This window comes from Sphingobium sp. C100 (assembly GCF_000508185.1).
Lineage (GTDB): Bacteria > Pseudomonadota > Alphaproteobacteria > Sphingomonadales > Sphingomonadaceae > Sphingobium.
Genome location: NZ_AYOY01000147.1, coordinates 1 through 47,518, shown reverse-complemented (window position 1 = coordinate 47,518; position 47,518 = coordinate 1). Strand labels below are relative to the sequence as shown.

Genomic DNA, 47,518 nt, shown 5'->3' with positions numbered 1-47,518 from the left:
AGATGCCGGCCGCTTGGGCGAAATCACCGCATTCGAAGCCGAATGTCGGCAGGCGACGACGCTCGATCAGCTCAAATCCTTGCTCTATGCGATTGTGCGCCAGTTCGGATTCCGCTGGTTCGCATTGGTGCACAATGCCGACCTGAAACGCACCACCCGAAAAGCCCTGCTGATAACGACCTATCCGGCGCGCTGGGTCGAGGAGGTGAGAGACGCGCGCCTCCATCTTGACGATCCCGTCCACGTCGCCTGTGCCAAGACCGTGTCCGGGCTCACTTGGGATCAAATCGGCGATTATATCGCGCCCAATGCCCGCCAGCTTTCGATCCTTGAACGGGGTCGCGCGCATGGACTGGCATCTGGGTTTACTATGCCGATCAGGATGCGCGATGAGCCTGACGCGATGTTTACAGTAGCCCGGCAAGGCGACGAGACGATCTCAGGCCCGGACCTTCTCTCTGCCCGATTGATTGGCACGGTTGCGTTCGACCAGGCTCGAGCCCTTCTCGGTCCCGATGAACTGGCAAACGTCCCGATAGCGCTCAGCCCGCGCCAGATCGACTGCATTGATCTGGTGGCACAGGGCAAGAGCGACTGGGAAATCGGACAGATTCTGGGCCTGAGCCGCGACACTGTCCATGAATATGTCGAAGGTGCGCGCCGGCGGTATGGCGTGCGTCGCCGGACCCAGCTCGTGCTTCGCGCGGTCCGCGACGGACATCTGAACATCGACGCGCTCGTCTAGAAGCGTCGCTCCCCACGATAGCGAATAGGCGCTTCAGGTCTCTCCGACTTGAGGCTCAAGAGGTGGCTGGCGATCGACGCCGCCCTGCATTCCTGCCGTCTTGCACGACCTTCTACCTCCCCCCCCCTTGTGGGGGGATTGCCCGAAATTGCCCCACCGGGTTCAAAAGAGAGGTGATTTTCAACGGAGAGTGGTCGGCGCATTTTAATGCAGCGGCGCTGAAAAGCGGAGAAATCAGATGCAGCGCCTGCGCCTTGCCCTTGCCGTGCCGATCGTGGCGATGTCCGCCCAGGGGGCTCCTGCGTCCGCCAACGATCTGGGCTGCCAGGTTTTGCTTTGCCTCTCGAACCCGGGCGGTGCGACCCAGTACCCCGCCTGCGTGCCACCTATGGTGAAGCTCTGGGAGCGTCTGGCATTGGGCGGTTCATTCCCCGGCTGCTCCGGTGGTGGCGTGGCGAAGACCAAGGTCTATGATCGCGATTCCGCTTCGCGGCGCCGGGTGGTGGTGACGTTCACCGACGGGCGGCAGCAATCCTATTCGCTTGCGAATATCGAAAGCTTGCCAGCGTCTCTCAGCGAACGAGGGGCCACACCACAGTGATCCTTGAGCTCGCAACCGTGGTCGGACTGGCGCAGCAATGCGCACCATCGGTTGCGGTCGAAACGCTTGTGTCGGTCGTCCACACCGAAAGTCATTTCAACCCCTACGCCATCGGCGTGAATGCGAAGGGTGTTGCCGCACCCAATCCCAGCGATCGGGTGTCGGCCGCCGCAGCCGCGCGATCGCTCATTGCCCGCGGTTACAACATCGATCTTGGCCTAGGGCAAATCAACAGCGCAAATCTCAGGTGGCTTGGCCTGTCGGTCGATGACGCTTTCGATCCCTGCCGTAATCTCGCCGCAGCTGCACGCGTGCTGGCTTCTAACTATCTGAACGTTGTGCGCTCCAGCCCTTCCACAGAGGTGGCCATCGCGACCGCCATGTCGATGTACAATACGGGCAGTCGTTCGCGCGGGTTCGGAAATGGCTATGTCGGCCGCGTCTATGCGTCGTCGAGTGTCGTCGTGCCGGCGATCAGGCGCCAAGCGATCCCAGAACCCGCCGCTTTGCCCGCGCCAGTGAAGCCGGAACCCACAGTCGCGCAGCCTTCGGCGGGCGTTCGCACGCCGCGCGTCCAAGAGGCATGGGACACCACTGCGGGGGCGCAGACGGCATCATTGATGGTCTTTGGGGGAGCATCCAACAGTTCACCGAAAGGACAAGCCGAATGACTGCCTTAGCGACCAATTCCAAAATATGGTTGACGCCGCGCCGGCGCTCTTTCGTGCAGTATATGGCGCTGTTTATCGCGGTCATTGCGGTGTCGCTCCTGCTCACCGATCCGGCCCATGCTCAAGCGGCCGACGGCGTCACCTCGATGGCCGAGAACATCAAGACCTGGCTGACCGGTACTTTTGCGAAAACGATCGCAGTGATCGCCGTCGTCATCGTGGGTTTCATGTTCTTCACCGGACGGGCGAGCCTGGGCCTCCTGGTCACCGTCATCGTCGGCATCTTCATCGTGTTCAGCGCGCAGTGGATCGTCGATACCATCACTGGCGGCGCGTGAGTGCGCTGGGATGGACGACGAAAAGCTTAGGGAAGAAACGCTCTTCCTGGCCGTGACCCGGCCGACGATGTGGTTGGGCGTTCCGATCGAAGCATCGCTGCCGATCGCGCTGGCGGCGTGCCTGACGCTCATCATCACCGGGAACCCGCTTTACGCCTTCGCCCTAGCTGGGGCCTTTCTGGCCATAGCCAGGCTGATCGTGCGGCACGATGCGAACGCTTTCCGCCTCCTGTGGCTCTGGACAATGACAAAAGCACGCTGCCGCAATCGGGGATGGTGGGGCGGAAGCTCCTACTCGCCCCTGCCGGTCGATGGGGCGAAACGCCGGGGCTTTGCACATGGCTAGCCGGGCCAGTTCGTTGGGCGGCGCTGCCGCCCGGACGCCGTGGCGGATCCTCAGACAAGAGGCCGACCCCGCGCGCTATCTCCCGTATGCGCGTCATATCGACGACAGCGTCATTGCGCTCGACGGGCGCGACCTCATGATGATGTTCAAGCTCGACGGCCTCGCATTCGAGACGGCCGACCCAATCCATCTCAACGACTGGCACGAAAAGCTCAACGGCACGCTGCGCAATATCGCCGACGACCGCCTCGCGATCTGGACCCATATCGTCCGCCGGCCGATCACGGACTATCCCGAAGGCGAGTTTCGCTCAGCCTTTGCGGCCGATCTCGATGCAAAATACCGCGCGCGGGTGACCGCCAAGCGCATGTTCGTCAACGAACTCTACCTGACCCTCATCATGCGGCCGTCGGTCGGATCGGCTGATCGTACCGGCGTACTGCTTCGACGCCTGGCATCGGCGCGCAAAGAGGGGACCGAAGTCGATGAGGACGAGCTTGCCCGCTTTGAGGATAAGGCGCGTGACATTGAGAAGCTCCTCGCACGCTGCCGGCCCCAACGCCTGCACCTGTACGAGCACAATGGCCTGATGTTCTCGCAGCCGCTTGAGGTGCTCGAACTGGTGATGATGGGCCGTGCTGGCAGGGTGCCCTTAGTCCGCGGTCATCTCGGCTCCGCCATCTATGGGGAACGCGTGATCTTCGGCCGCGAGACGGTCGAGGTACGGGCGCATGATACGAGCCGGTTCGTCGGCCTGTTCGGCATCCGCGAATATCCGGCCATGACGCGGCCAGGTCAGATGAACGCGCTCCTCAGCCAAGATCTCGCGTTCGTCGTGACGCAGTCCTTTGCGTTCATGGGCAAGGCTCGGGCCTCCGAGCGCTTGCGCCGTCGCCAGAACCAGATGGCCTCGACGGAGGATGCCGCTGCAAGCCAGGCGCTCGAACTGGCCGACGCGGCCGACGATCTGCAGAGCAATCGGTTCGTCCTGGGCGAGCATCATTTCTCGCTCGCGGTTTTCGGTGAAAATCAAAAACGCCTGGCCGAAAATCTCTCGACCGCACGGGCCGCCCTTGCCGACGCGGGTCTGGTAGCCGCTCGGGAGGGTCCGGCGCTGGAGGCCGCCTTCTGGTCGCAGCTTCCTGGCAACTTCGCATGGCGTGCGCGGCCAGCGGCGATCACGTCACGCAATTTTGCCGCGCTTTCCCCGTTCCACACTTTCCCTGCCGGCAAGCCCGATGGCAATCACTGGGGCGCCGCGATCGCGTTGATGAAGACCGCGGCCCAGTCTCCCTTCTATTTCAACTTCCATGTGAACGATCTTGGCCACACGCTGATCATCGGGCCGTCGGGCGGCGGCAAAACCGTCGTCCAGAATTTCCTGATGGCGCAGCTGGAGAAAACCGGCGCGCAGCAGATCTTCATCGACAAGGACCGAGGGGCCGAGATCTATGTGCGGTCATCCGGCGGCACCTATCTGGCGCTGCGCAATGGGGTGCCGACCGGGTTTGCGCCGCTCCGCGCGCTTGAGCAGACCCCGGGCAACATCGTCTTCCTCGGCAGGCTGATCCGGCATCTGGTGACTCCATCGGGCGTCCAGCTGGGCGTCACGCAGGAGCGGATGATCGATGAGGGCATACTCTCGATCGGACGCCTTCCCCCGGAGGAGCGGTCCATTCTTGCGCTTCGTCAATTGCTCGGACAGCGCGATCCGGAAGGGATAGGCGCTCGGCTTGAGAAATGGTCGCGCGGCGGCGCACTTGGTTGGGTGTTCGACAATGACCGGGATGAGTTGACTCTCGAAGCCCGATTCATCGGTTTCGACATGACGGATTTTCTGGACAATCCCGAGATCCGCACGCCGCTGATGATGTACATGTTCCATCGGATCGATGCGCTGCTCGATGGCCGTCGCCTCGTGATCGATATCGACGAGTTCTGGAAGGCGCTGGGCGATGATGCGTTCCGCGCCTTCGCGCAGGACGGTCTGAAGACCTACCGAAAGCAGAATGCCTTTCTGGTGTTCGGGACGCAAAGCCCGGCTGACGCTCTGCGATCGGACATCTCGCATAGCATCATGGAGCAGGTCGCCACCAAGATCCTCTTGCCCAACCCCCATGGCCGGGAGGTTGATTATATCGATGGACTCGGGCTCACCCGCGCCGAGTTCAAGCTCATCAGAAACGATCTAATCCCCGAAAGCCGGCGGTTTCTGGTCAAGCAGGGTCACGATTCGATCGTGGTGGAACTGGATCTCGGCGGCCTGTCCGACGAGCTGGCCGTGCTCTCGGGCACCACCGAAACCGTCGGAATCCTCGATCAGGTTCGCCGCGAACATGGCGACGATCCCAGCCAATGGCTGCCCGTCTTTCACGAGCGCCGCCGTGCCACCACCAGAAGGAAAGGATAAGGTCATGAGAGCAATTCGAGCGCTGGCGGTTGTCGGCGGATTGGCGATCTCGGTGCCGGCGTTCGCGCAGGGCATCCCGGTCTATGATTCCAGCACGTTCCTGCAGACCCTCTCGACGGTGAAGAACACCCTGTCGATGATCGAACAGGGGAAGCAGCAGATTTCCCAGGCCACCGACATGTTCAACAGCGTCAACAAGCTGACGAACGTCAATCAGATTGCCTCGTCTCTGAACACCGACGCCGTTCGTCACCTCTTGCCAAGCGAAGCACGGGACATTCAGCGCCTTATGTCTTCGGACACGACAGGCCTCGGCAGTCTTGGATCTTCCGCAGATCGGATTCGCAGCAACTATCGGGTCGATCTTCCTGTGCTCCGCCCTGACGCGACCGCTTTCGAGCGTTCAAGCCGCGATTCAATCTCCCGCAATGGCGAAATGGCAGCGCGTGACGCGGCGATTGCCGAGGCAGCATATGGCGTCACCGCCCAGCGAACGACGGGTCTCGAGGAACTGCGCTCGTCGCTGGACACTGCGTCTGACGCGAAGGACGTGATGGATATTCAAGCCCGTGTCGGGGTGGAAAATGCTCATATCCAGAACGACTCGGTGCAACTCCAGGCTCTTACAATGAGGCAGCAGGCGGAGCAGCGCATTCGATCGCAGCAGGAGAGCGAGCAAATCTTAGCAAGTAAGCTTGGGAGCCTTCATCAATGAAGGCAACCATCTTCAGGGCATTTGTGCTTTTGGTCCCGGCGTTTCTGGTGGCGTGCCAACCCCCCGCCCGCGGAAAGGATTACCTCAAAGCTCACCCGCAAGAGCTCGCGGAAGTCCTGAAGGCGTGCGCCGATGGCACGCATCGCGACGCACAGGAATGCTCGAACGCAGAGAGTGTGAAGACGCTCAATCAAAAGCTGCGCTCGCTGTCGCCGGCCCATTGACCGTGATGGAAACATGAGATGGCCGACGGGCTCTTCACCACGCTTTACACGAACATCGACGGCAAGCTCGACATGTTCCTCAACGAGCGACTGAACAATGTCATCGAGGTTGTGCGCGGCCCACTCGCGCTTGGATTGGTCATCTACATCGCGCTGTTCGGCTACATGGTGATGCGCGGCATTATCAGTGAGCCGTGGGGCGAGCTGGTCTACCGAATGGTAAAACTATGTTTGCTTTACGTTGCGGCCACGACGGTCGCCTACACGGAGTGGGTAACAAACCCCCTATTCCACGGCATGCCCGATGCGATCTCGCAGGCGTTGGCGGGGCATACTGTCACGAGCGTTGGCAACGTGTTCGACGACTATTTCAGCCAGTGTGACGTCATCATCGCGAGGATCGAGACCGAGGCGGCAACGTACAGCGATATCAACCCCTATAAGCTTGTCTTGTACGTCCTGAGCCTCGGTTTGAAAGCGCTCGCCGGACTGTCTGCGGCGATCGGGTTCTCGATCACGGTTTTCGCGAAAGTAGCGCTCGCCATCATCATCGCGCTCGGACCGATCTTTATCGCGCTTTCTCTTTTTGAGACTACGCGCAGACTGTTCCACGGCTGGCTCGGGCAGGCATTCAACTTCATCGTTCTGATGGCCGTGATCATCGCCATCACGGCCTTGATTACCGACCTTGGTGCGACCGCGATCACTGCGTCGGAAGGTGTCGGAGACGCGGCGCTGGGTGCGGTACTGTTCGCCGTCTATATCTTTCTGGGAACAATCTTCTTCTTTCAGGCCCCCTCGATCGCAACCGGCATAGCCGGCGGGGCTTCCGCCGGTGTCGGTGCCTTTGCCGGCTCGGCGTGGGGGACCGTGGCGGCGCCGTTCCAGCAACGTCGCGTCGCCCGCAACAGTCGCAATCTCGAAAAGGCCGCTCAGCAGGGCGGTTCGGTGAGCCGCGCATGACGAAGGAGGAATCTTTGACGAGGCCATCCACCATAATCCGCGTGCTCCATAGATCGGCGCTCATCATCGCCCTGCTCCCGTCACTTGCCCACGGGGCATCGGGGCCGAAGAAGTTGCCCGTCTGCAACGGCAAGCATCTGCGCGAGGTGAACATCTACGGGAGCGTTCTGCCGGGTTCGCCGCTCCCGGCAATCGTCGCACCCCCTGCCCCGCCGCCCGTGCCGCAGATCAAACAGCCAGTTGATGCCGGCACTCCGCCCCCGCCTGTTCCCGCCCCGCTTCCCGAGAAGACGTCCGCGCGCGCGACCCCCGGCACCTTTGGGAGTTGCTGATCATGCGGAACCAGACCGAAGGCGTGCCGGCAAAAGACGCTGAACTCTATTTCGGGCATGCCCGATCCTGGGATCAGGACCGTCAGCGCAAATCGTTGCGATCCGAACGCATCGCCTGGGTCGTGGCCGGCTTGGCGCTGCTTGCCGCGACCGCGGAGGGCTTCGCACTTGCGGGCCTTGCCCCGCTGAAGACGGTCATGCCGTACATCATTCGCGTCAATCAGACGACGGGCGCGGTTGATGTGCAGACTACCCTCACCCAGAAGCCGATGCGCTATGATGAGGCGGTCACGAAATTCTTCCTCGCGCAATATGTCCGGACGCGGGAAAGCTGGTTGCCGGCGGCGGCCGAGGAGAATTTCCGGGCGGTCACCATCTTGTCCGAACCAGGCGAGCAGCAGCGCTGGGGCCGATTTTTCAGCTCGAACAATGCCGCGAGCCCACAGGTCGTCTGGGGCAAGGGCGCGGTCGTCCAGGCCCGCGTGCGCAATATCGCCTTCATCAACGATCGTGTTGCTAACGTCCGCTTCACGCGGACGGTGCAGACCGACACCGACACCCAGAGCAGCGACTGGATCGCGACCGTCACCTTCCGGTACACGAATGCGCCGATGGCGGAGGGCGACCGCTATCGCAACCCATTGGGGTTCCAGGTCGAGAATTACCGCGCGGACCCCGAGGTAGTTCGATGAACCGCGTTCTCTCCATAGTGAGCCTGCTCGCCATTATAGCGACGCCCGCCCTGGCGGAGGACACCCCGCGCGGTGGGCCGGCGGATCCGCGCGTGAAGTTCGTCGAATATCAGGAGACCCAGGTCTACCGCATCGTTGGCACTTTTCGCACGGCGACCCAGGTGGTGCTTGGCGCCGATGAGACGATCGAACATGTCGCGCTCGGCGACACCGTGTCATGGGAAGTGGCGGTTGCCGGTCATATCCTGTTTCTGAAACCCCGCGAGCGGGCGGGACCGACCAACCTCATCGTTACGACCAATCGCGGGGGCGAGCTGCGCAACTACGCCTTCGAGCTGACCGCGCGCCGGGGACCAATCGGCAGCGGGAGCCGTGACACATTCTTCCAGGTTCGGTTTCGCTACCCGCGCGATGAGGCCGATCGTGCCGCGCGCATGCGCGCCACCCAGGAGGCGCAGCGCGTTGCCGCGCTGCAGGCGAGTGCCGTTCGGGGAGCCCTTGACCACGGCGTCATCGATGGACCGCGCAATCTGAACTACAAGGTCCAGGGTGCGAGCGACCTACAGCCGTCGGAAATCTCCGACAACGGCCAGTTCACGGTCATGCGCTTCCCCGGCAACCACGAAATCCCGGCGATCTATCTGGTGCGACCGGACGGCTCGGAGTCCTTGGTCCCGTTCGATGTCCGCGACGAGTTCGTGGTCGTCCACGCCGTGGCGGCCCAACTGCGTCTGCGCCGGAACCGCGAGGTGCTGTGCATCTATAACCTCGCGCCGACACCTTATGGCGTCGATCACGGCACCAACACCGCATCGCCGCATGTCGAGCGCACCATACAAGACCCGAAGGAGTGAGTGCGATGGACGAGATTGCGGCCGAGGCTCCTCGTCGCCCGCAGGGCGATCCGACACCCGAACGCGACGAAATCATCCGCGAGCGCGGCATCGACCCGATCGGGGGGATGACGCCGGCAAAGCGGAATACCGCCCTGATTTTCGCCGGGACGGCGATGGTGCTCGGCATTTTGTGGGTGAATTCGGGACCGAGCAAGACCGGCTCGAGTTTGATGGGGAAGCCCGAGGCAATTGCCAAACGACCCGATCTCGCGGCGCGCGAAACGGTCGCTTATGATGCTGTCGCAGCGAAACCCAGGCCGCTCGGCGCCGTGGGTGCCGATCCCAACGCGCCTGTCCTCAATCCTCCGCCGACCGTTGGCCCGGATGGACAGATCGTACCGGCGATACAGCCTGGAGCGCAGCCAGTGGCGGCACCGCGCAACACGCGCCAGAACCTGGCCGATCAGGCGCGTCGTTCAACTTTGATCGCCTATGGCGGCCGCGACGCGCTCCAAGCTCCAGCGGGTTCTAACGGGGCTGGCTCCGACACCGGCAATGCGGGCATAGTTGGCGACGGCTCGACCGATCCGGCCGCCCGGAGCGCGCCCAATGCGCTCGATGCGCTTCGTCAGAGTTCGGCCGTTGGCGAGGCACGCGCCTCGATGCTGCCCAATCGCAACTATCTCGTCACCGCCGGCACGCTGATCCCCTGCATTCTGCAGACCGCCATGAATTCGGCGCAGCCGGGTTACACCTCATGCCTGATCCCGCGCGACGTGTATTCGGAGAATGGCCGCGTCGTGCTGATGGAGAAGGGGACCAAAGTCCTCGGCGAATATCATGGCGGCATCCAGCAAGGGCAGAACCGCCTGTTCGTGCTGTGGACGCGCGCCGTCACGCCGCAGGGCGTGCGCATCGACCTGGCTTCGCCGGGGTCGGATGCCCTTGGCCGCGCAGGCATCGCAGGGTCCGTGGACACCTTCTTCTGGGCGCGCTTCGGTAGCGCACTGCTACTCTCGCTGGTCGACGACGCCGCCTACATCGCAGGGCAATCCGTCTCCGGCGGGAACAACAATTTCAACAACACGACGCGCACGCCGAGCGAGGGGGCGAGCATCGCGCTCCAGAACAGCATCAACATCCGTCCGGTGCTGAAGAAGAACCAGGGCGAGGAGGTCGGGATCTTCGTGGCCAAGGACTTCAACTTCGCCGACGTCTACAATCTCGAGTTGCGGCGCTGAGAATGAGCGATACCGCAGTCCTGCGCCATTATCTCGCACCGATCCTGCCGCTGCTGGAGCCGGTCGAGGTGACGGAGCTTGTCATCAATAAGCCCGGCGAAGTCGGCATTGAGGACCATCTGGGCTGGCATTGGCACAATGTCGCCGAGCTCGATAGCGAATGGCTCGCGACGCTCGCCGTCGCAGCGGCAAGCTTCACCCGGCAGGACGTGAATGCAGAGACGCCGATCTGCTCGACCATCTTGCCCGGGGGCGAGCGCTGTCAGATCGTCATTCCGTCAGTGACACCAACTGGCGCGCCGTCCTTCACCGTCCGCAAGCCTTCGCGCGTAACCCTCGCGATCGACCAGCTCGCAGATTCGGGGCTGTTCACGAGCACGCGCGCCGCTGCGCAAGGCCTTGGCGAAGTCGATGCGCAGCTGATTGCGCAGCGCGATGTCGGCGATTGGCCGGCTTTCTTTCGAACGGCCGTTGCCGCCCGCAAGAATATCCTGGTGAGCGGCGCGACCGGCTCGGGCAAGACCACCTTTGCCAAGGCGCTGATCCAGCTGATCCCGCCCGACGAGCGGCTGCTCACGATCGAGGATACGCGCGAGCTCGTGGTCGAGCATCGCAATGTCGTGCACATGGTCTATTCGAGCGAGCGACAGGGCTTGGCGAAGGTCGGCCCCAAGCAGCTACTCGAAAGTGCGCTGCGCATGCGGCCCGATCGCATCCTCCTGCAGGAGCTGCGCGACGGCACCGCCTTCTTCTACCTGCGCAATGTGAATTCGGGGCACCCGGGTTCGATCACGACGGTCCATGCCGGTTCGGCGATGGGCGCGTTCGAACAGCTGACGTTGCTGGTCAAGGAATCTGAGGGCGGACGCGATCTGGCCCGCGACGATATCCGCGGGCTGTTGCACATGCTCGTCGACGTCGTCGTCCAAACCCGCAAGCGCGCCGGAAAATTCGAAGTCGAGGAGGTGTATTTTGATCCGGCTGTCGGACGCACGACCGCTCACTAGGGTCGCCATCGTCGCGGGGATGCTTGCGGCAATCTTTTTGGCGTGCGCCTTGTGCGCGGTGCTGGTCGCCCTCGTCGGTCTGAACCAGATCGGCCCGCATATGCAGATCTCGGCGATACCCGCCTGGCTCTGGTATTACCGCGGCGATCCGCTGCTTCATCTGTGGCTGGAGCGCGGTGCGTTGGTCAGTGGCGCCATCGCTTTCGTCATCCTGCTCGTCATCCTGAAGCGTGGGCGCACGCTCCATGGCGAGGCACGGTTTGCGCGTGAAAGCGAAATCCGGCGCGAACATCTGCGCAGCAACAGTGGGATCATCGTCGGGCAGAAAGGCGGCCGCTATCTCGTTTTCGGCGGCACCGAGCATGTCCTGCTCGAGGCACCGACGCGCGCCGGCAAGGGCGTCGGCGTGGTGATCCCCAATCTTCTTAGTTGGCCAGACTCGGTGGTGGTGCTCGACGTGAAGCGCGAGAATTGGGACATTACCGCAGGTTTCCGGGCACGGCATGGCCAGGCCGTTTATCTGTTCGACCCGCTCGATCCCGACGGCCGGAGCGCCCGCTACAATCCCTTGAGCTTCATCGACCGGCTCGACGACACCGATGTGATCAACGAACTGCAGAAAATCGGCGGCATGCTGTTTCCGGCCCCGGAAAAGGCTGATCCGTTCTGGGCGGAAGCCGCGCGCGCCGCTTTTGTCGGCGTCGGTGCGCTCGTCGCGGCCAATCCCGCCCTCCCCTTCACGATTGGCGAAATCTATAGGCGACTGACGACGGGCGACCCCAAGGTCGAACTGCCCAAGGTCGTCGAGGAGGCGCAGAAGCGCGGACAGCGGCTGAGCCAGGCCTGTGTCTCGGCGCTGAGCGACTTCACCTCCGCGTCGGACAACACCTTCTCCGGTATCAAACAGACGATCACTTCGAAGCTCAATCTGTGGCTCAATCCCTATGTCGACGCCGCGACGTCGGAGACCGATTTCGATCTGCGTCAGGTCCGGCGCGAGCGGATATCGATCTATCTTGGGGTGTCGCCCGACAATATCGACCGCATTGCTCCGGTCTATAATCTGTTTCTACAGCAGCTGATCGATTTGAATACGCGGGAACTGCCTGAGAATGGCGGCCGCGTGCCGGTGCTCATTCTGCTCGACGAGTTCGCCCGCCTCGGCAAGGCGCCGGTTATCGCGTCAGCGTTTTCCTACGTGGCAGGCTACGGGCTTCGCCTGTTGCCGGTCATCCAGAGCCGGTCCCAGCCCCGCGGCATCTATGGCGTGGATGTCACCGACGAGATCATCGCCAATTGCGGACTGGAGATCGTGTTCACGCCCAAGGAGTTGAAGGTCGCCAACGAACTCTCCGAGAGGCTTGGCTATTTCACGATGAACGTCAAATCGAAGAGCCGGACGATTCATGGCCTGCTCGCCAATCGCAGCATATCAGAATCAGACCAGCGCCGCGCGCTGATGATGCCGCAGGAGCTGATGCAGATGCCCAAGAGCGAGCTTCTACTGATGCGCGGCGGCATTCCACCCGTCAGGGGCCGCAAGATCGAGTATTTCCGCTCGAAGCGCTTCACGAGCCGGATCAGTGACCCGCCCAAGGTCGCGCCCCGTCCGATCGCGATCAACACAGTGTCGGCCACCGCCAAATTGGCAGGCGAGGCGAGCAGCAGTGATCCTTTGGCGCAGGCCCTTAGCGCGAAGAGAGCTGCTCTGTTGAACGACGGCCAAGCAGCCGCGCCGGCAGAGCGGACGGAACCTGTCATGCGCGCGCTCACCGGTGACGAACTCTCGGGCTTTGCCGAAATCACCGATGACATGTTGGTTTTGGGCGACATGGTGGATCTACCACCGCCCGGCGACGAACAGGCGGCTATCGCCTTTGTCACGGCGATGGCGGCCCGGGCCGTTCTCGAGCCCGTTGGCGCCGGCGCCTCATCTTCAGAATTTATGACCGAGAGGCATGACCATGGCAGAGAATGATTCCAAGCAATCCGGTCCGGCTCGGACCATTGCGAACAGCGTTGGCATCGACGACGCCGAACGGCGCAAGACGCCAGCACCTGGGGCGGCTGCGCCGGAAAAGTCCTCGCCCAGGGGACCAAAGGATGGTCCTACCGAAGCACCTGGTCATGCCGGCGCTATCGGTGCGTCACGACGTGCGCCCAAGGTGCATTCCGTCGAGGCGGGCGATGTGCCGGATAGCGTGCGGAAGCGCTATTATGCCGACATGGCAAAATGGTCGGGCGAGCCTGCCTTTTTCACGACGGCGCAAGCAAAGGATCCCGCGTTTCGCGATCAGGGGCGGCGCCTGGTCACAGCAACGGAGAGTCAGGAGGTCGTCAAGGATCTGGTGGCGATCGCACAACACCGCAATTGGGATCGGATTCACGTCACGGGATCGGAAGAATTTCGGCGATCGGTCTGGATCGAGGCCAGTCAAAAAGGCCTCGAGGTACGTGGCTACAAGCCCAACGATCGCGATCTCCAGGAGCTTGATCGGCTGCGCGGGGAGACGAGCCGTAATACCATCGCGCCCATGGTAGCCCGTGACGTCGATGTCGGCCGTGGATCAACCGCGATGAACCGCCAGCACGACGGCAATGGTTCGGAACGGCCGGATGCCCGGCGCGGCGATCGTGGCAACACGCCGAACGATCGTGCGGCCGACAGCCAGATGCGCGTGATGGAAGCAGTGATCCGACGGACGTTATTCGACAATCCCGAGGCGGTTGCGCGGGTGATGACAGTCGCCCGCACACAGCTTGATGCGCATATCGCGGCGGGACGGAACATCCGACCGGCAATGGTCAAGGATGCCTCCCCCAGCGTCAGGCAGGATATAGTCCGCAGCCGTGACCCAGCCACGCCCCCCATCCCTCGTCCAGGTCGCGAGCCCAAGCCCCAGGAACGCAGCCGGTCCCGGTGACCGGGAATCTGTCTTTTGTGCCATAGCCCCTCTGCGACATATGGCTCAGGCGATCGGCTACTGGTTTAAGAACCGCCACTTTTGTTCGGCTGTGCCGAACATTTATCATGATTGATAAACCGCTAGCGGCCCAACCCCAAGCATGTCGGAACGTATACTGTGTGCGCGATTCGTCCTGCTACGAGCGACGATCTTGCCAGATAGTATAATTACCGTTATATCGAACGCGCAGGACATCGCTCACAGAGGCTCAAATTGCGCGAAGGATATAATCTCAAGACGCTTGGACCTCGTGCCGCCCAGCTGATCGTCGAACTGAACGAGCGCCGTCAGCCGATTTTTTCGCTCGCGGACGTCACCGAGATCACAGGTCTGAGCCCATCATCGGCACGCAGCCTCATCGCGAACACCGAAGCGCGCGGGATCGTCACGCGCCTAAAGCCCGGGCTCTACAATCTGGTGCCATTCGAGCGGGGCCGCGACACCGAGCATGTTAGCGATCCATACCTCATCGCAAGAACGCTGGTTGGGGACGCGCCCTATTTCATCTCCCACGGCAGCGCTCTCGAACTGCACCGCATGGTCACCCAACCGCAGTTGGCCATCGTCGTCTCCTGCGCCAAACGCCTGCGCCCGCAGCACATCCGCGGGTATGAGTTCCGCTTCGTCGACGTCAAGCCGCAGGCTTTCTTCGGCCTGACCGAGATCTGGATTACATCCGAAGAGCAGGTCCGGGTCAGCGATCCCGAGCGGTCCATCATCGATGGTCTCGACCATCCGCAATATGTCGGTGGCGTCACAGAGATCGCCAAGGGACTCTGGATGAAGCGCGATACGCTGCGGGTCGAACTGATGATCGACTACGCGCTTCGCCTCGGCGTTGGCGCGGTGATACGCCGCCTGGGCTATCTGCTGGAATTTTACGGGCTGGCTGACGCAGCGGCATTTGAGCCGTTGCGTGCGCGGCTGACCCCGACCTATCAGCGGCTCGATCCGTTGTTTCCCAATGAGGGCCGGATGCTGGCCCGATGGCGCATCCGACTCAACGTCGAGCCCGACGAACTCGATATAATCCGGAGCAGTTGATGATTCCCAAGCGCGATGTCTCCCGTATCGCCCGTTACCCAACATCACGTGTTGGCGGTGAGTGAAAGGTTGAAGGCCGATTTTGTTAATGGGGTACGTTGTTACGCCATGCAGTGTCATGCGATAGCTGAACCTCGACCGGGATCCGCGCCGCCAACGAGCGAGGCCATCCGCTGGGATCGTGAAAACTGTTATCTAGGCTGATGAACTCCGGCTGATCGTGAGTGTCAACGTTTTAGAAGGGCGCTTGGGTGAGCAGCATCAAGGATCATCCCTTGTACATTCGAATGAAGCAACTTCCTCCACAAGAGGTTGCGCAGTGGGTTCTAGGGCCAACGTCTATTGAATCCGCGGCAACGGGATTGCGCAAGGAAGCGTTTCGGCGTGTCGCAAAGCACATCACTGTTGGAAAGGCCGAAAGAACCAAATACGGCTTCAACTCAGACACTAACGGCGAAATTGCGCGCGCCATGGAGTGGGCTTTTCAGGCTGGAATCAAGGCGGCCGAGAAGGGCGGGGCCGCGCAAGTCAAAAGCGCTTCAGTGGACGCTGACTCACCGGATCCCAATGCACGCCATGCTTGATACTATGTTCGGGGGTCAGCAGCATGTGGTTAGGCAGCGGCTCGGCCGTGCCGTGCCGCCCCACACGATATGAAGCTGACGTTTCCTCTATCGCCCATGATTCGTCTGACCTCGTCGTTACCTCGGGCGCGATATACTCGCCATAAACCCACCGAAGCCGGGTATCGACAGGATCGAAATCGAGCATTTCAAGCTTGTTGAAGATATGACGTGCGCCGTCGACATCGCCGCCGCTCCAGCTTTCGACCCCGACATGCACCACGCCCGGACGGTCTTTTGGCAGCTGTTTCGTGGCGCCGGCAACCACCGAGCGGAAGTGGCGCGCCTTCTTCCTGATTGCGGGGATCGAAACATTCCGCCAGCTGACAACGCTCGCTTGGTACAGCGCACTGGCCCAAAATGGCCGTTCAGGCGCGGGACGCCATTGGCCGGCCATCGTGTGCGAGAAGTCATGGTCATAGCCGCCCAAGAGCAGTTCGATCATGCGGCTCGAGCCGAAATAGACATCATCGACAGCGAGAACGCGCCGGGCGAGCGACCAATCGATCTCCTCGATGACGCCCATGCCCGCTTCGTCGGCCCACACAGCGTTACGCGGGTGTTCGAAATATGAGGCGGCCCTTCGAACAAGATAATCATCTGGTAAATCCGCGAGTTCCGCATCGATCACGACTGTCATGGCAATTGAACGGCCATTGGCCAGCGCCAGCGCGTGGACCGCGTTCGCGAGCATCTCGCCGCGCGCCTTTTCTCGCGACTGATAGCTCGACCGGTCCATTCGTTTACACTCGACCGCCCAGCGCCGCCGTCCCTTCGAAACGAAGAGATCGGGGGTTTTCGCGATGCCTGGTCGCTCCGTCACGAATCGCGTGTCCCAGCCGGCACGGCGATAAGCGAGGGCCACAAGCAGCTCAAACAGCCCCCCGTCGGGCTGCGATCGATCTGCATTCATAAGCCGCGCCGCCCGAGCTTCAGCACCCGGTATCTCAAGCAGCTTCGGGAGTTCTTCCCCGATCCGCGTGAAGGTTGGCACCATGCGCACGGCTTCTTCCGGAACCCAGTTCAGCCGGTCGGCCGCATAGGCATTCGCCTGAAAAACATACCACGCAGCGGTGTCCTTGGGGTCATAAAGCGGGACCATCCGGCCTTCGCCCCATTCCGTCTTTGCCAATAGGAAGCGGTCTCGCGTGGCTGCGATCCGGGCCGCCCATGTGCGACCGTTGGCGAGCTCCGCCAGCCAGGCTGTCGCCAGCAGCACAACATCATCACGCCAGTCCATGCCCGTGCGCGGTGCCGTCCAGGACGGGTCTTCTGGGCTTTTCCTCATGCGCGACTACCGGGCTTCTCGCCGAGCCATTACGAGATAGTCGGTCCAGGCGCTCTGCAATTCAGCCAGCGTGAGGGGTGTAACGATCTCCACATTGTTGGCGTGGCGCCGGTGATCGAAACGCTTGAGAATCCATTGCTCCATCCGAAAGGCGTCCCTCGCGGTCGGAAACAACTGGTGAAGTCGGGTCTTGTAGCGAAGCCCGCCGATCGCGGGCATGGCGGCATGATTGAAGCCGCGCTCGCGCTGCGCCCAGTCGAACGCCCAGCCAATCTTGATCGCCGGTTGCTTCGCACCCTGTATTTCCATCGCATAGGTAAATGCGGGCGCCCGGCGCATGTGCATGATGCCGGTTCGCGCAGTGGTCGGCGGGGGCGCGGCCTTACGCCGCGCGACATCGGCGCCTTCGACTCGAGCACGGGCGGCGATCGCGCTGAGCAGGCCGACTTCGGATCTCGGCAGCGCGAGGATCGATGCTTCCTCGCTTGGTTCGAGCGGCACGATCCCTTGTGCCGAGTCCATGTTGAACCGCCGGGATGTCAGGTCCGTCAGGAGCGGCCGAGGGTCGTCGAACCGCCATGCGCGGATCAACTCGAGGCCAAAAGGCCACTTATAGTTGCCGGCCGCATCGAGGTCCTGCGGCCCGCGGATCAAATCATAGTCTAGCGAGCTGACGACGTGTTTGGTGGGTTCCATCAGACCAAGAATGCGGCCTTGCTCGTCTTCGTCGGTCTCGGAGCCCTTTGTTCCGACAATTAACACCATATCACCAGATTTTAGGGCATTCCGCGCGTTGGTTCGCCAGCCATTGGTACTGAATTGCAGCGGCCCGGATGGAGAACTGAATCCCCAGGTTTTGGTCAGATAGAGCGTCATCGCCGTGCCCTTACACTATGAACAAGGGGCTAGGCGTCGTTCGAGACGCCACGATGTGGAGCCTGTCCTTGGCCCGGCTCAGAGCGACGTAGAGGAGGCAACGCGCGTCGGGCTTCTCCGGGAAGCTCTTCACGTCTCCTCCGAGCAGTATCACGCCGCCGCATTCGAGGCCCTTGGCCTTGTGGATCGTACTGATCGCCTTCGCCGGCGGATGGGGCCGGGAGTAAGTGCGACGGTTCGTGATTTCGGCGAGGCCGGCTTCAAGATCATCGAAGCCGCCAAGCCGGATCGCGTCCCAATATTCACTATGGTGGTCAAACGCGATATCGCTGAAACCGGTGTCGGAAGCCCTGAGTTCGGCAAGGCGGCGTAGCATCGCGGCAACGCCGCGATGATCGGGCTGGTCGACAATATATTTGGCTAACTCCTGAATTGTCGCCGTTTTTCCGCGGGAGGATTTGGTGCACAGTTCTCGCGCTTCTTGCTCGAATCGATTGCCAAACGCCGAGGGGCTGAACCCCTTCCCGATCGCGCCGATGAAGGCGACTACGGCGGCGGCGATCTTGCCCGGTTGGGCGTTCGCGTCGCGCACCGCATCGACGAGCACCTCAAGGGCTCGGCGTGTATGTCCTTCCCACATCGGCAGGCGGCGCCCGAACATGCCGCGGCAGGCTCGCACGACATGATTGTGGCGTGCCAGAATGAGGAGAGAGTTCGACTTCTTCTCGGCGCCATAAACCGATTTGGCATCGCTGAGCTGATAGCCTTGGGGATGCTGTGCAACATTTTCGACGAAGGCGACGCTGACGCTTGCTGGCAGATCACGCGTCAGGTCAATGCGCCCGCCAGCCTTGAGCGTCGCGCGCGCCGACAGCGTCCAATTCCCAAGATCACCGCATCCATTGGACCAGCGATGCGGCGTATCGAGATCGGCGTGGGCATCGGCCTGCCCGACCAAGGTGTCCCAGTCGCAGGGCGGTGACGCGCCGACCGAAGCGTCGTCCTTATAGATATGCTGCATGGGATCACCAAAGATCCGCACCTTCGCGCCTTGATGGAGCAGCGCCATCACAATCGCGTGCTGATCGGCGCTAGAATCCTGATGTTCATCGCAAATGATCGTAGGGTAGCGGACGGCGAGAGCGCTCGCGACGATCGGATAGCGTGCCAACAGCTGTGCCAAACGCGCCGCCAGGACTTTGTGACCATCTTTCGTGCGCCGGGTCCAGGTTGCGATGTCAGCCGGTAGGCCAAGGCCCGCATGATAGGCCGCGCCGATCTGTGCAATCACGCTATCAATCGTACGGATTTCAACATGCCGGCCGAGACCCGCCGTGCGCTCGGCAAAGACACCGCATGCCGCATGGGTGTGGGTTATGATGAGCAGCCGGTTGGCCTTCGAGCTGGCGATATCCCGCGCATAGGCAGCGCCCTGATGCGTCTTTCCGCATCCAGCGGGGGCCTCGATCACGACGAGTGACGCCGCCGACCGAAGCGCGGTCGCGACCGACGCGTCGCTCATGCGCTCAGGTCGGACAGGCCATCGAGCCCAACCGCGTCCCGCACCGCATTGCAAAATGGCAGTAGCCGTGGCCTGAATCCTGGCCAGAGTCCCAGCGCAAACATCTTGTCGATGAGTTCTCGGCCTCCAGCGACAGTTTTGAACCAGGCCTGGCTTTGGCTCTTGTAGGACTTTTTGTCGTCTTCCTTGCCCGCGGGGACTTTTCCGAGTGCCGCTTCCAGGATCAGCGGCCGCAGCCCGCCGCCCGCGGCCGCGCGGATCGAAGCCAGATCCTTCGTCTCGATGCCAAGCCGCATCGCAAGGGTATAGAGCCGCGTCCCGGTCTTTTCGCCTGACGGGTCGATGATCAGCTGATCGAGCTGATTGTCCGCCGCTGCAGTGACGATCTCCTCCTCGATGCAGCCTTTCTCCCAGCGGAACAGTAGCGCGCCGAGATGAGATTTTAGCGTTGCCCAGCTGTCAGCATGCTTGCCTTCCTCATCGACGAACCCGCCGAAGCGCAACCCGCTTTTCGCAAGCGCCTGCAACAGCCCGAGGGTCGATTCATGACCGCCACCATCGCAGACATGGACGCCATGCGGCGCCAGCGCGCCGCCGAGCGCCCGCCCGACAAGCGATCGAACCGCACCGCACTCAGTCGCACCTTCCGCCACGATTGCAATCCGGCTCAGAAACAGCTCGGGATCACGTGCACGATGCTGCTCGGTGACCTTCCCCTTGATCGCGCCGATATGTCCCTCATGATCGACGTACCACAGGGTCGCCTTGGTGGCGGCGCTGATCGTCGCGGGGCTATGTGTCGTTACGAAAGCCTGGGTCGCCATCTCCTGGAGCTTGTCCATGAGCACGCGCTGGCGATAAGGCTCCAACCCACGCTCGACTTCATCGACGACGGTGATGGGCGTCTCGCTTTGATTCTGTTCGGCGATCGCCAAGGCGGAGAGGCGCCGCGTGCCGGCGCCCCAGCTTGCCAACGGCAGCGTCATGGCCCCGCGCTGCGCGGTCAGCCCCACCATTGATGCAATCGAAGCGCCTTGCCCGCCGGTGATCTGGAGATCGAGTCCGCTGGGAAGACTGCGTGCCGCGAACGCCTTATCGAGGTCGGCGAGCGACGCTTTGGCGCTATCGGCGAGTTCATCCTTGATGGCGTGGTCGGCCAAAGTGCTCGCCATCCGCGATCGCAGCCCCTTGTCGGAGAGCAGCCGGTCGAGCGCGGAACCCTGCACAAGGCGCAGATCGCGATCGTTGCGATCGTCGCCGCCAAGCCGAACCAGCCCGATCTGCCGGCGCAGAGAAACCGGGAAATGATCGGCAGTCCCATCCGGCTGAATGATCTCATAATAGAGCTCGAGATCTTCCGTCCCCCGAACCCGCACGCGGTAAACCGGCTTGCTGTCGACCGGTGCATCGCCCTCAAGACTGGGGGCAATCGCATCGGTGCCGGTCCAGTCCCAAGGCCAGGAAGGCTTGAGCTGGGTGTGGATACCGATGGTCGCCGGCAACGATAGGACCGCTTCGATCGAAAATCCCGGCTCGATTTCCCTTCCATAAAAGTCGGTATCCGGCAGATTGGCCGGATTGACGGGGCTCAATAGGAGCGCGATCGCGTCGAGAATGGTCGTCTTGCCGACGTCGCCGCCGCCGAGGATCAGATTGAGGCCAGGGCTCGGCGACCAATCGATCGCTTTCAGTCCGCGAAAGCGGTCAATCTTTAAGCGCAGGATCGTCGGAACAGTCATGCCGGGCTCCAGATCAAGCGCCACACCGCGAATTCCGACGGGCGGACCTGGTAGCGCGCGAAATTGCCCTCATGCAGACCGAGCAGTTCCGTCTCTGCGACTTCGATGAATTGCTCCTGATCCGCTGCTGGAATATCGTCACGCGCGGTTGCCGCCAGATGCGCGCGCGCTGTTTTTCGGTCCATCGGACCGCGCACCACATCTCGAACGATGTCGCGCAAGCGCTCGCGATAGCGCAAGCGGAAGGGGTCCGGTTCGCCCAGCGATTGGCGAACAGCCGCGTACCGGGCAGCCGATCGCTCATAAGCCCATAGAAAGACATCACGCAGCAGGGTGACGTCGTTTCGCTCGTAAACCCCCAGCGTCGCGCGCGTGTAGAGATCACCGGGAACGTCGGTGAAGGACAGCGGCGCGAGGTTGGCCCTGATCATCGGCATATTCGCGGCAAGACGGGAGACACGCTTGTTCACGTCATCGAAGGGTTGAAGGTAGGGCAGCTGAACCATGACAAAGAACGCCTGCTCGAACGGGTCATTGATCGCCGCCGCTGTGGCCAGGAGCTGATCGAAGCATTCCTCGATCAGGCCGGGCACCTCCAGCGGATGGAATGCCGAACCGTCGATACCGACAATGATGTGCCGCAGCCGTCCGACCGCAGCCGGATCGGCCAGCAGGTTGTTGGCCAGGAGCGCGTGCAGGTTGAGGATGGTATAGCGATTGAACCCTATGTCGTCGGCGTTGGCGACGAGAAACTCGATCGCGTCCTTGTGATTGAGGATCATCTGCGCTTCGAGCGGCCCGCGGCCCTCGGCAGCCTCACCGAAATCCAGCAGCCGCCGGGTGTCCAGCAGCGAATAGGTGTTACCCTCGAGCCGGCTGGAGTTCCAGGCTAGGTCGATCAGCAGCCTGTTCAGGATTTGCTTCGCGTAGGTCCCTGCGGCTGCGGCCTCGATCTGCGGCTTGCCGACCGTGGCCAGATGGTCGCGATGCTCTTGGGTGAGATAATAGGTTTCGTTCGGCCGGTAGCTGTCGAGAAAGGCGCGGTCATAGCCGACCGGTTGTCGCATTGCGACCGGCTGACGAACGTAGGCGAGAAGCGCCTGGCCCTCTGGCGACAAGGGGACGATGTTTGCCGCTTCCGCTTGGGGGACTGCTTCACCGCCGAGATGGTAGCGCGCAGCGCGGCCGTCGCCGCTGAGCCGCAATCGACCGGCATCGACGAGCGCGCGAAGGCGATATTGAAGGGTGCGGCGCGCACCAGGATTGACGAGCGCCTCGGCAATTTGCGCAGCCGATGCACCACCTTCGTGCTGCCCGACAGCAGCCTCGATCGCCTCAAGATCGGCTTGGGGTATCGGTCGTGCCACGGGGCCTCCTTAGTTGCGCGCAATCTGAACCGCGCAACTAAGTGAGTCAATGCGCAACCATTTCGAGAATCGCGCAATTATATCCATTTCGCGCAATCTTAGTTGCGCGATGGCTGTCAGTCGTCCTTGGCAGCGATATGGCTGCAATATGAGCAAATGCCCTCATCGAAGCCAGCAAGCGCATCCTCGATTGGAATCCGAGAGTGACAAACCATGCAGTTTTCCCATTCGAACGCTTCGCCGCAAAGCGCGCAACCACGCTCAAAGTCGATATAGGTGTCTTCACCACAGGCCGGACATTCGAACACCGGTCCGGATTCGGCGCTGTCCTTCATTCGAATATAGGCTTCGGTCTCAAGCGCGCGACCAACCGCTTCGAGAATCGCGGCCTCCACAGATGGCATCGCACCACAAGCGTTGCACACCAACGCCATCTGCGCTTGATCGGTGTTGCCGGCCTCTGTTTGCGCGACCAGATCCGATCCGCAATCGTCACAGCGCAGATGCGCGTCGGCCACCGTCGCAGAGCGCCAAACAACGGCTTCGAACGTTGTCCGGCAGCGATCTAATTCCAGCTCGTACAGCGCACGCGCTTCGAGCATCGTCGCCCACGCATCGCCCAATTGGACGCGGGGATCTTCGCCCGCCAACCGAAACAGCTGTGCCGTGACCGGGAATGCCTTGGCGACAATCTCTCGCACAACCTGCGACGGCTTGTTGGTAAATCGGTGCTCAACCTGGTTGCGGACGTCGCTCAAGTCGGTCAGCGCCGCGCGGTCGATCTCCAGACCAAAATCCTTGAACCGCTTGCCGATTGTCGCGAAATCGATGGTGGTCTTGCTATCAGGTACATAGTCGACCCCACCGGCTCCATCGGGGACCGGCTTGTATCGCGCGCCAATCACGGCGTCGGGATCCGCCAGCGGCACGCGCCGCACGAGGACTTCCTTGGCGAGCAGCAGGACGCCGGCATAGAAGTTGCGGACCGCGGAGAGCGATCGCTCGGGGCGATCGAGCGCATAGTCCTCGATGCCCATCCGAATGGCCGCGACGGCATTCTGGAACATAGCACTCACGATGTAGGTGCCCCTTCCTCTTGTTGAGGGGCGCCGGAAAAGCGGGGCTTGGGAAACTCGCCATGCTCCATCGCCATCGCGAACATTTGATAGAGTCCGTTAATCAGCCGCGCCGGCGATGAGAGGCGGAGCGCCACCAGGTGCAGCGCGGCATAGTCGAGCAGCACGCAAGGCTGTTCGCAAGCGCCGGCAACCGCCAGCACGGGCACACTGCAAGCCTTATAGTCGTCATCGAACATCTCACGCACGACGACGAGGCCGACGATGGCGCGATCGGCCACATCGACGGTGCGCGGTCCGTCCGGTGTACGCAGAACCAAGGAGTCCCGTTCAAGAATATGGGTGAGGGCTCCCCGCAGCTGCTTTGCGCCCTTGTCGATATGGCTCCGGATCACAGCGCGCTTGCGGTCGATCGAACGGCGGAGCGAGGCCTCCGTATTAGGGCTGTCCTTCGCCTGTACCACCAACACGACCTCGTCGGTCACGACAAGAACATCCGTCAATTCGGTCCCGCTGTCCTCTCGCATCGGATTGAGAAAGATCGCCTCGCCGGGAAACGCCCGTCGCAGGAGCGAGACGATATCGCGTTCTTGAAAGGCGCCAGGCTCGTCGCGTTCGAGGCTCGTCATCATCACGAGACCATCTGAGCCCTGGAAATCATATGCGTCACCTCGGGCGTCGATGACCACCATATCGTCGGCATAGAGGCGCTCACCCAGCTCCACGACGAAGGCCCCGTCATCATCCTCTGCGGTCCTGAGCCCAAACCAGCCGCCCATCGCCTCATAGGTCGCCGCCAGATCATCCACGTCGAGCGTCGGAAAGCGCGTCTCGGCTATTGCCGTTCGAAAGCGTGCAACCTCTCGTACATGGGAGCGGGTTCCCATGAGCTCCCGATCATGCTCATCGAAAAAGAAGAGGTCGAAGCTATCCTGACCGAGCGCGCCGACGAGGTCTCGCAGCATATCGTCACCGGCATAGAGCGGCGTGAATAGCACGAGCGGCTCATCATGATCATCAAAGAAGGCGGTCATGAAGCCCAACGATTGGCCGGGAACGTCAATGTCGGGCACCAGATAGATCTTGAACCCGTTATTGATGCGTGCCGTCAGGATGAACTCCTTACCGGCCTTGATGATCAGGCTGAATCGTCCGTCCGAAAACTGAACCGGCTGAAACCCGTAGATCAGCTGACCAAGGTGCGAGAGAATCTCCGGATGATCGAGCGAGAACATGGGGGCCATATAGAGGCCGAGCGCCCGATTGGCGAAGCCTTCCGAGCGAGCGACGCGCCCGCTATTGAATTCCCCGCCGCTTGATTGAGGCGAGGATCTTGCGGTTTATCGTGACCCGCGTTTCAAGCTGCTTGGCCGTCAGATTTCGCTTTTTCATCGTGCTTTGTTGAAAGCCATACTCCCACGCATTGATGATGCCGCGTTCATGAAAGAGCACAGTTGCATCCGCGCCAACGCTTTTGGTGATGTCAGCTCGTATGCGTTTGATCGAGGCGAAGATCAGATCCGATCGGAAGCCCAGAAAGCGCTTCACACAGACATTGCCCACATCGACATGGATGTTGGTGAGGCGATTGGCGATCGTGCACAGCTCGATAATGGGAAAATGGCTGCACAGGCAGGTTTCGGGGGTCTCAGCCTCGGAGATGCCAACCAGATACCATTCGCTTTTCGCTGTCTCCCAGTCGATTGCCCGGCTCCGCGACAAAATCTCCGCCTTCAACTGCTGGAAGTTGTAACCGTCGCTCATCGCCCAAGCATATCGTAACGCTGCGACAACGACGAGTCCGCCTTGCTCGGCGGACTATTCCGACCCTCCCAAAGCTACGAAATCTTCGACATCTGCATATCTGGCGGGCTGGGGCGTAAGGCGTTCCCAGGCCGCGGCAATGCGCTCTGCCAGCCCATTGGGAAACATCCGCCCGCTGATCGACCATAGGGAAGAGAATGTGTTCCGGCTTTTGAACTGACCGGCAGGGAAACCCAGCGGCGTTTCGATCACCATCGCTCCATCCAGGCCATCCACCCGAGCACTGTGCTTCAGGGCATCATTGATCAGCCAGGCTACTGTTTGATTGCCGAGGCGTTCGGGCGGACTGACGAACACAATGAGCCCGTAAGCATCGGGCATGTCGAGGGCAGCTCGTGTTGCCGCAATCTGACCTCGAGCCGAGGTCACCTCTTTGCGAACACGCGCGCCCACCACCCTCAAGGCCTGTTCGGCGATCGGTTTTGGCAGGTCATGAAGCCTCACATTGACCGTGCCAAACACGATTGGCCCGCCAAAGGCCGCATTGCGCTCCATCACCTCACCAAGCTTGGTCGCGACCTGTGGATCTTGTCTGCGGTCGCTTGTGAACGACTTCACTTCAGCGATCAGGTTTTCCGACAGGAACACGACATCGGCACGCTTGCCGGCGTAGCCGGCCGGAAGCGCATCCTCCGCGTGAATCCCGCTCGCTTCGCACAGGACAGTGGTGATGAGTTCGTGTTGATCCATAGTCGCAAACTAGCCGACGAAGCCCATCCACACGAGCGCTTCGTTCGAGTCCATGGCATACCCTGGAGAGGGCGGATAGCGATGGCGGAGTGATCCATGCTCGCACAAGCTGGCGCGCGTGCAGATTGTTTGAGAAGGGTGGGCATGACCTTTCTGTACTTTGCCTATGGATCGAACATGCTGACTGCGCGCTTGCGCGCCCGATGTCCAAGCGCACGCATCGCCGGGACTGGTAACGCGGTCGGTTCTGACCTCGCGTTTTCGAAAGCGAGCAAGAACGGATCGGGTAAGGCAACTTTGATCACTTCCGCAGACGCCGTGACGCCCGGTGTGATTTTCGAGATCGCCAGTGCCGAGCTGCGGGCACTGGACCGCGCCGAAGGCCTGGGCGTGGGCTATGAACGCCTGGACGATTTCATCATCAGGAATGTCGCCACAGGCGCGAGCGTCTCAGTTACAACCTATCGTGCGACGGTGACTGACGATGCGCTCATGCCGTATGACTGGTATCTGGCCCTTGTCATTGCAGGCGCCCGTCGTGCCGGTCTCGCCGACGGTCACATCGAACGGCTGCTTCAAATCCCCCCATCTCGTCGATCCTGACCCAGGTCGCGCGGCGCGCCGCGACGCCGTCCATGCGCTCCTTTCGGAAGGTTTCGACGACTATCAGGGCTTGCTAAAGTCCAAACTCTAGGGCGCGTCCACGTGCAAGCGAACAGCCTAATCAAGGGCTGAGCCTCAATTTTGCGCCAATCGTCTTGCAGACCCGCGCGATATTTCTCACCAGTGGTACGATGAGAACCCTTCAATTCGAGGTGCCCGACTTCGCTGCGATGTCGGATGACGAAGTCCAGCGCCATGTGCTGGCGCGCACGAAGGATGGGCGATGGAGTTCGCAAACGCGCTGGCTCCTCGAACAATTTGGTACCAACAAGCTCGACCTCAACGAGGCTTGGGCGCAAACTTGGATCGACTGGCAATGTCCGTGTTGCCTGCGTCGCAAGGCCGAGATCGCCAGGCTCACGGAGACCCGAGTCCTGCTCTGCCAGCTCGATTGGCACCACGATCACTTGGCCGATGCCGCCAGCGAAGCCATGCGCGACAGAGCACTTGCTGGCATTGAGGGTGACCTGCTTGTCGTGCGCAAGCGAGCCTGCTCGGCGGCCCTCCCGCTAATCTCGCGTTTCGGCCATGTTCTCATTTGCAACGATTGCAACGCAGCCGATGCAGCGATGAAAGCGCGCCTTGGCCGCGATGTTCCGCGCACCTTCAGCTTCAGTCCGGAAGAGATCGCACGGTTCGTCAAGCCAGCACCGCATGCGAGCCACGCGCTGGATGAGGATGTCGGAAGAGCTCTCTGGCCCGCCGCGCTCGCGCAATACAGTGAGCGCATGGCGTTCGCTGCGTCGATGGGCGAGCGCATTGCCGCGGGTCGGCATGATCATGTAATTCACTCTTATTCGGATCCCGCGCGAGACTATGAGGATACGCGCCTTCTCTATCGCCTGGCGCACGAAGCCGGCGGCATACGCAACCGGCCAGATGGGATCGGCGAGGCCCTTCTTGCGCGCTCGCGTTCGACTGCGGGCCGATCCACTACGGGAAAGAAGCGAACAACAGCAAAAGTCCGCATCCCGAGCGGCGATGAATTCCGAGCGATCGACGAAGCGCAAACGCGTGCGTCTCCGCCTTGGCGAAACGCTGGCCCCACTTGGCAATGCCCCGGCTGCGCACGGTCAAAATTTGAGATCCTTAGATTATCGAACAAAGGCAGCTGGCGGGCAGCTATTATGCTGCTCAATGACTTTCGTCCGGAGACGGACCCGGAGTCCCTCCATCGGCGAGATCGCGGTCAAAACCTGCCGATGGTTCTTACCGTCCATTGGCAGGTCGGGGTCTGCCATGATTGCAGGCAAATCGTTACCGATGGCATGGCAGCGCAACCTGGAGCCGAGCAGGACAGCATCCGCGTCGCCGATCTGCGATCCCTCGTTGGCGACGCGCTTCCCCATACCCGGCATAGCGTCGTAAAGGACGCCATCCTCAACCAGATAGACTCCAATGCAGGCTGGGTCGCCGCCGTGAAGGATTACTGGGCACATCGCGAAGAAGTGCACGCTGTCCACTTTGAGCGGTATCGGATGATGCGCACTACTGGTGTCAGCAGCGACGCTGCACGACGAGCCCTCGTGCCAACGTTGGTCGCTGCCGCAAAATTGCCGGCTGTCGCCCCGGAGGCTTGGTTCGATTGGATGATCGCTGAGAGCGAGCGGCTTTCGCGCGAAACGTAAGGAGCTTCGCGTCTGTCGAGATCCGTGGCGAGATCTGACACCTTCGAGGCAGATCAGTTTACAACCGACACATTGGTTGACAAAAATTACGTTTAGCCCATACTGACGCAATAATTTGCCGAGGGGCCTGGCATGACATCCAAGACGTTTCCGTGGGACTACCATGCTGATCTTACCGAAGAACGGGTGGTGGCGGTTGCCCAGATGATCAGCGACGGGCGGCAGATGGCTGTTGAGCTTTTCGATGAAGAGGCGGGCGACGATGGGTGGACCCTCGGATGTCGCGCTTTCCAGTTCGGACGGGCGCGCATCCTGCGTGCCGGCGACAGGGACGAATATCCTTGGCTCGCAGTGATCGATCGCACGCTGGGGTTGATCTTCACGATCGGGGAGGTGCCAGTCCGCATTTATCGTGGGGAGGCTGACGAGCCAACCGATCGCACCCAGCGCCAGTCTTTCAACGAGCTTCGCCAACTCGGCTTTTCGTTTGGTGAGCGGGACGAAGGCCGGGAACTCGCCTACCGCTACGCGGTCGAAACCGATCTCGACGGCAGTGTCATGGCGATCAAGTTTGTCGGTCTACGCGGTCAGACCGCCGTGCTCAATTGGGAAGTCCCGATCAACCTGACACCGGATACGGGCACCGTGGGACGTGCGGCGACGGAAAGCGTCGATCTCGATGCTCCCTTGGTTGGCGTGCGCGACCGGTCCAGCAAAACAGCTGAATAGCCTTTTGGCGCTGGGAAACGGTATGGCCAATGGCGCATTTCACGGCGAGCGGCTTCGACTGGCTCGCGTCGCTCTAGGACTGACTCTTGATCAACTGGGGATCAAGGTCAGTGCGACGCGTCAGTATCTCAATCAGCTGGAGCAGGGTACAAAATCGCCCACCGAAGATATGTCGGAAGCGCTGGCAGATGCTCTGGGCGTGGCAACCCGGTTTTTCGCCTTGCCCGCGGACCACGGAATTCGGTCCGAACAGTGCCATTTCAGGAAGCAACGCTCAACGCCGGTTTCCGTCGTGAGTCAGGTGCTCGCGCGAGGAACGCTGTTGAACAGCTTCGTCAGCCGTCTTGATCGCGAGCTGGATTTCCCCGCTGTCTCGTTCCCGGACCTTCCGGCGAACACCGCGCCCGAGATTGAGGATGCCGCTGAAGCGGCGCGCCAGCATTGGGGTCTTGGAACCGGGCCGATCTCGAACATGATGCGCGTCGTGGAAAATGCTGGAGCCGTGGTCGGCTTCTTCGACGGCGTCTCCGAGCGGGTAGACGCGCTTTCGATTGATTGCCCGCGGCCAATGATAATCCGCAGCGAAGCCAAGCCTGCAGCTTGTCGCCAGCGGTTCGATTTGGCTCATGAAACCGGCCATCTCATCATGCATCGCGGTGTTCAGACCGGCGACAAGCTTACCGAAGACCAGGCCAATCGCTTTGCCAGCGCGTTTCTCCTTCCCCGAGCCTCGTTCATCCACGAGTTCCCGCACGGTCGGTTTCTGGACTGGACAACGATATTTGGGCTCAAGCTTCGTTGGAAAGTCTCGGCAGCGGCTATTTTACGTCGCGCATATGATCTTAAAATGGTGTCGGCCGATCAATATCGGACGGGCTACATCCATCTGAGCAAAACCGGCCAAAAGCGCTTCGAAAGGCATGACGACGAAATTCCAGCCGAGATGCCCGAGCTCCTTGCATCCGCCGTCCGTGCGCTCGAGGCTGCTTTTCCAGGCGGCGTCGAGCGTATAGCGAATGAATCCGGCCTCAAGCCGGCGATGCTTTCGCACGTTTCGGGCCTGGACCTGCCCTCGTCCGTCACAGACGAGAAGAACGTGATTCCGTTTCACCATTACGTTTAGCGAGCCACAATCCAAAATGACGGGTGAATAGCAAGCATCGGTCGATAGCTGTGCCGCAGAAAGACCTATTACCTGCCAGAATTGTCATTTTAACAGAGACTGGCCAATTTGCTTTTTCACTTTATCATCAAGTCAACTTCTAACGATCGCGGTCCCGACGTTTTCGTTCAATCGGCATTTGCCTTTCAGCAATATGTCTATCGGTGTCGCGCGAGCGACTGCCCGCTGACGCTGCTTTCCGATCGGCCATCATGATCTCCCGCGCCCGCTCCAATCGCCGAGACACCGCCGCCGGCATATCGGCTACGAACCCTGCAATATCCTCGGCCAGCGCGCGATCCTCGTCTTTCCCGGTCGCCGCCAGCGCGGCGGCGGCATCTGCGTAAGCCCCCCGGATTTGCTTCTGTCGGCCCAGCGCCAGCACATCCTCCACCCGACGCTCCGGGTTCTGTGACCGTGCGAAAGCCTGCGCGCGCTCTTCGATCAGCCGGTTGAGATCCAAGTCCCTCCCCTGCCCCGCTGTCCGCGCCTCCAGATGGTGCGCCGGCGAACGCACCCGCTTCTGGACATGGCCGCGCGCGCGGCGCGGCGTCGCTTCGGCGGCGATGCCGCGCTGGCGCAATTCATGGGCGAAGCTCTCCCGCCAGTGATGGAGATCGGCTTTGCGCGGGTTGAACCGCGTCCCGTCCTGGCCCTGAGTCGCGACGGTCAGATGGACATGGGGGTGCGCGGTGTCGGTGTGCAGCGCCACCATATAGCTGAACTGCCCCTCGAACTCCACGCGCGCGAACGCCTGGACGGCATCATGGATGGTCGCGGCATCGGTTGTACCGCCAGGCATCGACAACACCATCGACATCGAGGTCGGCCGGTCCTTGCCATGCGCGTTCATCGCCTGATCGAGCATGTCCCAGTCGGCGGCAATCGCCTTCAACCGCTTTTCATCCGTGATGATCTCGCCCTCGCTGCTGCGGATTTCGAGCTTCCCGTGACGCGAGATGTAACCGAAATGCTCGGCAAGATGCCTGGCGCCACGCTGTTTGCCCGAGATCTTGACCATGACCTCGGGGGCCTTGCGCACGATCCGCTCGAGCTTGGCCCGCGCCTCGGCCGCCGACAGCGTCGGCGTGGCATTGCTCCCGCCGCTCCCCTTCCCGCCCGAGCGGATCCGCAGCGTGCCCCCGCGCAGGCTGCGCTTGCCCCCGGTCGGCGGTCGCCAGGCTTCCATCAGACTGGGGAGCGGCAGGACACCGTCGTCATCCTCATTCATCGGCGGTGTCCCAATAGGCCATGTCACCCTTGAGCGCGCGGCCGAGCACGCGGAGCTGATCGGCAACCTCATCCCGGAAGGAAGCGACCCGCGCGGCCTCGCGCGCCAGGTCGAGACGGGAATCTACCATGGTCGCGGCATGCAGCGCATGGACCGCCTGGTTGAGATTGATGCCGATCCGGTTGAGTTCGCGCCAGGACTGCGCGATCAGCACCCGGTCGCCACGCGGCGGTGGCGACGTCGCATGCAACCGTCGGCGCAACAGCATCACCAGCCATTCGGTCCGTTTGAGGCCACGCGCGTCGGCCGCCGCATCGAGCTGAACGACATCCTCGCGCATGAGCCGAAGCTGCAGCCGGTCGGTCGTGCGAGTCCGAGGCAGTGCCGTCTCGCTCGACGCGTCCCCGGCAGCCTCAAGCGCACCGTCGATCAGCTTGCGCAGGAGCGCTGAGCGACCGCCGGCGGCAGTCGCCTTAGCATCGAAGCGCGCCGCGAGATCATCGGGCAGACGGAGGCCAAAAAACGCCACACCCCATTGCTATTGTTTAACAATGACGGCGCCAAGCCTATCCGGCCCTCACCTAAAACCACTCGTCTTATAGTCTGCTTGAACAGACTCCGCCCCTCTTCAAGCGACGTATCCAACTCGACCTGGCCTCGATGGGAAAAGAGAATATCTCCGAGCGAACCAATTCCCTCCGCCCGTAAAAATGAAGACAGCCGCGCCCCTGAAGAAAGGGGCACGGCTGTCAAAACTGTCTGAAAAGCTCGATCGTTTCGACGCGGAGTGAAGGGTGATTGGGTGCGCCCCGGCCTACCCCGCCGATGGTTTACTCTATGGCGATCTCGGCAACAGGCGCTTCGACCTCCTGGCCGTCGTCGAACGCCACCCGAACGCGCTCGGGCAGGATCAAACGTCCTGTCCGCCCACCCACCGTCACCCGAACCGCATCGAGCGGCCGAGGCTGCGGCGGCACCTCCGTTTCGAACATCGACCGTAAACCGGCACCGGCACGAACCGGCCGGCTCGGCGCAGCCCGCTCGGCACCCTGCCCGTTCGGTAGCGCGGCGACTTCATGCCGACCGGCGACGGGCAGAGCCTCGGATGCCTTGAGCCCCGCGATGAATCGGCCGCCCTCGGCGAGGGTGACGCTCTCATCGCCAAGCCCCGCGACATAGGCGCGCACCGCGTCGCCATGAGTGCGGGCAGCCCGGTGGAGGTCGTAGAGCAAACGGATCGGCATCTGGTCGATCGCCGTTCGCAACCAGGGTGCCATGTCGGCACAGGCGGCGTAGAGCGATACGAACTGCTTCGAGCGGCCGAGCGCGCGGGCGATCTCCGCCTGGGTCACGCCGGCACCCAGCATGCGTTCGATCCCGGTCGCCAGATCATGGGGGGTCAGGCCCGCGCGCTGGTCATTCTCCACGATCTGATCGGCGAGCGTGTCGGCGCGGTTCACCACCGCCATCACGATCGCCGGGATAGTCTCGCGCCCGGCAAGGCGCGATGCCCGAAAGCGCCGCTCGCCGACGCGGATGACGTGAAGGCCGTCGCCATTTTTCGGGGCGACGATGATAGGCTGCAGGACGCCGCGCGCGGCGATCGAGGCAGCAAGATCCTTGAGCTCCGTCTCGTCGAACACGCGCCGCGGATTTTCGGGATCGGCCATGATCCAGTCGAGCGGCAGATCCTCGACGCGTCGCGCGCTATCGTGGAGACCGACAAGCAGCCCGAACTCTTCGGCGCGCTGATCGAACTTGCCCATCACGCCGCACTCAAATGGCGGACGTCCATCCGGCGCACGATCTCCGCCAGGATCGGCCGGATTTCGTCAGCGGCCGCTTTGGCGCCGCTGCCGGTTTCGCTCCACACCGGATGATGCTGTTCGGCCGAATGCTTGTAGGTCGGCCGCGCCTTGATGAAGGCAGGGAACATCAGCTTCTCGCCGACGGCGCGGGCGAGCTTGACCGCATTGTCCATTTCGCGGCGGTCGAACGGATTGACCATCGAGGGCAGCAGCCCGAGAAATTCGACCTTGCGCCCGCCGCGCGCGCCTTCGGCTTTTTTGAGCGCGGTGAGCAGCATCTTGGCGCATTCGATCGAATCCTCGGCGACCTGAACCGGAGCGATCACTGCGTCGGCCACCGCCATCGCGCTCAAGGTCAGCTCATCCCATTTGGGGCCGGTGTCGATGACAATATGGTCAAAATGGGCACCCAACGCGGGAAACCGGCCAAGAAAATCGCGCACGTCACCCGCTGCCTTGACCATCTGCAGCCGCGGATCGGCGGCGAAGACCGTGATGCCGGGCGCATCGGTAAGCTCGAGCCGCGCCTCGGGATCGAACAGGTCAGCCGCGAACCACCCGGTCCGCTCGCTGGCGAGCCGCCGCGTGGAACTGCCCTGCGGATCGAGGTCGAGAAAGGCGATGCGATTGCCGCCTTGCTCGGCCAGATACCAGGCGAGGTGCGTGGCGAGGAAGGTCTTGCCGACCCCGCCCTTGAGCAGGCTGACGACGATCGTCTTTATGGGCACAGCGCCGTCACGATTCATAGTCGTCGGGACCATTGCGCAGATTGCGCTCATAATGGTCGCGCGATGACCAGTCGCCACCGCCGCCGATCCCCGGGCCGACATAGCGAAACAGGTAAACGGTGATCGCGAAGCAGACGAACGCGAATACGAACGCATGGTCGGGATGGCGGGAAAAATAGTCGGCCACGACGAGTCTCCTTGGGATGTTCGAGGGACACCGATCTGTCCCCTCACCGCGCAGCAAGATGCGGACGCTCTCGCCGCGCAGCCTCCCCTCTCGTGCCGGGGAGCAAGGCCCGACGGGACGTCTGGGCGGCACCGCCGACAGTCTGCTCAAGCAGACTTTTCGGCTATCCCCCCGGTCAGGGGGGGTGGCCGGGGTCACTCGCCAGGGATGGGAAATCTGGTCAGGCCGACGCCGGGCGCAACCGGGTACGCAAAGCGATCCGCGCGGGCGGCACCGGCGAATCCTTTCCGTAAAAAAGGTGGCCCCGACAGGGTCGGGGCCATGATAGCTCGATATTCGTGGGTGAGAAGCAGCGTCAGCACGCGGGTGGTGACGTCTGGATCTGTCGGGTCAGCCGATCCGTATGTCAGCGCGCGATCATAATAATCGATCTTCCAGTACAGCGCCTCGCCCGCGAACTCAAAGCGACCGAAATCACGCTCCCCATGCGGATCGACGTCGGGACCAAAGGCGTCATAGTCGCGCACCGTGCGCAGCAGTTCGGCGCGGCGCTGGAACCCGCGAAACAGGCTGGTATCGCCGATCAGGTCGGCGACCCCGGCGGTCATGACCACCTGGTTGACGCCCGGGTTATGCATGGACTGGCGCAAGGCATCATTGAGCCGCGCGATGGTCGCGATGCGCTGGTCTGCGGATAGGACTTTGTCATTCTGGGGGTCGGCCATGACGTTCGACTTTCCAAGCTGTGTCAGACCCCGCCGATCGGGGCCTTCCGACAGGCGACCGGACCGCCGGGGCATAGCGCGCCCGCGCACCCGACAGGGTCGCAACGGATGTGGAGAAGCCCGGCACCGGGCTTGCGCTGGCAAGTGCCGCGGCGAGGACGCCAAGCCAGGAAGGGACCGTTGGTGCGGCGGTCAGAGGTAATAAGGAACGGCATGGCCGACTTTTCAGACGTGCTGCTGGACGCGCGAGCGAGGGCTTCGCTATCCTTGCGATCATGACAGACACCGCCCGGATCATTGCCCTATGGCCACGCTGGACATCGAGCGTCGGCGGAATGCAAAAGCTGCAGATCCAGGTTCGTACCCAGTGCCGTCGCTGCGGCGCCCTGATGCGCGGCGATCTCGACGAGCTGGTCGCCCGCTATGGCGGGAATGCGTCGTTGATCGATCGCCAGGAGCGATGCCGCATGGTCGCGTGCGATGGCGCGACCTTCTACCTCGCGGCCCGGCGCTATGGTGGACCGTGGCGGATCCTGGTCGATGATGCGGCGTTGCGCGACGGGCTGAGCCTGTGCCCGCCCGCGCATCTAGCGCATGGGCGACCAGCCCCTGTCGCGAATGCCGCAGACCTGCCGAGTCCACAGCGCCGTTGACGACCTGCCCACGGCAGGGATCGTGACCCGCATGGGCCGAGACCCCGCACGGGGCTCGGGGCGGTCCGCCTAGAGCCCGGTCCGGCGCAGCCGGAGCCGCCCTGCCCGCTTAAGCCCCCTTCGCGTTAGCCAGATCACCGAACAGACGAAGCAATATCGCGTCCAACGTTGAGACCTGCTCAAACCTGGTTATCCGGACCTTGCGATGGCCCGGCCGCGCATTCTTCTCGCCCTGCGCCGTCCCCTTGCTATGTCTGGCTACGGCGAAAGCACTGATGTCGGGAAGAGGCTCGCCCGGCCCCGCGCCGAACCACAGAAAATGATCGAAGAGGAGATCCGGCGTCACCACGATCCAGACGACGCATCCGCTCGGCTTATCCATCAGCTTGAGGCTGACCTTGACCTCGTCGGTCTTGCCGCCGACGACTTTGGTCTTGAACTGGATATGGCGGGTTACGCGACCTTGGGCCATGACCAGGTCATAGCCGCCCGCGTCGAATTCGGAGCGCAATACCTCGACGTCGGTCACACCCAGTTGCCACAGGCGGCGCAGCGCTTCACCGACAAAGACATGCTCGACAATGCGTTCCCGCAGGGTCGAATGAATGAAGTGCGGATTCGCTTCCTCGGTAAGATCGTCCAATCAGCGCTCGCATAATAAGGGCGGGGGCGGACGCCCCCGCCGGAAGGTTTCAGCTGAACGGATCATATTCGTTGATGACGACCACGTCGCCGTCAATGTCGTCGGCGGTAATGACGGCGAACTGGTTGCCGATCCCGATGACCATCGTTGCGATCATCAGGGTTTTGGAGAGGCTGAGCGCATTCAGGCGGGCGATCTTGATGTCGGTGAACATGTCGAGGCTCCTTGAAAGCCGGCGGGTTCATCCCCGCTCGACTGGCGCCCGAAGTGTTTGGTGGGTGGCCGCGATCACTTTTTGCCGCAGGCCAAAAGCCGTAGCGAAGCGACCGGACCCTTTATGGGTTGATCGCATTAGGCCGCGCGCCGGACCAAGGATTGCGCCTCAAAGAGCGGGGTGAAGCTGCCGGCCGGAAGAAGTCATGGCCCCACCGGACGGATATCACCGTTGCTTGCGCTTGCCTCATGTGAGACATATATCTGCATCAGGTGAGACAGGAGCAGCAGATGGCGAACCAGCCCGTGACGATCGAGACCCTGCTTGGGGTTGCGCCCCGCAAGGGCGACACGCGCCTGGGGCTGAGCTATTCGATTCTCGAAGGCCTGCCGGTCGGCGCACTCGACCATCTCGCCGACACCGTCGCGCCGGGCGACAGCCGCTTCAAGTTCCGCCTGATTTCCAAGGCGACGCTTGATCGCCGCAAGAAATCGGCGTCCAAGCGCCTGACCAGCGAGGAAGGCGACAAGCTCGCGCGGATCGCCAAGGTGTTCAGCTTCGCGCTCGATATCTATAAGGATCCCGCCAAGGTCCGCGACTTTCTCGGCCGCGCGCATCCCATGCTCGACAACAAGCCGCCGCTCGACGTGGCGCTGGCGACGGGTCCGGGAGCCGATGTCGTCATCAACCTGCTGGGACGGGCGGCGTATGGCGGCGGGGCGTGAGCGCCCAGATCACCGACCGCGTGCTGACCTGTTATCGGATCGGCGATCCCGATGGCGCGCATCCGATCTATGACAGCGAGGGCGCCCGGCTCTATCCGGGACGGTGGAACACCGCGGCCAGCCCGATCATCTACACGTCAGAACATTATTCGACGGCGATGCTGGAAAAGCTCGTCCACGCGAACACGGTGATGCCGCCCAACCAGCATTATATCCGCATCACGATCCCCAACGGCGTCAGCTACGAAGTCTTCCCGACCGCGAAATTCCCCGGGTGGGACGGCAAGCGCGAAAACATCTGCAAGACCTTTGGCGAGGCGTGGTTCGCGGCAGGGCGCTCGGCGCTTTTGCTGGTGCCTTCGATCCCGGCACGGGTGGAACGCAACATCCTGATCAATCCAGCACATCCTGACGCGCAAGCAATCAGCTTCGAGCTGATCGCGCCTGACCGGCCTATTGGGATTAGACCTTTTCAATTGCCTTATTCGCCGACAGCCGGTCCGCCGGCATTAAGAAGCTGCGAAACAGCGGTGACGATCTGGCCAATCGCGAAGGGCTTGGCGATCAGCACACTGTTGGGGACACCGTGCGATGTCCATTCATGGCCGCTCGCACCCGACATATAAATGATCGGGATATCCGCGGTGAGCTCGCGAGCGCGTCGTGCGACGTCCCAACCGGTCAGTTTCTTAAGCGCAAGGTTCACATCGGTGACGATCCCCCGGATGACAGGATCGCCTTTTTCCAACTGTGCGATGGCCTCCTCGGCGGTGTGTGCTGCCACGACGGTGTAGCCGGCATCTTCCAGACCCGAGACGACGATCTCTTCGATCAGCGTCTCGTCCTGCACCACCAATATGAATATGTCGTTGGTCAAAACCGGTCCGTGCCTTGGTAAGTGGGATCGCAGTGTCGCTTTCCCGAAACGACGTCAGATGCCCAACGCATTTGGTGGGCAAAATCATCCCCAATCGTCGCGATATCTCGCACGCTACCATGCCCGGCGTTACTCAAGCCATATGCGGGTGGCTCGCCGGATCTCGACACTTGATATATGTTCGCTCTTTGTTCTACTGTGCGGCCATGCTCCGAGTCGATGAAGACAGTCTGGCCCTCCACCTCGAGGTGTCCCTCGCCACGGCCGAACCGGCCCTTGTCACCGATATTGGGTGTGGCGATACCGTTGCACGCCGGCGTGCAACGGCGGAGTTGGCGCGACACCTGGCAGTGCGTTTGCGCTGCTACGATATCCTCGCCGACGAGCCCGCCGCGAGGTCGGATACATTGCCGCTCTTCCCTGAAGCATGACGCACGCCACCTCCCGGATTGAGCGCTGATGCTCGCTATATTTCTGCTTGCTGTGGCGGTTGTGCCCAGCGGCCAATCGTTCATCTGCACGCCCGTCAGGGTCTGGGACGGCGATGGCCCGATCTGGTGTCGCGAGGGACCACGGATCCGGCTCGCTGGAATCGCGGCGCGGGAGATCGATGGCTCGTGCCGCAGGGGGCACCCCTGCCCGCGCGCCAGCGGCATTGCTGCGCGCGACACGCTGGTGCGGCTGCTCGGCGGCACGAGAGGCCGAACCGGAACCGGCCACATCCTGGTTGCAGGACCAAGGCTCCAGTGCCGATCGAACGGAAATGCGAAAGGCAGTCGCACCGGCGCTTGGTGCACAGCGCCTGTCATCGGCGATATCAGTTGCGCCATGATTGCCACCGGCATGGTGCTGCGCTGGAACCGCTATGCGGCAGGCCACTGTCGCTGAGGTGATGCGGAAGGGCGAATAGCGAAATCCCGCCGCTCCTCGGGTGTCCGAAATCTACCGACATATTTCTGACATCCTGATTTGCGCCGCGCCTACCTTCGATGCCGTGATCGAGAGCGTCGCGACCCAACAGAGCCAGCTCAATACGACAGTTCCGTAAGGGCGTGCTTCGGGTCAGCCGACGGCTTGCGTCGCGAGATCCTTGTCCGCATCGCGCCTGAGTATCGCTGCTTTGCGCTCGGAATAGCGATCGACGAGCTGATCGGCATGGCCGCGCGTGAGGATCGTGAAGCGAACGAGCTCCTCCATCACGTCGACGATCCGGTCATAATAGCTGGATGCCCGCATCCGGCCGTCCTCGCCGAATTCCTTGAAGGCCATGGCGACACTCGACTGGTTGGGGATGGTGATCATCCGCATCCAGCGGCCGAGCAGCCGCAATGTGTTGACCGCGTTGAACGACTGCGAGCCGCCGGACACCTGCATCACCGCGAGGGTCCGCCCCTGGGTCGGGCGCTTGCCGCCGAACTCCAGCGGCAGATGGTCGATCTGCGCCTTCATGATGCCGGTGATCTGGCCATGCCGTTCGGGGCTGCACCACACCATCGCTTCCGACCACAGCGCATGCTCGCGCAGCTCATGGACCGCCGGATGATCGTCACCCTCGACCTGATCGGGCAAGGGCAGATCGCTCGGATCGAATATGCGCACCTCGGCGCCGAACAGGATGAGCAGGCGGGCCGCCTCCTCCACCGCAAGCCGGCTGAACGAACGCGCGCGCAGCGAACCATAGAGCAGCAGGATACGCGGAGGTGGATTGAGAGGACCAAGGCCCGCCGCCAGATCATGCCGGACCATCGCGCGATCGAGCGCCGGCATGAGATCGGGATCGGGAAGTGTACGCAGTCGGGACATCAGCAAATCCGTTTGAAAAGAAAGGCGGCGCTCGCAGGGCAAAGCGAGCGAAACTCCGCGCTGTCGGCGATCTCCGCCGGCGCAGAGGCGCGGGGTATCCGGGCATAGCCAAAGCGGCGGAAAAAGGACTCAGCCGTCGTGGTCAGCAGATAGAGGCCGGTCGTGCCTTCATAAGCGGCCGCGCGTTCGAGCGCGGACAGCGTGGCACTACCCAGACCCGCGCCGCGACGCGCCTCCACGACGATGAAGGAGCGCAGCAACCGATCGGCTCCAGCGCCTTCCACGCCGCCATAGCCAATCAGACCGTCCTCATCGTCGAACCTGTAGAAATGACGGCCAGGCGCTGCGATATCGCTCGCCGGCAGTCCTGCGCCAGCCAGAATCTGCCCGAGCGCGGCCAGCTGGTGAAGTTCGACGCGCGTAGCGATCATGTCGTCGCCCGCTGCTCGTACCATGGCCGCGTCGCCTTCACGATATGCACGACCGAGAGCATCACCGGCACCTCGACCAGCACGCCGACGACCGTCGCCAGCGCAGCGCCCGAGTTGAGGCCGAACAGGCTGATCGCGGCGGCAACCGCGAGCTCGAAGAAATTGGACGCGCCGATCAGCGCGGCAGGCGCGGCAACGCACCAGGCCACGCCGAACCGGCGGCTCAGCCAATAGGCGAGGCCGGCATTGAAATAGACCTGGATCAGGATCGGCACGGCGATCAACGCGATGACGAGCGGATGGGCAATGATCGCCTCGCCCTGGAACCCGAACAGCAACACCAGCGTCGTCAGCAAGGCGGCCAGCGATACGGGGCCGAGCATTGCGAGCAGGCGATCCAGCGCGGGCTCGCCGCCGGATGCCAGCAGCACGCGCCGCGCGATCTGGGCGACGATGACCGGTACCACGATATAGAGCAGCACCGAAATCAGCAGCGTGTCCCATGGCACCGCGATCGAGGCGACGCCGAGCAGCAGCCCGACCAGCGGTGCAAAGGCGAAGACCATGATGATGTCGTTGAGCGCCACCTGGCTCAGCGTATAGGTCGGCTCGCCCTCGCAGAGGTTGGACCAGACAAAAACCATGGCTGTGCACGGCGCGGCCGCCAGCAGGATCAGCCCGGCGATGTAAGAGCTGACCTCGCCGGCAGGGAGCAGCGGACGAAACAGCCACCCCAGGAAGACCGTGCCCAGCAACGCCATCGAAAAGGGTTTGACCGCCCAGTTGATGAAGAGCGTGACGCCGACCCCCTTCCAGTGCTGGCGCACCGACCCCAAAGCACCAAGGTCGATCTTGAGCAGCATGGGAATGATCATCAGCCAGATCAGCGCCGCCACGACGAGATTGACACGGGCGATCTCGGCCGCGGCGATAGCGGCGAAGAGGCCCGGCAGCGCATAGCCGAGCGCGATACCCACGATGATGCACAGCGCCACCCACAGGCTCAGATAGCGTTCGAAACCGCTGATCGCCGGTTTGGTCGGCGCGCTAACAGCGCTCATCCCTCGATCCTCTTGCCGGCGGCATCGGTGACCCGCTGGCCATCCTCCTTGGTGAAAGCGCCGCGCTGTTGGCTCGGCAACAGTTCGAGCACTTCCTCGGACGGTCGGCACAATTTGACGCCCAGCGGCGAGACGACGATCGGCCGGTTGATCAGGATCGGGTGGGCGATCATGGCGTCCAGCAATTCGTCATCGCTCAACGCGGGATTAGCGAGGCCGAGCTCATGATAGGGTGTGCCCTTCTCGCGGAGCAGGTCGCGGGGCGTAATCCCCATGCGCCCGATCAGCGACGCGAGCCGCGATCGGTTCGGCGGCGTTTTGAGATATTCGATGACATGCGGCTCGATGCCGGCATTTTCGATCATCGCGAGCGTGTTGCGCGACGTTCCGCAATCGGGATTATGATAGATGATCACGTCGATAGGCATCACGCAGCGTCCCCGCGACGAGTGCTCGCGCCTTCGACTTGGCCGATTTCCCGAACATGGGCGCGTAACGCCAAGGCGTCGAGCCGGTCGAACGGCAGCGCGATGAACAGCTTAATCCGATTTTCCAGATAGCGCAGCGCCGTCACGAACGCCCGTTCGCGCTCGATCGTCGGGCCTTGGACATGGCTCGGATCCTCAATGCCCCAATGCGCCGTCATCGGATGACCCGGCCAGATCGGACAGGTTTCGCCGGCCGCGTCGTCGCAAACGGTGAATACGAAATCCATGGCGGGCGCATCGGGATTGGAAAACTCCTCCCAGCTTTTCGACCGTAGACCGGCGATCGGATACTCGATCCGCTCGAGGAGCGCGATCGCGTCCGGATTGATCGCACCCTTGGGAAAACTGCCTGCGGAAAAGGCGCGAAACCGGCCCTCCCCCAGCTTCGTCAACGCACTCTCGGCGAGGATCGAGCGCGCGGAATTGCCGGTGCACAGAAACAGGACATTATAAATGCGGTCAGACATGGAGAAGCTCCGTCAGCAGCAGGGAATAAGCTCGGCGATCAGCGGTTCGCACAGCTCTGCCCTGCCCCCGCAGCAGTCCTTGACGAGGAACAGGGTGAGCGCTTTGAGCTGGTCGAGATCGGCGCGGTAGATGATATGGCGGCTGTGGCGCTCGGCTCGGACCAGACCGGCGCGAGCAAGTCCGGCGAGATGCGAGGACATCGTATTCTGGGGGATGTCGAGCTGGCGGGCGACGTCCCCGGCGGCGAGGCCGGCGGGCTCATGGCGCACCAGCAACCGGAAGGCGTCGAGCCGCGTACTTTGCGCCAGTGCGCCAAGAGCATCGATAGCAGAATCATTATCCATATATCGATATTATTGGATATATGGATTTCTTGCAACCGCCCTAAAGCCGAAAACAGCAAAAAGGCCCGGTGGCTGATGCCACCGGGCCTTTGCGGCTCTCAGAAGGGAATTTCGTCGTCATCCACCGAGCTGTCGTTGCCGCCCTGGCCGCCGCTCGCGGACTTGGCGCGGGTCAGGAAGGTCACCTCGTCGGCGATGATCTCGACACCGTAGCGTTCGATATTCTCGTTGTCGGTCCAGCGGGTGTAGTGGATGCGACCGCGCACCATCACCTTCATGCCCTTGTCGACATATTGTTCGACGGTCTTGCCGACGCCGTTGAAGCAGGTGATCCGGTGCCATTCGGTATCTTCGATCCGACGGCCATTGTCGTCCTTGATGGTCTTGCCGTTGCTGTCCCGCTTGGGCCGCGAGGTCGCGAGGCTGAAATGGGTGATCTTGGTGCCGCCCTGGGTGGTGCGGGCCTCCGGCGTGGCGCCGACATTGCCGGCGAGGATGACGAGGTTCTGCATGTCGAGGTTCCTTTTTTGGTGCCAAAGGGACCGTCCCTTCGACTGACCCCCGAAAAAGGCGGGCATGGGCGGTGCCTCCACCGGAGCGCGTCAGCAGCGCAGGGGAACCCCGACACAAGGGGTGGTGCGGGCAGCCGTGGCACACGGCAACTCGGCCCGAAGGGGAGCGGGTTGGAGGCACCGAACGACCGACTTAGGGATCAGGTCAAAAAGAAGGGATGGTCGCTTAGGTTCTATGACACCAGGAACCGGTGCAGAAACCCCACCTCACCGCTGCGACAATCTACGCCCCGCAGAGCCCTCATAACCGCTGAACGGCACATTCTCCCATTTCTGACCCGCCCGCAGCGAAGCGGCGATGCCCGGTCCGAGAAAGGAGGTGATGGCTCTGTCGTCCGTGTTACGGCAGGGTCACCCCCGGCCTCAACGGGAGCGAAAAATCCGTCGTCCATCAACGCGCCGGGCTGCCATTGGAGCGCGGTTATGCGATCTGCGCCCGGATTACGGCAAGGAGACGGTCGACGCACAGCGAGGCGTCCGTCACATCGAAAGGTGAAGCCCTGCCCCGGAACATCGCGTCGATTTGATGGCGGCCATAGGCAGGCGAAAGGATAGCCGCGAGCTGCGGCAATTCCGGTGGGAAGCCCGACAGGCCCGTCGCCACGGCAAGCGCCAGGGCCTTTTTAAGGTCATGCCGAATATGGACGCGGTTCCAGTCGTCGGCATAGCCGGCCTTCATCAGATAGGCCTTGAGGCTGAGTTCGATCGCGATGGCCAGCGAATGCGCAGCGCTCGCCGGAGCGATCCCGACGCTTGCCGACGCGCCGCGGGCAAAGCCCGTGGCATTCTCCATGAAAATGTCGATCAGCACCGGATCGACGTTTCCGGCGAAACGCCGCGCAGCGTCATCGAGCGTGGCGGCCGATAGCCCGAGCAGCCAGCGCGGTCCTCCGATATTGCGCAGATGGCGCAAATGCGCCGAACCGGGTTCATCGGCGTCGGTGCCGGCCGACCAGCGCAACAGCAACGCGGTCTTCCAGCAGCGCCCATGGCGCTGTCGGAATGCAAGCAGAGCGCGCAGTTCCTCATCATGCAAATCGCGCATCATCATCTCTCTCTCATTTATGGCAAGGCGACGGCCGGCGCGGCGTGAGCAACGCGGATGGCTGGTGGACACTGAAATGGATCCGCGCTGCGGACACGGCCGACGGATTCCGGCGCTATTCAGCCAAACCAAACACGCCTCGGCACCCTCCCCTCTCGCTGGCGGGAATTCCGATGGGACAACCGTAAGCAGAGCCAAAAAATGGGCCGCCGGCAAACCGGCGGCCCGCGGCTTCAGCCCGCAACGCGACGAGCAGCTGAAGGAGGGCTTCCCAATGGGCCGCGACGATCAACGACCCGGAGTCCCCGAGCCTTGGCTTCGATGACAAGCCGCTCCGTCACGCCATTGCCCTGGAAGGCGATCACGAACCTCGGCTTGAGCGAGAGCATCTGCTCGTTACGACGAAAGCCAGCGCGATCTCCGAGTTTGCGATCGAGACCGAACCGCACCTGCTGGATGCCATTCTGCTCGGCCCAGGACGCTGCAAGCCGTTCGATACCCTTCATATCGCCGCCGTGTACGAGATACATGTCGCCGACGTGGGCGCGAACCTTGTTGAGGGTGGCCAGCAGGTTATCGGCGAACGTCTTCATATCGTCGTCGTTGGCGAAGGTGAGGCGGCCACCGGCGAACACAACGGGCGTACCCTGCGCGGTATTGGCGTTCAAAGCCCGCTCGCGGCGCGCCCGCAGGAAGGCATGGCCATCGACGATCCCGGCGGTGACGCCGAGCGAAATGCGGTTGCCGGACGATGGCACCCACGACCTCCCGGTCTCCCGGATATAGTGCGCGGCGGCCACATCGCGCATAACCTCGAAGGCGCCGGCGGATTCCTCGACCTTCTTGGCGAGATCGATCTTTTCCTCCAGATTGGCCGTGCTGATTTCGGAGCCGTCCTGTTCGGCGAGGAGCAAGCGAATGTCGTCGGTCAACCGGTCGACCAGCCCGTGTTTCTTGGCGGCGGCGCGGTGGAATAGGTTCACCAGCCCCCAGCCCAGATCTTCGATGTCACGCTCGATCGACGTGTTGCTCATCGTTGTGAAGAGATCGCTCCAGATTGCGGTAACGGTCTGTTCCAGCGCCTCGGTTGGTGGCGGCGCCATGCCACTCAGGTCTTCAGCGCGGGGTTCGAGGTGCCCTAGCTCCAGTGCCGCGAGTGCGGCTGCAAGCGATGTGGACATGATAGCGAGCCTTTCTGTCTGTGCCGGCGGCCTCTCCGCCGGATGCGCATCCTCCGGGCGCTCGCAAAAGAGGGGCTGGCACCGAGGCACAGCCGAGGGAAACTCGCGAACAAGGGGTGGTGCGGGCAGCCGTGGCACACGGCAACTCGGCCCGCCGTTCGCGGGTTGCCAGCGCCTCGCGGGCGCCCATATGCAGCATCCTCTGGCGGGGAGGTGTCGTCACAGACCGGTTTTCGCTTTGTCCTCAGCCTGTGCCGTCGATCCGGAACGGGGCTATCTCCAATTCCGCCGCCGCGAGATGCGAGAGCACCGCCGCGTAGCTGCCGAGACCGCGCACCGTTTCCGCCGAGATTAGGATCTCGTCATCGTCCGAGGCGCTGAAACTCCGAACGGTCGTGCCGTCAAAGACCACCCGCTCCGGGCCAAACGCCCCAGAAGCGCCGCCCGCCCAGCGGGCGAAGACAAGCGCATGATCGACACAGAAAGTCTCGATCGCTTCGAACCGGCCCCAGGCAACCTCATGGTCGGCCAGGTACAGGGGAACGCTCGGATCGAGATCGTCCGGGTCGAACGCGGTGCCCTCCCAATCCGTGAAGGCGCCGTCGCTCTCGACGGCAGCACAGAAGCCGGGAAGGTGTTCAGGGGACAGCGATCCGCCGATGCGGATCGCGACAGAAGCGCGATCGGCCATGAGAGTCTCCGTAGCTAGTGAGGGGGGTCAGCCTGTGGACTGACCACGGTGGAATGCGTCGAGCCAGCGCGCCATCGACATGCGCTGCTCGACGGGCTTGCAGGCTTGCGCCGCCTGGAACGCGACCAGCGCGAGCGGTGCATCCGCCACGATCCGATCAACTTCGCTCGGCGAGAGAAGGCCGTGCTGACGGATATAGGCGGTGATATTGCCCGGTCTCGGTGTCGCCCCGCCTCGCCCGACAACGGGCTTGCGCCAGAGGCCATCGATCGTGCGCAAGCGAGGTTTTGCGCGAGCCTCCATCAGAACGATGGTGCGCAGTTCATCCTTAGAGAGTGCATCCACTTCGTGCGGCCGCATCGCGGGACAGAAGAAACAGGAGGATTTGGGTGGTACAGGCAGGCCCGCACGCTCAATGCGTGTAATGCAATCCGCCCGGGTCCAGCCCAGTTCGCGAAGGGGATAACGATAGTCATAGCGAGGGTCGGCATATCCCTCGGCGTGCGCGTAGCGACGCTGATCGGCACTGGAACAGTCATATCCGATCAGTTTGACGACACGTCCGCCTTCTCCCCAGCACCGTATCGCAGGCGCCCATTGCGCCGTCCATTTGTCCTGCGGCGCCACCTTCCATTTGAGCGAGCACGACCCCCGCCCAAATGCTTTGGACGGCAGGGTAGCGTTTGTCAGCATGTTGGTGCCCAAACTATCATAGGGCGGCCAATGCTTGAAATTTCGCGGTTCGTAGCGGACGATGTCGGACGCCACATTGTGACGGTTCATCCAACGACGAAAGACCGGGATGAAAGCGTAGGTATCGGTCTTCTCCGAACCGGTATCGGCGAACAACACCATATCGATCGGCTCACCTCGTTCGACGAGCTCGATGATCATGGCGGTGGAATCGACGCCAGCGCCCCAAGCCGCGATCACCGGCGCGCGCTCAACCATCGGTCGAGTCCTTCGGGACGATGGTCGGGTTGATAAGCCGGTATGCGCGCGTCCTGAGCTTCGCAATCCGGCACACGGCGCCGGTTATGGGATCGCGAAATAGCGGTGCCTTGCCCTTCGGATTGGCAATGACCGTGAAGCGGGCGCGATCCTCGCCGTCATTGAAACGGATGGACTCGTCGAAAACGATGGTCTGTCCCGGCTTCGGGACCGGCTTCGCCCGTTCTAGCTTGCGGCGAACAAGGTTGGCACGGCAGCGTGCGCGCCATTCGGAGGCATAGGCGTTGTAGGTCTCGGTCAATTCATCGAGAATGGCAGCAGGGCAGTCGCTTTCGCACGGTCCCATCGTTTCCGTCAGTCGGGTAGGATTGGTG

At 62.3% G+C, this 47,518-nt stretch carries 53 protein-coding genes and 2 pseudogenes; 25 read left to right on the top strand and 30 right to left on the bottom strand.

All coding sequences use genetic code 11. From position 1 onward, the window contains the following. The 17 genes from C100_RS36895 to C100_RS48305 all read left to right on the top strand — a co-directional run. Positions 1-745: autoinducer binding domain-containing protein (locus tag C100_RS36895; RefSeq protein ID WP_024020106.1), on the top strand; the 745-nt coding region annotated here is incomplete at its 5' end. 238 nt (positions 746-983) lie between these two features. After that, complete coding sequence (locus C100_RS36890) at positions 984-1,346, top strand: hypothetical protein (RefSeq protein WP_024020105.1); 363 nt, start codon at positions 984-986, stop codon at positions 1,344-1,346. Then, positions 1,343-2,017, top strand: coding sequence for a lytic transglycosylase domain-containing protein (locus C100_RS36885; RefSeq protein WP_024020104.1), 675 nt, complete (start codon positions 1,343-1,345; stop codon positions 2,015-2,017). The genes C100_RS36890 and C100_RS36885 overlap by 4 nt, the downstream gene beginning before the upstream one ends. A gap of 62 nt (positions 2,018-2,079) precedes the next feature. Further along, positions 2,080-2,355, top strand: coding sequence for a TrbC/VirB2 family protein (locus C100_RS36880; RefSeq protein WP_235219081.1), 276 nt, complete (start codon positions 2,080-2,082; stop codon positions 2,353-2,355). 10 nt (positions 2,356-2,365) lie between these two features. Further along, positions 2,366-2,701: a type IV secretion system protein VirB3 gene (locus tag C100_RS36875; RefSeq protein ID WP_024020102.1), complete on the top strand. Its 336-nt coding sequence runs from the start codon at positions 2,366-2,368 to the stop codon at positions 2,699-2,701. Continuing rightward, positions 2,694-5,111 carry a VirB4 family type IV secretion/conjugal transfer ATPase gene (locus C100_RS36870; protein WP_024020101.1) on the top strand — a complete coding sequence of 806 codons (2,418 nt, stop codon included), beginning with the start codon at positions 2,694-2,696 and terminating at the stop codon, positions 5,109-5,111. Before C100_RS36875 ends, C100_RS36870 begins: the two co-directional genes overlap by 8 nt. Positions 5,112-5,115: 4 nt before the next feature. Continuing rightward, complete coding sequence (locus C100_RS36865) at positions 5,116-5,826, top strand: type IV secretion system protein (protein WP_024020100.1); 711 nt, start codon at positions 5,116-5,118, stop codon at positions 5,824-5,826. Then, positions 5,823-6,050, top strand: coding sequence for an EexN family lipoprotein (locus C100_RS36860; protein WP_024020099.1), 228 nt, complete (start codon positions 5,823-5,825; stop codon positions 6,048-6,050). Before C100_RS36865 ends, C100_RS36860 begins: the two co-directional genes overlap by 4 nt. Before the next feature lie 18 nt (positions 6,051-6,068). Beyond that, positions 6,069-7,013, top strand: a complete 945-nt coding sequence (locus C100_RS36855) for a type IV secretion system protein (RefSeq protein WP_024020098.1) — start codon at positions 6,069-6,071, stop codon at positions 7,011-7,013. 334 nt (positions 7,014-7,347) lie between these two features. Next, a complete protein-coding gene (locus C100_RS36845; protein WP_031309544.1) occupies positions 7,348-8,037 on the top strand; it encodes a virB8 family protein in 690 nt (229 codons plus the stop codon). Continuing rightward, positions 8,034-8,891, top strand: a complete 858-nt coding sequence (gene virB9 / locus C100_RS36840; protein ID WP_024020095.1) for a P-type conjugative transfer protein VirB9 — start codon at positions 8,034-8,036, stop codon at positions 8,889-8,891. The genes C100_RS36845 and virB9 overlap by 4 nt, the downstream gene beginning before the upstream one ends. 5 nt (positions 8,892-8,896) lie before the next feature. After that, on the top strand, positions 8,897-10,114 hold the full coding sequence (gene virB10 / locus C100_RS36835; RefSeq protein WP_024020094.1) for a type IV secretion system protein VirB10: 1,218 nt from the start codon (positions 8,897-8,899) through the stop codon (positions 10,112-10,114). A 2-nt stretch (positions 10,115-10,116) separates the two neighbouring features. Beyond that, complete coding sequence (virB11, locus tag C100_RS36830; protein WP_024020093.1) at positions 10,117-11,121, top strand: P-type DNA transfer ATPase VirB11; 1,005 nt, start codon at positions 10,117-10,119, stop codon at positions 11,119-11,121. A 19-nt stretch (positions 11,122-11,140) separates the two neighbouring features. Next, a complete protein-coding gene (locus tag C100_RS36825; protein ID WP_037530501.1) occupies positions 11,141-13,099 on the top strand; it encodes a type IV secretory system conjugative DNA transfer family protein in 1,959 nt (652 codons plus the stop codon). A 247-nt stretch (positions 13,100-13,346) separates the two neighbouring features. Further along, positions 13,347-14,045, top strand: a complete 699-nt coding sequence (locus tag C100_RS36820; protein ID WP_235219080.1) for an LPD7 domain-containing protein — start codon at positions 13,347-13,349, stop codon at positions 14,043-14,045. Between the two features lie 255 nt (positions 14,046-14,300). Continuing rightward, positions 14,301-15,131, top strand: a complete 831-nt coding sequence (locus C100_RS36815; RefSeq protein WP_024020090.1) for a type IV toxin-antitoxin system AbiEi family antitoxin domain-containing protein — start codon at positions 14,301-14,303, stop codon at positions 15,129-15,131. A 251-nt stretch (positions 15,132-15,382) separates the two neighbouring features. Further along, positions 15,383-15,715, top strand: a complete 333-nt coding sequence (locus tag C100_RS48305; RefSeq protein WP_152536465.1) for a hypothetical protein — start codon at positions 15,383-15,385, stop codon at positions 15,713-15,715. On the opposite strand, the gene C100_RS36810 is transcribed toward C100_RS48305, so the two are convergent. From C100_RS36810 to C100_RS36775, 9 genes are all read right to left on the bottom strand, one after another. Continuing rightward, positions 15,660-16,994, bottom strand: a complete 1,335-nt coding sequence (locus C100_RS36810; protein ID WP_052028299.1) for a hypothetical protein — start codon at positions 16,992-16,994, stop codon at positions 15,660-15,662. The genes C100_RS48305 and C100_RS36810 overlap by 56 nt on opposite strands. A 54-nt stretch (positions 16,995-17,048) precedes the next feature. Beyond that, positions 17,049-17,918: a hypothetical protein gene (locus C100_RS36805; RefSeq protein WP_024020088.1), complete on the bottom strand. Its 870-nt coding sequence runs from the start codon at positions 17,916-17,918 to the stop codon at positions 17,049-17,051. Between the two features lie 10 nt (positions 17,919-17,928). After that, the gene (locus C100_RS36800) at positions 17,929-19,440 is read right to left on the bottom strand and encodes a UvrD-helicase domain-containing protein (protein WP_024020087.1); all 1,512 of its coding nucleotides are present in this window, start codon (positions 19,438-19,440) and stop codon (positions 17,929-17,931) included. Then, positions 19,437-21,203, bottom strand: a complete 1,767-nt coding sequence (locus C100_RS36795) for an ATP-dependent nuclease (protein WP_024020086.1) — start codon at positions 21,201-21,203, stop codon at positions 19,437-19,439. Before C100_RS36795 ends, C100_RS36800 begins: the two co-directional genes overlap by 4 nt. After that, the gene (locus tag C100_RS0124765; protein ID WP_235219079.1) at positions 21,176-22,384 is read right to left on the bottom strand and encodes a Fic family protein; all 1,209 of its coding nucleotides are present in this window, start codon (positions 22,382-22,384) and stop codon (positions 21,176-21,178) included. The genes C100_RS36795 and C100_RS0124765 overlap by 28 nt, the downstream gene beginning before the upstream one ends. Positions 22,385-22,662: 278 nt before the next feature. Further along, positions 22,663-23,622: a hypothetical protein gene (locus C100_RS36790; RefSeq protein ID WP_024020085.1), complete on the bottom strand. Its 960-nt coding sequence runs from the start codon at positions 23,620-23,622 to the stop codon at positions 22,663-22,665. Then, positions 23,619-24,866 (bottom strand): hypothetical protein, encoded by a 1,248-nt coding sequence (locus C100_RS47540; protein ID WP_161633914.1) that lies wholly within the window; start codon positions 24,864-24,866, stop codon positions 23,619-23,621. The genes C100_RS36790 and C100_RS47540 overlap by 4 nt, the downstream gene beginning before the upstream one ends. A 52-nt stretch (positions 24,867-24,918) precedes the next feature. Beyond that, positions 24,919-25,386 carry a hypothetical protein gene (locus tag C100_RS36780; RefSeq protein ID WP_024020083.1) on the bottom strand — a complete coding sequence of 156 codons (468 nt, stop codon included), beginning with the start codon at positions 25,384-25,386 and terminating at the stop codon, positions 24,919-24,921. Between the two features lie 54 nt (positions 25,387-25,440). Next, entirely contained in the window at positions 25,441-26,136 is a 696-nt protein-coding gene (locus C100_RS36775; protein WP_024020082.1) for a hypothetical protein, read from the bottom strand. A 144-nt stretch (positions 26,137-26,280) separates the two neighbouring features. Between C100_RS36775 and C100_RS36770 the strand changes: the two genes are divergently transcribed. From C100_RS36770 to C100_RS36765, 4 genes are all read left to right on the top strand, one after another. Further along, positions 26,281-26,739, top strand: coding sequence for a gamma-glutamylcyclotransferase family protein (locus C100_RS36770; RefSeq protein ID WP_052028295.1), 459 nt, complete (start codon positions 26,281-26,283; stop codon positions 26,737-26,739). Between the two features lie 155 nt (positions 26,740-26,894). Further along, entirely contained in the window at positions 26,895-28,427 is a 1,533-nt protein-coding gene (locus tag C100_RS47535) for a hypothetical protein (protein WP_052028293.1), read from the top strand. 132 nt (positions 28,428-28,559) lie between these two features. After that, positions 28,560-29,156 (top strand): hypothetical protein, encoded by a 597-nt coding sequence (locus tag C100_RS47530; RefSeq protein ID WP_024020080.1) that lies wholly within the window; start codon positions 28,560-28,562, stop codon positions 29,154-29,156. A gap of 22 nt (positions 29,157-29,178) precedes the next feature. Continuing rightward, on the top strand, positions 29,179-30,279 hold the full coding sequence (locus C100_RS36765) for a helix-turn-helix domain-containing protein (RefSeq protein WP_024020079.1): 1,101 nt from the start codon (positions 29,179-29,181) through the stop codon (positions 30,277-30,279). A gap of 139 nt (positions 30,280-30,418) precedes the next feature. Here C100_RS36765 and C100_RS36760 read toward each other — a convergent pair whose 3' ends face one another. The 6 genes and pseudogenes from C100_RS36760 to C100_RS0124735 form a co-directional block, all read right to left on the bottom strand. Further along, entirely contained in the window at positions 30,419-31,549 is a 1,131-nt protein-coding gene (locus C100_RS36760) for a relaxase/mobilization nuclease domain-containing protein (RefSeq protein ID WP_024020078.1), read from the bottom strand. Then, a complete protein-coding gene (locus C100_RS36755; protein WP_024020077.1) occupies positions 31,542-32,078 on the bottom strand; it encodes a plasmid mobilization relaxosome protein MobC in 537 nt (178 codons plus the stop codon). Before C100_RS36755 ends, C100_RS36760 begins: the two co-directional genes overlap by 8 nt. A gap of 301 nt (positions 32,079-32,379) precedes the next feature. Then, on the bottom strand, positions 32,380-33,315 hold the full coding sequence (locus tag C100_RS36750; RefSeq protein WP_024020076.1) for a ParB/RepB/Spo0J family partition protein: 936 nt from the start codon (positions 33,313-33,315) through the stop codon (positions 32,380-32,382). After that, a complete protein-coding gene (locus tag C100_RS36745; RefSeq protein WP_031309518.1) occupies positions 33,315-34,079 on the bottom strand; it encodes a ParA family protein in 765 nt (254 codons plus the stop codon). Before C100_RS36745 ends, C100_RS36750 begins: the two co-directional genes overlap by 1 nt. 13 nt (positions 34,080-34,092) lie before the next feature. Then, a complete protein-coding gene (locus tag C100_RS0124740; RefSeq protein ID WP_031309517.1) occupies positions 34,093-34,272 on the bottom strand; it encodes a hypothetical protein in 180 nt (59 codons plus the stop codon). Between the two features lie 332 nt (positions 34,273-34,604). Continuing rightward, a pseudogene (locus C100_RS0124735) lies at positions 34,605-34,997 on the bottom strand (DUF3768 domain-containing protein); the annotation flags it as partial. 335 nt (positions 34,998-35,332) lie between these two features. Here C100_RS0124735 and C100_RS47900 point away from each other — a divergent pair. Then, the gene (locus C100_RS47900; RefSeq protein WP_235219078.1) at positions 35,333-35,650 is read left to right on the top strand and encodes a hypothetical protein; all 318 of its coding nucleotides are present in this window, start codon (positions 35,333-35,335) and stop codon (positions 35,648-35,650) included. A gap of 109 nt (positions 35,651-35,759) precedes the next feature. Here the strand turns inward: C100_RS47900 and C100_RS36740 are convergent, their stop codons facing one another. Further along, complete coding sequence (locus tag C100_RS36740; RefSeq protein ID WP_024020072.1) at positions 35,760-36,293, bottom strand: hypothetical protein; 534 nt, start codon at positions 36,291-36,293, stop codon at positions 35,760-35,762. Positions 36,294-36,342: 49 nt separating this feature from the next. Further along, complete coding sequence (locus C100_RS48860) at positions 36,343-36,507, bottom strand: hypothetical protein (RefSeq protein ID WP_024020071.1); 165 nt, start codon at positions 36,505-36,507, stop codon at positions 36,343-36,345. 290 nt (positions 36,508-36,797) lie between these two features. Between C100_RS48860 and C100_RS36735 the strand changes: the two genes are divergently transcribed. Both C100_RS36735 and C100_RS0124725 read left to right on the top strand, forming a co-directional pair. Beyond that, entirely contained in the window at positions 36,798-37,232 is a 435-nt protein-coding gene (locus C100_RS36735; protein WP_024020070.1) for an antitoxin Xre-like helix-turn-helix domain-containing protein, read from the top strand. Further along, positions 37,229-37,648 (top strand): annotated as a pseudogene (locus C100_RS0124725) (RES family NAD+ phosphorylase); the annotation flags it as partial. The gene C100_RS36735 and the pseudogene C100_RS0124725, both read left to right, overlap by 4 nt. A 65-nt stretch (positions 37,649-37,713) precedes the next feature. Here C100_RS0124725 and C100_RS49540 read toward each other — a convergent pair. Then, positions 37,714-38,082 carry a response regulator gene (locus C100_RS49540; RefSeq protein ID WP_442800315.1) on the bottom strand — a complete coding sequence of 123 codons (369 nt, stop codon included), beginning with the start codon at positions 38,080-38,082 and terminating at the stop codon, positions 37,714-37,716. 486 nt (positions 38,083-38,568) lie between these two features. On the opposite strand from C100_RS49540, the gene C100_RS0124715 reads away from it, so the two are divergent. After that, a complete protein-coding gene (locus tag C100_RS0124715; protein ID WP_031309512.1) occupies positions 38,569-38,997 on the top strand; it encodes a thermonuclease family protein in 429 nt (142 codons plus the stop codon). Positions 38,998-39,171: 174 nt separating this feature from the next. On the opposite strand, the gene arsH is transcribed toward C100_RS0124715, so the two are convergent. The 12 genes from arsH to C100_RS36680 all read right to left on the bottom strand — a co-directional run. Next, a complete protein-coding gene (gene arsH, locus C100_RS36725; RefSeq protein WP_024020066.1) occupies positions 39,172-39,912 on the bottom strand; it encodes an arsenical resistance protein ArsH in 741 nt (246 codons plus the stop codon). Further along, positions 39,912-40,367 carry an arsenic resistance N-acetyltransferase ArsN2 gene (gene arsN2 / locus C100_RS36720; protein WP_235219077.1) on the bottom strand — a complete coding sequence of 152 codons (456 nt, stop codon included), beginning with the start codon at positions 40,365-40,367 and terminating at the stop codon, positions 39,912-39,914. Before arsN2 ends, arsH begins: the two co-directional genes overlap by 1 nt. Beyond that, positions 40,340-41,404, bottom strand: a complete 1,065-nt coding sequence (gene arsB, locus C100_RS36715; RefSeq protein WP_024020064.1) for an ACR3 family arsenite efflux transporter — start codon at positions 41,402-41,404, stop codon at positions 40,340-40,342. Before arsB ends, arsN2 begins: the two co-directional genes overlap by 28 nt. Beyond that, on the bottom strand, positions 41,401-41,832 hold the full coding sequence (gene arsC / locus C100_RS36710; protein WP_031309511.1) for an arsenate reductase (glutaredoxin): 432 nt from the start codon (positions 41,830-41,832) through the stop codon (positions 41,401-41,403). The genes arsB and arsC overlap by 4 nt, the downstream gene beginning before the upstream one ends. After that, entirely contained in the window at positions 41,832-42,359 is a 528-nt protein-coding gene (locus C100_RS36705) for an arsenate reductase ArsC (protein ID WP_024020062.1), read from the bottom strand. Before C100_RS36705 ends, arsC begins: the two co-directional genes overlap by 1 nt. 12 nt (positions 42,360-42,371) lie before the next feature. Then, positions 42,372-42,704: an ArsR/SmtB family transcription factor gene (locus C100_RS36700; RefSeq protein ID WP_024020061.1), complete on the bottom strand. Its 333-nt coding sequence runs from the start codon at positions 42,702-42,704 to the stop codon at positions 42,372-42,374. A gap of 98 nt (positions 42,705-42,802) precedes the next feature. After that, positions 42,803-43,216, bottom strand: a complete 414-nt coding sequence (locus C100_RS36695) for a single-stranded DNA-binding protein (RefSeq protein WP_024020060.1) — start codon at positions 43,214-43,216, stop codon at positions 42,803-42,805. A gap of 481 nt (positions 43,217-43,697) precedes the next feature. Next, entirely contained in the window at positions 43,698-44,327 is a 630-nt protein-coding gene (locus C100_RS0124710; protein WP_024020059.1) for a hypothetical protein, read from the bottom strand. A gap of 227 nt (positions 44,328-44,554) precedes the next feature. Beyond that, on the bottom strand, positions 44,555-45,502 hold the full coding sequence (locus C100_RS36690) for a DUF2493 domain-containing protein (RefSeq protein ID WP_031309507.1): 948 nt from the start codon (positions 45,500-45,502) through the stop codon (positions 44,555-44,557). Positions 45,503-45,746: 244 nt separating this feature from the next. Next, positions 45,747-46,193, bottom strand: coding sequence for a hypothetical protein (locus C100_RS0124705; protein WP_031309506.1), 447 nt, complete (start codon positions 46,191-46,193; stop codon positions 45,747-45,749). Positions 46,194-46,220: 27 nt separating this feature from the next. Then, positions 46,221-47,144 carry a hypothetical protein gene (locus C100_RS36685; RefSeq protein WP_024020057.1) on the bottom strand — a complete coding sequence of 308 codons (924 nt, stop codon included), beginning with the start codon at positions 47,142-47,144 and terminating at the stop codon, positions 46,221-46,223. Further along, positions 47,137-47,518, bottom strand: a 382-nt coding sequence (locus tag C100_RS36680; RefSeq protein ID WP_024020056.1) for a DUF6927 domain-containing protein, incomplete at its 5' end; no start/stop codon positions are given. The genes C100_RS36680 and C100_RS36685, both read right to left, overlap by 8 nt.

Excerpts from the sequence above, each read along its gene's own strand:
- C100_RS36890 (WP_024020105.1), top strand. The coding sequence starts at position 984 with ATGCAGCGCCTGCGCCTTGCCCTTGCCGTGCCGATCGTGGCGATGTCC.
- C100_RS36880 (WP_235219081.1), top strand. The coding sequence starts at position 2,080 with ATGGCGCTGTTTATCGCGGTCATTGCGGTGTCGCTCCTGCTCACCGAT.
- C100_RS36875 (WP_024020102.1), top strand. The coding sequence starts at position 2,366 with ATGGACGACGAAAAGCTTAGGGAAGAAACGCTCTTCCTGGCCGTGACC.
- C100_RS36870 (WP_024020101.1), top strand. The coding sequence starts at position 2,694 with ATGGCTAGCCGGGCCAGTTCGTTGGGCGGCGCTGCCGCCCGGACGCCG.
- C100_RS36865 (WP_024020100.1), top strand. The coding sequence starts at position 5,116 with ATGAGAGCAATTCGAGCGCTGGCGGTTGTCGGCGGATTGGCGATCTCG.
- C100_RS36860 (WP_024020099.1), top strand. The coding sequence starts at position 5,823 with ATGAAGGCAACCATCTTCAGGGCATTTGTGCTTTTGGTCCCGGCGTTT.
- C100_RS36855 (WP_024020098.1), top strand. The coding sequence starts at position 6,069 with ATGGCCGACGGGCTCTTCACCACGCTTTACACGAACATCGACGGCAAG.
- C100_RS36845 (WP_031309544.1), top strand. The coding sequence starts at position 7,348 with ATGCGGAACCAGACCGAAGGCGTGCCGGCAAAAGACGCTGAACTCTAT.
- virB9 (WP_024020095.1), top strand. The coding sequence starts at position 8,034 with ATGAACCGCGTTCTCTCCATAGTGAGCCTGCTCGCCATTATAGCGACG.
- virB10 (WP_024020094.1), top strand. The coding sequence starts at position 8,897 with ATGGACGAGATTGCGGCCGAGGCTCCTCGTCGCCCGCAGGGCGATCCG.
- virB11 (WP_024020093.1), top strand. The coding sequence starts at position 10,117 with ATGAGCGATACCGCAGTCCTGCGCCATTATCTCGCACCGATCCTGCCG.
- C100_RS36825 (WP_037530501.1), top strand. The coding sequence starts at position 11,141 with ATGCTTGCGGCAATCTTTTTGGCGTGCGCCTTGTGCGCGGTGCTGGTC.
- C100_RS36820 (WP_235219080.1), top strand. The coding sequence starts at position 13,347 with ATGGCAAAATGGTCGGGCGAGCCTGCCTTTTTCACGACGGCGCAAGCA.
- C100_RS36810 (WP_052028299.1), bottom strand. The coding sequence starts at position 16,994 with ATGGACTGGCGTGATGATGTTGTGCTGCTGGCGACAGCCTGGCTGGCG.
- C100_RS36805 (WP_024020088.1), bottom strand. The coding sequence starts at position 17,918 with ATGACGCTCTATCTGACCAAAACCTGGGGATTCAGTTCTCCATCCGGG.
- C100_RS36800 (WP_024020087.1), bottom strand. The coding sequence starts at position 19,440 with ATGAGCGACGCGTCGGTCGCGACCGCGCTTCGGTCGGCGGCGTCACTC.
- C100_RS47540 (WP_161633914.1), bottom strand. The coding sequence starts at position 24,866 with ATGGCCCCCATGTTCTCGCTCGATCATCCGGAGATTCTCTCGCACCTT.
- C100_RS36780 (WP_024020083.1), bottom strand. The coding sequence starts at position 25,386 with ATGAGCGACGGTTACAACTTCCAGCAGTTGAAGGCGGAGATTTTGTCG.
- C100_RS36775 (WP_024020082.1), bottom strand. The coding sequence starts at position 26,136 with ATGGATCAACACGAACTCATCACCACTGTCCTGTGCGAAGCGAGCGGG.
- C100_RS36770 (WP_052028295.1), top strand. The coding sequence starts at position 26,281 with ATGACCTTTCTGTACTTTGCCTATGGATCGAACATGCTGACTGCGCGC.
- C100_RS47530 (WP_024020080.1), top strand. The coding sequence starts at position 28,560 with ATGACATCCAAGACGTTTCCGTGGGACTACCATGCTGATCTTACCGAA.
- C100_RS36765 (WP_024020079.1), top strand. The coding sequence starts at position 29,179 with ATGGCCAATGGCGCATTTCACGGCGAGCGGCTTCGACTGGCTCGCGTC.
- C100_RS36760 (WP_024020078.1), bottom strand. The coding sequence starts at position 31,549 with ATGAATGAGGATGACGACGGTGTCCTGCCGCTCCCCAGTCTGATGGAA.
- C100_RS36750 (WP_024020076.1), bottom strand. The coding sequence starts at position 33,315 with ATGGGCAAGTTCGATCAGCGCGCCGAAGAGTTCGGGCTGCTTGTCGGT.
- C100_RS47900 (WP_235219078.1), top strand. The coding sequence starts at position 35,333 with ATGCAAAAGCTGCAGATCCAGGTTCGTACCCAGTGCCGTCGCTGCGGC.
- C100_RS48860 (WP_024020071.1), bottom strand. The coding sequence starts at position 36,507 with ATGTTCACCGACATCAAGATCGCCCGCCTGAATGCGCTCAGCCTCTCC.
- C100_RS36735 (WP_024020070.1), top strand. The coding sequence starts at position 36,798 with ATGGCGAACCAGCCCGTGACGATCGAGACCCTGCTTGGGGTTGCGCCC.
- C100_RS0124715 (WP_031309512.1), top strand. The coding sequence starts at position 38,569 with ATGCTCGCTATATTTCTGCTTGCTGTGGCGGTTGTGCCCAGCGGCCAA.
- arsH (WP_024020066.1), bottom strand. The coding sequence starts at position 39,912 with ATGTCCCGACTGCGTACACTTCCCGATCCCGATCTCATGCCGGCGCTC.
- arsN2 (WP_235219077.1), bottom strand. The coding sequence starts at position 40,367 with ATGGTACGAGCAGCGGGCGACGACATGATCGCTACGCGCGTCGAACTT.
- arsB (WP_024020064.1), bottom strand. The coding sequence starts at position 41,404 with ATGAGCGCTGTTAGCGCGCCGACCAAACCGGCGATCAGCGGTTTCGAA.
- arsC (WP_031309511.1), bottom strand. The coding sequence starts at position 41,832 with ATGCCTATCGACGTGATCATCTATCATAATCCCGATTGCGGAACGTCG.
- C100_RS36705 (WP_024020062.1), bottom strand. The coding sequence starts at position 42,359 with ATGTCTGACCGCATTTATAATGTCCTGTTTCTGTGCACCGGCAATTCC.
- C100_RS36700 (WP_024020061.1), bottom strand. The coding sequence starts at position 42,704 with ATGGATAATGATTCTGCTATCGATGCTCTTGGCGCACTGGCGCAAAGT.
- C100_RS36695 (WP_024020060.1), bottom strand. The coding sequence starts at position 43,216 with ATGCAGAACCTCGTCATCCTCGCCGGCAATGTCGGCGCCACGCCGGAG.
- C100_RS0124710 (WP_024020059.1), bottom strand. The coding sequence starts at position 44,327 with ATGATGATGCGCGATTTGCATGATGAGGAACTGCGCGCTCTGCTTGCA.
- C100_RS36690 (WP_031309507.1), bottom strand. The coding sequence starts at position 45,502 with ATGTCCACATCGCTTGCAGCCGCACTCGCGGCACTGGAGCTAGGGCAC.
- C100_RS0124705 (WP_031309506.1), bottom strand. The coding sequence starts at position 46,193 with ATGGCCGATCGCGCTTCTGTCGCGATCCGCATCGGCGGATCGCTGTCC.
- C100_RS36685 (WP_024020057.1), bottom strand. The coding sequence starts at position 47,144 with ATGGTTGAGCGCGCGCCGGTGATCGCGGCTTGGGGCGCTGGCGTCGAT.